Source organism: Bhargavaea massiliensis (assembly GCF_050480245.1).
In the GTDB taxonomy this organism is placed as follows: Bacteria; Bacillota; Bacilli; order Bacillales; family Anoxybacillaceae; genus Anoxybacillus.
Window position 1 is genome coordinate 1 of the sequence record NZ_JBCNEQ010000001.1, and the last position, 57,671, is coordinate 57,671.

The following is a 57,671-nucleotide window of genomic DNA, read 5'->3' on the forward strand; positions in this document are numbered from 1 at the left end:
TTACTTACATTCTACAGGAAAAGTGCTCTTTTTTCTATGTTTCTATGGATATTATTGGTTAATCAACACACGTGATAGGGTATCTCTGAAATAGATTTAGAATAGAGGGAGACTAGTTTCCTCCACACAAGAGACTGAATATTCAGTCTCTTGTGTGGAAAGGGAGAATCCCCTTATCTCATTTATTTACAGTATTTGGTTAATTGTAACGTTCTTCAAACATTCGTTGAAGGGCTTCATGCGCTTCGGCAAATCCTCGTAACTTTCTCCCTGCCCATTTCTCATTAAAATCTTGGATGGTCAAATACACGACTTTTTCAGCGGCTTCTAAACTACTCAAACTGTTCATCGGCTTTAGGCGTTTCCGAATCTCCTTGATCGTTCGTTCGATGGCATTCGTCGTGTAAATCACACTTCGAATACTGCTTGGATAATCCATAAATGTAAGGAGGACATCCAACTCATTGGCCCAAGATTGGACTTCTCTCGGGTACTTGCTGGACCATTTCGACTCAAACTGTTGAAACATCTGTAACGCTATCTTCTTATTCGGTGCGCGATAAATCAGTTTGAGATCCTCTGCCACTTCAAATTGATCTTTTTTCCGAACACGATGTAAGGTATTACGTACTTTGTGAACGACACAACGCTGCACATCGGCTTTCGGATAAACCGAGCGAAAAGCTTCCCCCAGCCCCGGAAGACCATCAAATATGCCCAGAAGCACTTCCTTGACGCCGTATTGAAGAATTTCCTGCCATACATAGGCGCTTTCTTGTCCTCCCACAAAGAAATCAAGAATTTCGCGATATCCTTCTTCGTTCACCCCTAACACCACATAAATGACTTCTTTCTCCACGGTTTCGCGACGAAGTTTTACGTATAAACCATCCAAATATAAGACGGAATAACGCTTGTGCAGTGGACGAGTGTGCCATTTCTCGATGTCTTCCTTCACTACATCGGTGATACGGCTGATCGTTGCAGGAGAATAGGCATTGCCTAAAATTCGTTCAATAAACTTGCCAATTTCACGCGTGCTCATGCCACTTTAATACATCCTGATGATGGCTTCCTCAGCCGGTGTGGCGTTGGTAAGGAGCGAACAATTGGGTTTGAAATTCTCCGTTTCGGTCTCTTGGGACCAAAAGACCTTCAATCCGGCCATATTGTGTATCTAGATTTCGTTGATAGTAGCCGTTTCTCATATTGGATGTGTCCGCCTGTTCGATTTCGAGGAAATGTTTGATTTCTTCCCGCATGATCAGTTCTAATTTTTCCTTTACAAACTGACGAATGACACTTTCCAGTTGATTTGCCCAGTCGACATTCGGTATACTTTTAGACATAGGTAGGGTTCTCCTTTCTCTGGAATGTGTTGTGGTCCAAATCAGAGAATACCCTACCTTTTTTCTTTTGGTCTAGCAAAATGCTTTACACAAAATTTTATACATCATCTGCTGGTTAGCCAGCAGTTTTTTTGTAAACATACCGTGCTCGTTTCCAATCCGCCGCTTATGTTTAGTTTTTTTTCATTGGTTTATACTAACAAAAGCAGTTTAATCACACTGAAGGGAAGTTGAGGTTCGTGAAAAAGATATGGAATCTTTATGTTCACGATATGAAGCAAATAGCAACAAACTGGGTAGCGGCGGTATTGGTAGGCGGATTGCTTCTTCTGCCATCGCTTTATGCGTGGGTGAATATCGAAGCTTCTATTGATCCGTATGCCAACACGAGAAACATTAAAGTAGGAATTGTCAATGAAGACAAAGGGGCAAAAATTCAAGGACATGCGTTTAACGCCGGAAAAGAAATTGTTAGGGCGCTACGAAACAATCATGACTTAGGCTGGAAATTTGTTAGCAAACAAGAAGGAATGAAAAACGTCCGCTATGGCGATTATTTTGCGACGATCGTCATTCCAAGCGATTTTTCAAAAAAATTGGCTACCATTGTGCAAGATAGGCCGGAGCAGGCCGTCATTCATTACCATGAAAATGACAAAAAGAACGCGATTGCGCCGAGAATCACATCCAAAGGAGCAAGCACCATCACCGAGCAAGTAAGCGATCAATTTGTCGCTGTTGTCAACAGCGTTTTGTTTTCTATCTTTCATGAAGCGGGGGTGGCATTAGAACAACAGCTGCCAGATATTCGCCATTTTGAGACCCTGATTTTTCAGCTGCAGACGAAGCTGCCGGAAATCAAGCGGCTGTTAAACCAATCGATGTCCGACGCGAAAGAGGCGGAACGGCTCGTCAATAAAGTGGAAAAAACGTTTCCCGAAGCGAAACGGATCGTCAACAGCGGCATTGCGTTTCTTGATGAAATGAATCAGTTTTTCACGAAAGCGGAAGCAAAAACAAAGACATTGACGCCGCAAATCACGGAAAATTTGCGTACGCTGCAGCAAATCGCCATGTCCATCTATGCCGTAACTAACAAGCTGCAAGAAAACCTTTCCCTTGCCCAGCAGCGGCAATGGCTTTCCGACGTCCAGAGCATGGCCGCAGCTGGGGAACAAATGGCAGATGAAGCGCAAACACAGCTTCGCATATTCAATAACATGATCGAAAAGCGAGCTTTCTCTCGCACGGCTTCCGCCAATATGGAACAATTGTCCGGCCGTCTGACAGGCATAAAATCTAATTTAAGAGAAGCACAACGCCTTGCCAAGTTAGCGTACGAGCAAAGTGAAAACGGGGCGCAGCTAGGCAACCATCTTCTCACCGACCTAAATGAGCGGGCGGCAGCTGCGGTAAAGCAAGTCGATCGGGTAATGAATGAATACGAGCAACATATCGCACCACTCATGAAAGAAAAAATGAACGAAACGAAGCAGACGCTTCAAGACGCCCACCGCATACTCGCGGACATCGCCAACACCATTCTGGAATTAGAGCGGTTTCTTCAGCACGCCGGCAGCGGTCTCAAGCAGGGGGAAGAAATGTTGCAGACGGCAAACGATCAGTATCCGTTTCTTGCGCGGAAAGTCAACGATATCGCTTCCTTTCTTGTAAAATTGAAAAAAGAGACAAACATCTACGACATCATTCGTTTATTAAAAAATGATCCAAGAGCAAAAGGTGAATTTTTGGCCCATCCCGTCGACTTAAAGACGCATAGATTGTTTCCGCTTCCGAACTATGGATCGGGGATGAACCCGTTTTATACCGTCTTGTCCATATGGGTGGGCTGTCTGCTGTTAGTGTCGTTGCTTTCTACCGAACCTTATGAGGCAGAAGGGTATACCAGCAGAGAAATTTATTTTGGCCGGCTGCTGACGTTTTGGACATGCAGCAGTATTCAGGCGCTTATTGTCACGTTAGGAGATGTATCTCTTTTAAAGAATATTTATATTCATGACCCCGGCTGGTTCATCCTCTTTGGGCTGTTATGCAACTTTGTGTTTATTGTCATTGTCTTTACGCTCGTATCAGTATTCAGCGACGTCGGCAAGGCGCTGGCCATCGTCCTGCTCGTTTTCCAAATCGCTGGAGCAGGGGGGACGTATCCGGTTCAGCTTATTCCGGAATTTTTCCAAAACATCAACCCGTTTTTGCCGTTTACGTATGCGATTGATTTGATGCGCGAAGCAGTCGGCGGCATTGTGTGGGGAAAAGTGAAAAACGATGCGGTTCGTCTCATGATGTTTGCCGTCCTGGCTCTCTTATTAGGTACGCTTCTGAAAGAACCGTTGAACAAATACATGCATTCGCTGCATGCGAAAGCGAAAAAAAGCGGATTGTTTCATTAAACTATGCGACATAGGCAAAATGACCGCCTGGCTTTTTTGTTTATATCCGATGACGCCATCGATGGGAAACAGAAACAGCCAGCGCGGATATGGACGCTGTTTTAAAAAAATAGATTCGTTACGGCGGAAGGCACGGATTTGATTCGTGCCTCAGACTGTTGACAAAATGGTTGTAAGACAGTTGTTTTGAAACCATTTTGTTCCATTTTGATATTTGTTTTGCTTGATGAACTGACGAAAATAACGACATACATAAGTGAAAAAGAGGAGAGGCGCCCATTCCCCATAGGCAGTTTGCTAATTTCTTTAAATTCATCGCAGCACAAACAAGCATCGCCTGCATCTGGTTTCTTTCCAATCCACGGTAATTTGTCCAGCGCAGACCATGCTTCTCTTTCAAATCTGCAAAATTTCGTTCGATTGTCTCTTTTCTTCGTTCATACAACTCCCGATGCTCCGGCACATATCGTAAATGCTCGGCTTCTTCATAGTAAGTATGGCTTTTGCTTTCTGTGCATCTTTCTAGATAAGGACACGTCTTGCACACAGATGGATCGGATTTATATTCCCGATAACCTTCCCGATTCGTTGTTGAATAAGATAACACTTGGTTATTTGGACAAAGGTAACAATCAAAATGTTCGTCATATGCAAATTCAGATTTCCGAAAGAACCCATCTTTCGTTTTTGGACGAGTGTATGGCCAAATCGGATCAATCCCTTGTTCTAATAGGTATTTCGCAATGGCTGGCGTCTTGTATCCTGCATCGATGCACACGTCTTTTGGGCGCTGCTTCACTTCCTGTTTGACACGTTCAAACAGTTCGAAAAAGGCTTGACTATCATGCACGTTTGCCGCTGTGACATAGGATTGAAGGATCCAGCCATGGCGATCACAGGCCGTATGATAGGAGTAAGCAAATACTCGTTCGCGTTCATTTTTCACAAACATCCCACTCTCGGGATCTGTCTTACTGATTTTCACTTCTCGTTTTTTTCTGTTTCTGGCGGTAGTGGAGATTTTCCGTGTGCGATGCGGTCTCGTTCAATCTCTTTTTCCAATTCCTCTTGATACGCTTTCGCTTCGACTTCTGCCACTTCGGTGTTGAATTTTCTTTTGTTTGCACTCGCCTTCACATGGGTAGAATCAACAAATACGACACTTGGATCCACCAGCCCGTGTTGAAAGGCTTCTTCTAAGATTCTTGAAAAGATCTTTTGAAAGACGTCTGTCCCTGCAAAACGTCGTGCGTAGTTTTTGCTTGGAGTCGAATGATGTGGGACAGGATCATGAAGACTCAATCCTAAAAACCATCGATAGACTACGTTTGTTCGAATTTGTTCCACCGTTTCACGCATCGAACGAATGCCGAAGATATAACGGATCAAGTACATTTTGAACAACACAACCGGATCAATACTTGGTCGTCCATGGTCGGGTGAGTATAGATCTTTGACGATGTCGTAAATAAAAGAGAAGTCAATCGCTTTTTCTAGCTTACGCACAAGGTGATCCCCGAGAACAAGGTCATCAATCTTTACCGTTGTTTCCACATGTCTACGATCTTCTTGATGACGTTGAAGCATCCGATTCCCCCCTCTCCTATACCCTTGTACCTATATATTAAAACAGCTTGTCGACTTTGTCGACAAGCTGAAAGGGTTGGCTATTCGCCGACCTTTTCTTTTTGACGCCACGCTTTCGGAATGTAAATACAATATGGCTCACTCGCTAAGTAGTCGCCTGTAACCGCGTACGCTCTAGAACGCGATCCGCCACAAACGTAGCGAAATTCACACACGCCACATTTTCCTTTATATCCGTCTGGATTTCTTAACTGTTTGAAAATCAGAGAATGGCGATAAATGTATGATAGCGGTTGTTCGCGTACATTTCCTGCTTTTACAGGCAACAATCCGCTCGGATATACATCGCCAATATGGGAAATAAATACAAAGCCATTTCCGTCGTTTACTCCTTTTGGGGCACGTCCTAGCCCATCTACTTGCCCGGTCAGCCCTTTCATTAACACGTCTTCATAACGAATAGCTTGATCAATTTGTTGCTCTCGCATTTTTTGTTGCAATACAACGCGTCGATAATGTTGTCCTGCAGTCGTTTTAATATCAAACGGTACACGTTTACTCGTTTCATAAAGCCAACGAAACACTTTTTCATGCTCAACGGGTGAAATCATATCCGTCTCTTTCCCCCTGCCTGTCGGTACGAGAAAAAATACGCTCCAAAGCACACATCCAAGCTTTTCAACAAGTTGCACCATTTCATCAAGAACATGAACGTTATAACGAGAGATGACTGTATTTATTTGAATGGGAATGTCGAGTTCGTGTAAATATTGAATCGCTTTCATCGTTAAGTCGAACGAGCCAGGTGTTCCGCGAAAGTGATCGTGAATTTGGGCGTTTGGTCCATCTAAACTAAACGCCCATCGCGCTAAGCCGACTTCTTTTGCTTTTCGGATCGCTTCCTTCGTTACGTTTGGTGTGGCACTTGGCGTCATCGATACACGAAGTCCTTTATCAATCGCATATTTAGCAATATCGTACACATCTGGACGCATAAGCGGATCGCCACCTGTGAACACGAGAAGAGGTTGATCCATTTCACAAATGTCATCAATAAGTTGTTTTCCCTCTTCAAACGTTAATTCACGTGGGTCACGATGATATTGCGCTTCGGCCCGACAATGAAGACAGTTGAGCTGACATGCCCGTGTTAACTCCCATATAACGATAAATGGATTTTGATGAAAATCACGCATTTTGATCCCTCCGATTCAATCACTACTTTCCATTGTACAAGAAGGAATATTTATATCATGTGACATTGATCACAAAAAATCACATCCATTTATCTTGTCACTGTTCTGACAAATATGCACGTCCTTGCATTTCTAATATAAAATAGATAGTATATACGATATAAGGTATACAAGGAGGTGGAATATATGGCAAAAGTACAAATTAAAGTGATGGATAATGGTTCATTTCGTGTAACCGGCGATGTTGAATTAATTGACATGGAAGGAAACAAGTTTGAAACAAAAGAAACGTTTTCTCTCTGTCGTTGCGGGCTCTCACAAAACATGCCGTTTTGTGATGCAGCCCATAAAGGAAAATTTCAATCAGTCGTTCGCGCCCCGAAAAACGAATAAGCCCGGCTTTTATTCCGGGCTTTTTTATTTTTTAGCGCTCAACCAGTGACATGCGCGGATTCAATATTTGATTTGGACTTTTTAATTGAAAACACCCTGCCCCATCGACAACGTCAAGCGTCATTTGATCATCGAAAAAAATGAGCTGATGTTTTTCCATCCAAATGGGTACATCGTTTGTTTCGATCGCTACATCATGCTCATCTAGTTCATCGATGAGCAACAAAACAGGCACTCCATTTACGGCACATCCGCAACCATCTGTATCGTATATGAGTTTCACATGTTTATTTCCTTGAACACGACGAAGATGTTCAATCGCTCGTTCCGTGATCGTGATTTTCACCATTTACACCTCGCTTACTTTTTTAAAAATGCTTGTTTGCCGATTTTTTCAATGAGCGATGGAAATAGTTGATATATACGACTTCCCATATGCATCCAAAACGGCAAGTTCACTTCACGCGTTGGAGTAAGCATCGCATCAACGACGCGCTTTGCGACAAATTCCGGGCGAAGCATCCATCGCTTTACGTTCTTTACATATTCCCCAGACGTATCAGCGACAGTAAAAAAGTTCGTTTCGATTGGTCCAGGGTTTACAGCTGTCACATAAATGCCATACATGGACGCTTCCATTCGTAAACTATTTGTAAATCCGAGCACAGCATGTTTTGTCGCCGCATATACGCTCGATTTCGGCGTGGCAATTTTTCCTGCTTGCGATGCGATATTAATAATATGACCCGATCGTTTTTCCATCATATGCGCATACACTTTTTTCGTACAAGCGATCAATCCGAGCACATTGACATCAAACATTTGCTTCGCTTCCGAGAGATCGATATGTTCGACATAACGAAACACACCAAAACCAGCATTATTGACAAGAATATGTACATCAATAGAAGCAAGCAAACGATCAAATACAGCGTCTACTTCTTTTTCGTTACTAACATCTAACTGCTCATATAAGCAAGAAATACTGTACGTTTGTTCAATCTGTTGCGCAATTTGCGCTAGCTTTTCTTTTGAACGTGCGAGCAATATCGGTGTTCCACCGCACTTAGCTACTTCGTATGCAATTTGTTCACCAATGCCACTCGATGCTCCTGTAATAACAACGTATTTCCCTTTCAGTTTCATGATCTCACCGCTTCGTACATATATATTTGATCAACTTTTTCTTTTTTCACTGCACCTATTGCCTCTAAATAGTCCAGTTGGCCAATCGTTTCAGACATCGTCAATAAAAATTCCCGTTCATATACGGTTGGAAAAAGCGCTCGGCATACGTCAAATGCCGTCATCGGCTTTTCGCTCAGCAATTGCCACACGTACTGTGCACGTTCTTTTTGTTTTTCAAGCCGATTGTCAATAAGCGGTGCGACATCCGTCACATCTTCCCCATGTCCCGTAACAATTGTTGTAATGTCGTACTGGAGTAGTTTTTTTAATGAATCATTATATTGCAAAAGTGGCTTCGGTCGTTCCTTTTCACCAATTTCAGGCGGCTCTAACAGCGGATTCGATGAAATGGTTGCTAATAGATGATCTCCTCCGATCATCAGACCGTCCGCTTCACGATACAACACGATGTGACTTTGCGCATGACCTGGCGTTTCGATAACTATCCAGCCTTCGATCACATCCCCTTCTTTTACTTCTTGTGTGAGCGAGCGCTCGCACGAAAAGCGAAGAGAACGCCGAAAGTTTCCTAGTTTCGTCACACCCTCTTCACCAACGCCACACTCGATTAAAAATTGTTCGAAATATTGTTGGTGCCACGAAAAAAAAGCAGCATCTTTCGCAATCCAAGGGGCGGCTTTCCGATGACCAATGACGGGAATGGTCGAAGGTAAATAATCAAGTAATCCAACATGATCCGGATGGTGATGTGTAATGATCACTTGTTCAATATCTGTCGGTTGGTAGCCGATGTTCTGCAATTCACGAACGAACACATGCCATGCTTCTTCCGTTTTTACACCCGCATCGATGAGCGTTAAACGATCCCCTTCGATAATATACATGTTCACATCCCCAACGGCAAATGGCGTTGGGACGACAATACGATGCAACTGTTCCATTTTTCTGACTCCTTCATTATATCATCATAACTTTTCGTTTCGTCTGTTTATCAGTTTACACTTATTTTCTTTGTTTGTCATTTATTTTTATTTATTTATTAAAAAATTCAGAAAATAAAATCGTGAAACCTATTGACAACACGCTTGTTTTTCATGCATAATTGCAAACAAATCATATATGTACGAAGCGATGACTAGGGCCAGTACATGATAAACGGTAAAAGAGAGTGAAACCCGTTGGCTGAAAGGTTTCATTACCCTCTTTATCATGGAACCTACCCTATGAGCTGTTAGGCAAACCTAACCGTCTTGCCGACGATACCGGCATAAGAGGTGGGCACATTGTGCCAACAAAGGTGGTACCGCGGAAATAAAGACCTTTCCGTCCTTTATCGGACGAAAGGTCTTTTTTATTTTGGAGAGGAGGAGGAGAAAGTATGACAATCACGTTTCTCGGTGCAGGATCGATGGCAGAAGCACTTATTTCTGGGGTGACACAAACGTTATATAAGCCAGAGCAAATGATCGTAACGAATCGCTCTCGAATGGAACGACTGACATATATGCAACAAACATACGGGGTACGAATCGACACAGATAAAGCAAAAGCAGTAAAAGAAGCTCATATCGTGATTTTAGCGATGAAGCCAAAAGACGTTGCGGATAGCTTGACGTCGATCAAACATGCATTTAACGAACAGCAACTTATTATTTCATTGCTTGCAGGAGTAACAACCGATACAATTGCATCGCTCATTGGAAAACAAATGCCTGTCATTCGCGCCATGCCAAACACATCAGCGGCGATCGGGCAATCCGCCACAGCGTTAGCAAAAGGTACCTATGCAACAGCTGAACATCTACACATGGCAAAAGAGCTATTTGAAACAGTCGGAATCGTTACGATTGTTGATGAGCAGCATTTACACGCAGTGACAGGGTTATCCGGCAGCGGACCAGCGTACGTTTACTATTTAGTTGAAGCGATGGAAAAAGCAGCGGATGAAATCGGGCTTGAACGCGATATTGCCAAAGAGCTTATTTTACAAACAATTATCGGCGCGGCCCATATGTTAAAAGCAACGAACAAACATCCGTCTGTTTTGCGCAAAGAAGTGACAAGTCCAGGCGGAACGACAGAAGCAGGCATCGGCGTGCTTGAGCGTTATCGCTATCAAGAAGCGATGATTGCCTGTATTAAACGAGCGACCGAACGTTCAAAAGAACTCGGTGAGGCACTGTTTTCCTCCGTTCAATAAGGCAAATTGTTTTTCTTTTCCAAACGGACGTGGTATCATTCGTAATGAAAGATACGACGGGAGGGATTCATATGCTCTTTTCACCATATACGATTCGAGACGTCACATTAAAAAACCGCATCGTGATGTCGCCGATGTGTATGTATGCGTGCGATCGCGAAGACGGAACAGTTCACAACTGGCATCTCATTCATTATGCATCTCGTGCTGTCGGGCAAGTCGGACTTATTATTGTTGAAGCGACAGCCGTGACGCCACAAGGACGAATTTCGTCACGCGATTTAGGCATTTGGGATGATGACCATATCGATGGATTGCGTACACTTACCTCACTTGTTCACGAACAAGGCGCCAAAATCGGCATCCAACTTGCCCATGCCGGACGAAAAGCGAACGTTGCTGGGGAAATCTTCGCTCCATCGCCACTTCCGTTCGATGAAACGATGCGTACGCCAAAAGAGATGACGAAAGCCGATATTGAAGAAACGATTCATGCGTTTCAAAACGGCGCACGTCGCGCCAAGGAAGCTGGATTTGATGTCATCGAAATTCACGCTGCTCATGGCTATCTCATTAACGAGTTTTTATCGCCGCTTACAAACAAACGAACAGATGAATACGGGGAAAATCGCTACCGCTTTTTAAGTGAAGTGATTGAAGCGGTAAAAGAAGTATGGAGCGGACCGTTGTTTGTTCGTATTTCTGCTTCTGACTATCACCCAGACGGTTTAACGGTAAACGACTACGTCGAATATGCCAAACGTATGAAAGCGCAAGGTGTTGATCTTATTGATGTGAGCTCTGGCGCTGTCGTTCCAGCAAAAATTGATGCGTATCCAGGTTATCAAGTGCCGTTTGCGGAAACAATTCGCCGTGAAGCAAATGTCGCAACTGGTGCTGTTGGACTTATTACTTCCGGACGGCAAGCGGAAGAAATTTTGCGCAACAACCGCGCCGATTTGATTTTCATCGGGCGCGAACTTCTTCGCAACCCATATTGGCCAAAAACAGCCGCAAACGAACTTGGCATTCAGCTTGAAGCACCGAAACCATATGTCAGAGGGTGGTAAAACACGAAAAAGGATGTCACATCGTGGACATCCTTTTTATACTTCAAAATAATAATGTGCGTGGAGTTGACATCCCGGATTAAACGCCGCGTTGCAATGTGGGCAATGGTAATCGCCCGTCATATATTGTTCAATCGTCAGCTCCGTTTGACAAACACCACATAAAACCGCTCTTTCATAAAAACGCTCTTTCGGCCATACCGCATGCTTGCCACAACCATGTTCTTCATGACAGTACACGCACGGGAAATACGTTTGACAACAATAAAACTTAATCGCAATGACATCACGTTCACTATGGTAATGTACGCATCTCGTCTGTTTGTCGGTGACGTTTCCTTTTACTTCGATCATCACTCATCATTCCCTTTTCTTAGAATCGGAAACGAGGCAAAATCAGACGCCATCGCTACATTCGGAAAAATTGCCTTTGTCTCTTCCAGAAGTTGGTTGCACATTTCCCCTTGATAACGCGAGCTAATATGTGTCAAAATAAGCTGCTTCGCCCCAGCCCGCTTCGCCACCTCAGCCGCTTGCACCGTTGTGGAATGATAGTAATCTCGCGCTAAATGGGCTTCGTTTGCACTAAACGTTGCTTCATGTACGAGCACGTCCACTCCTTCGGCAAGTTCCACACTTGCCTCACAATAACGCGTATCTCCCATAATCGCAATCATACGTCCTTTTTTTGGAGGGGCAACAAATTTTCGTCCATCAATCACCGTTCCATCGTCTAACGTAACGAGCTCTCCACGCTTAATTTGTTGATAAATCGGACCTGGCTTCACCCCAAGTGCGTGCAGCTCGTCAACAAGCAACGTACCCGGCAAATCTTTTTCGACAATTCGAAAACCGTACGAAGGCAACCCGTGATCAAGCAATTTTGCTGTAACAACAAACTGTTCGTCTTCAAATATGACTCCTTCTGTAAACTCTTCAATATACAACTCATATTTCAGTCGCGTACCACTTACCGTTAGTGCTGTTTCGATAAACGAACGAATACCAGCCGGACCATAAACAAAAAGAGGAGTCTCTCCTCCTTGAAATGAGCGACTTCCAAGCAACCCCGGCAAACCAAAAATATGATCGCCATGTAAGTGCGTAATAAAAATGCGCTCAATGCGTCTTGGACGGATAGACGTATGTAAAATTTGATGCTGTGTTGCTTCTCCGCAATCAAATAACCACGTCGCTCCTCTTTCTTCTAACAACTGAAGAGCAATGGCTGATACGTTTCTACCTTTTGATGGGACACCAGAGCCTGTCCCTAAAAACAATAATTCCACGCTACGATCTCCTCTCTTATCTTTCATCAGATAAAACATTTGCGTTTACCACAATAAACCTCTAAAATTACATTATCATGAACCTTTCAAAAAATGAATAAAAGCGAGGTATATGATCCGTGACTGACGTACAACCAAAAGCGACAATTGTAATTTTTGGTGCGACTGGCGACTTAGCAAAACGTAAACTATTCCCATCTATTTATAAACTTTATCAAAAAGGAAAGCTTGCTGAACAGTTTGCGGTTGTTGGTGTTGCCCGTCGTCCACATACTGACGAGTCATTTCGTTCCTATGTAAGAGAAACGATTGAGGAAGCAACGAAACAAGAACTGATTGATGACAAATTTATTTCTCATTTTTACTATCATTCATTAGATGCAACAAATACGCAATCATATGAACAATTAAATGAATTATTAACTCGTGTGGAAGAACAATTTCATATTCCAGGCAACCGCATTTTTTACTTGGCGATGGCACCGGAATTTTTCGGAACGATTACATCGCACTTGAAATCCGAGGGGCTGACGGCCACAAACGGATGGACGCGATTAGTCATTGAAAAACCGTTCGGTCATGATTTACAAAGCGCAAAAAAACTAAATGAAGAAATACGCCAATCGTTTTCAGAGGAGCAAATTTTCCGTATTGACCATTATCTCGGCAAAGAAATGGTGCAAAACATCGAGGTCATTCGTTTTGCGAACGCCATTTTCGAACCGCTCTGGAATAACCGCTTTATTGCCAATATTCAAATTACATCAAGCGAAACGCTCGGTGTAGAAGATCGCGGCCGCTATTATGACCATTCCGGCGCGCTTCGCGATATGGTACAAAACCATATGTTGCAAATGGTTGCCCTTTTGGCAATGGAACCGCCAATTAAGTTAACGACAGACGATATTCGTAGCGAAAAAGTAAAAGTGCTTCGTGCGCTTCGTCCGATGACACACGATGACGTAGAAACATATTTCGTGCGTGGGCAATACGGACGCGGCATCGTGCGCGGGCAACAAGTCGTCGGGTATCGTGAAGAACATAGTGTCGATCCAAACTCCAATACGGAAACATTTGTTGCAGGGAAATTAATGATCGACAACTTCCGCTGGGCAGGTGTGCCGTTTTACATACGAACAGGAAAACGAATGACGGAAAAATCGACGAAAATCGTTGTGCAATTTAAAGATGTGCCGATGAACTTATATTATCGCACAAGCGAACACGTTCATCCGAACTTGCTCGTCATCCATATTCAGCCCGATGAAGGCATTACCCTTCATTTAAACGCGAAAAAAAGCGGCGAAAGCATGAAAACGACGCCAATTAAGCTCGATTACTGCAACAACTGCATCGATGGCATCAATACGCCGGAAGCGTATGAGAAATTGTTATATGACTGCATGCGCGGCGATGCGACAAACTTTACGCATTGGGATGAAGTCGCTGCTTCATGGAGCTTTGTCGACCCAATTTCGGAAGTGTGGGCAAACACAAAAGCGGTGGACTTTCCGAACTACGAAGCAGGCTCGATGGGACCGAAAAAAGCGGATGAACTATTGCAAAAAGACGGCTTCCATTGGTGGCCACTAAACGGAACAATGTAAGGAGGAAACACCTATGAAAATGTACGATGTCACCGCTCCCATTTTCGAAGGGATGCCTGTGTATAAAAACAAACCGGAAAAACAACCGAAACTAACAACCGTCACGAACGATTACGTCACCGAATCGCGCATCGATATGGATGTGCATACAGGCACGCACATTGATGCGCCGCTCCATATGGTAAAAGACGGAGAAACGTTTGAAACGATTCCGCTTGAAAAACTTGTCGGCTACTGCAAAGTATTGGACGTCACACACGTCAACGATCGCATTACAAAAGACGATCTCATCCATTTTGATATTCAAGAGAACGATTTTATCTTATTCAAAACGAAAAATTCGTTCGACGACGCCTTTAACTTTGAATTTATTTACGTTGCTGAAGATGCGGCAACATATTTAGCCGAAAAACGCATTCGCGGCGTCGGCATTGATGCGCTCGGCGTCGAACGCAACCAAACAGGACACCCAACACATAAAACGTTGTTCGGTCACGGCATTATCGTCATCGAAGGACTTCGGCTAAAAGACGTACCAGCAGGCGAATATTGGATGGTTGCCGCTCCGCTTAAACTCGTCGGCACTGACGCTGCTCCAGCGCGCGTATTATTGTTTGAACAATAAACGAACCCCCTAGAGCCATTTGCCCTAGGGGGTTCGTTTTATTTCAGCCATTCCGTATGGAACACGCCTTCTTTGTCGATGCGCTCGTATGTGTGGGCACCGAAGTAGTCGCGCTGGGCTTGGATCAGGTTCGCTGGCAATGTTTCCATCCGGTAGCTGTCGTAGTATGCTAAAGCGCTGGCAAATGCCGGAACCGGGATACCGCGCATCGCTGCTGTTGCGACGATTTCACGGAGCGATTGTTGATAGTTTTCGACGATGTCTTTAAAGTATGGGTCAAGCAATAAGTTTGGCAACGCTGGATCACGGTCGTACGCTTCTTTAATTTTTTGTAAAAATTGTGCACGAATGATGCAGCCGCCGCGGAAAATCATCGCGATATTACCGTATTGTAAATTCCAGTTGTACTCTTCAGATGCGGCCTTCATTTGCGCAAAGCCTTGGGCGTACGAGCAAATTTTGCTCATGTAAAGCGCGCGGCGTACCGCTTCAATAAAGTGCGCACGATCTCCTTCATACGGTTTCACGGCAGGACCAGCTAATAGCTTGCTTGCTTTCACGCGCTCTTCTTTCATCGCCGAAATGAAGCGAGCAAATACCGATTCCGTAATAATCGGAAGCGGGACGCCTAAATCGAGCGCGTTTTGGCTCGTCCATTTCCCTGTTCCTTTTTGTCCTGCTTTGTCTAAAATGACATCGACAAGCGGCTTTCCTGTTTCTTCATCAATTTTCGTGAAAATATCTGCCGTAATTTCGATTAAATAGCTGTCTAATTCCCCTTTATTCCACTCGTCAAACACTTCATGAAGCTCTTGTGCGTTTAAGCCGAGCACATGTTTTAATAAAAAGTACGCTTCGGCAATTAATTGCATATCGCCGTATTCGATGCCGTTATGCACCATTTTTACGTAATGGCCCGCACCGTCTGGACCGATGTACGTTGTGCACGGCTCCCCATCGACTTTTGCCGCGATCGCTTCAAAAATCGGACGAACGAGTTCGTGCGCTTCTTTTTGTCCGCCCGGCATGATGGAAGGACCTTTCAACGCCCCTTCTTCTCCGCCGGAAACGCCTGTACCGATAAAATGAATGCCGAGTTCCGCAAGTTCTTTATTGCGACGTTGTGTATCTTTAAAATACGTATTGCCGCCATCGATGACGATATCGCCTTTTTCTAAATACGGCTTTAATTGTTCAATCGTTGCATCTGTTGCCGCTCCTGCTTTTACCATTAATAAAATTTTGCGTGGCTTCTCAAGTGCGTTAACAAACTCTTCGATGCTATATGTACCGACGATGTTTTTTCCTTCCGCTTCTTGTAAAAACTCGTCCGTTTTTTCACGCGAACGGTTATATACTGCTACCGAATACCCGCGGCTCTCAATATTGAGCGCCAAGTTTTTTCCCATGACCGCTAAACCGATCACACCAATTTGTTGTTTCGCCATAGTAAACGTTCCTTTCTATTTTTGTTTGTTCAACAAAGAACATACCATAATCTTCTTTTCTCGTTCAAGTGTTCTGTTTCTCATTCCTCATATGTTCTTTAATGGTGCTTGCTCCTTCTAAATTGTCAAACAAGATCATCGGGTCAATCACGGTAATGAGTCGATCAGGCAAATTCGCAATACCGATGAAATATGGCGTCTGTTGATAAGCAAGCATATTCACTTGCTTCATCATATGTGGTGGAATATCAATAATTTCTTTTGCATCATCCACGATAAATGCTACATGCATATCCCCCATATGGACGACGATGAGCCGTGTTTTTTCTGTTTCCGTATATGGATGACGATATAAAATTTGCGACGTATCAAGCACGGGAACGATCTCACCGCGAATGCGAACAACCCCAAGCATGTACGAAGGCATGCTTGGAATGAGCGTCGGATGGCTCATCTTTTCAATGGAAACGACATGTTCAACCGGAATGGCGTATTGTTCATTAGACAATTGGAAAACGACGACTTTATTCATCGTTTCACCCCCTCGCAGCCACTTCCTCAATAATAGCGATGACCATTTCAGTTGCTTTGACAAGTTCTTCAATTGGCATACGTTCATTTGTTGTATGGATCTCTTCATAACCGATCGCTAAATTGATCGTTGGAATGCCAAATCCGGCAATGACGTTCGCATCGCTACCGCCACCGCTGCGTAACAACTCATACGGACGACCAATTTTTTCTGCTGCTCGTTTTGCGATTTCAACAACATAATCGCCGTCGCCAAATTTAAATCCTGGATACATCACTTCCACATGAACGTCTGCACGACCACCCATTTGTTCTGCCACACTCTCAAACGCTTCTTTCATTTTTGCGACTTGTGCTTCCATTTTTTCTGGCACAAGGGAACGTGCCTCAGCTAAAATGTCCACGCGATCACATACGATGTTCGTTTGTGTTCCACCTTCAAACCGGCCGATGTTTGCGGTTGTTTCTTCGTCAATGCGCCCAAGCGGCATTTGCGCAATCGCTTTGGCAGCGATTGTAATAGCTGATACGCCGCGCTCTGGGGCAACACCAGCATGCGCTGTTTTTCCGTGAACAGTCACCTTCAACTTCGCTTGCGTTGGAGCAGCTACAATAATTTGTCCGACTTTGCCATCGCTATCTAACGCATAGCCAAATTTCGCTTGAATGAGCGATGGATCGAGCGCTTTCGCCCCAACAAGCCCCGACTCTTCACCAACAGTAATAATAAATTGAATGAGTCCATGAGGGATTTGTTTTTCTTTTAACATGCGGATCGCTTCAAACATCGCAGCAAGTCCCGCTTTATCGTCCGCTCCTAAAATCGTCGTACCATCTGTGACAATGTAACCGTCTTGAATGGACGGTTTTACCCCTTTTCCCGGCACAACGGTATCCATATGAGATGTAAAGTAAATTGGATCGACTCCTTCTTTTGTCGCTGGCAATGTGCAAATTAAATTTCCTGCCCCATGTCCTGTTTGCGCTGTCGTATCATCTTCAATGACGTGCAAACCGAGCGCTTCAAACTTTCCTTTCAACACATCCGCAATCTCGCGCTCATATTTCGTTTCCGAATCAATTTGCACAAGCTCTAAAAATTCTTCGACTAAACGCTGTTCGTTTACCATCATCCATCCTCCTGTGTATGTACTCATCTTTAAGTATAACGGATTTTTACATCGTTTGCGAAACGTATGATTATTTTTCAAAAAAACATATACCGCCAAATAAATGGCGGTATATCAGACTGTTGAAAAATAGGTCCGTAGCCATCGAGGGACAATACTCCTTCTTTTTTGCATTTTGTATGAGTAAAATGTTTGTGGGAGAAAAGGAGAAAAAAAGACAGGTTCTTTCTTTTTATACTTGTTTGTCGATCAGCATGTTTGTACAATAGGTAACAAGAGGTGAAAAAAATGCATTCAAAAAAAGTGCAAAAAATTGTCGTCTATTTAATGCTCGGTTCAATGCTTTTAACATCGTTGCTTGCTGGGTTAAGCATGTGGATATAGAACAAGCTGACCGTATTCGGCCAGCTTGTTCTATTTGAGCGCTCCGTACTTTTTCCCGAGCTGATGAAATGACTCGTTCGTTTTTACGATCGCTACTTTCGTTCCAAGGGGCACGTTTGGGTATAACGCCTCAACATCTCGATTATGCATGCGTACGCATCCTTCAGTAGTATACCGTCCAATTGATGACGGGCGATTCGTTCCGTGAATGCCGTACGTTCGACCGTCTGTCCCGCGCGCATCAAATCCAATCCAGCGCGTGCCAAGTGGGTTATTCGGTGCGCCCCCCGGAATATTTTTTTTCCGATAGTACGGGTTAACCGCCTTCACCGTAACCGTAAATAATCCTTCTGGTGTAAGCGCATTCGTTTTTCCTGTTGCCACACGATATATGCGTTCAATTTTCCCGTTACGAATAAAAGCAAGTTCGTTCTTTTGTTTGTTGACAATGATCATCGGATCGGCAACGCGCGGATTGTCTCCAAGCGGCCAAAGCGGCGAAATAAAAAGAAAAAAAGCAAACAAAAGCGGCATGATCTCACCCTTTTTCAATTATTGTGCATCAAAAAAGAGCGATCATACCGTTATAACTGACTTTTAATGATTAAATATTGCTCCATCTCTTTCAAAAAATGCAAAAGAGCAGCTCGCTCTTCAAATTCTTCGCGCGTTTTCGGCAAAGGCATTTGTTGAAACTGCTTTTTCATTGCCTCAAGCTGTCGAATAAAACGATCTGCTGTATTTCCCGGGTGAATGGCATCGCTTAATTCGTCGATAAAATCGGCAATCATATTGCGTTGCTCGACCGTATATGTCATCGAACTAATGAGCGGCAACATACGCTCAATAATTTCAAATTGCCGTTCGCGAATACGAAAATATCGGTAATAATAATCTTCATTGCGTAAAAAATGGTTTTCAATGTTTTGTAACGCAAGCGCCTTTGCTTGCTTTAACGTATCGCTCGCTAACGCAATTTCTTTTCCGTCCCATAAACTTTCGTTCGTACGTAAATAATGAACAATTTCTTTAAAAATCACGCGAAATAAATCTTCTACAATACGTTGATACTCTTTTAAATCTTTTTCAACGCTCGGCATGTACATATTGACAAGTAAAGCGATACCGATTCCAATAATCATTAACATCACTTCATTATATACGAGATGCCACGTCATTGTTTTAGCCATATATACGTGCAAAATAATAACCGCACTTGTCGCAATCCCTTCAGTTACTTTTAACGAAACGATCGTTGGAATAAAAAACAACAACAACAAACCGATCGAGAGCGGGTGATAACCAAGCCCTTCAAAAAAGAGAAATGAAAACAGCAAGCCGATCAAACCGGCAACAAATCGGGCGCGTGCCGTCTGCAAAGACTTTTTTTTCGTCACTTGAATACAAAGTATTGTAATAATGCCGGCAGAAGCAAAATTTTCAAGATGCAACCATTGGGCAAGCGCAATGGCACTCGCTGTTCCAATCGCTGTTTTCACTGTTCGATAACCAATTTTTAACACAACTATCACACTCCGCCCTCATTATAACATATCCAACCAATATAAAGGGTGCCCATAATGGACACCTTTTACGTTTGCTCATATAAACGAATTAATTGCTGGGCGGCCATTGTGATCGGCTGTTTCCCTTCCATCACAGCGACCGGGATAATCGTACCTGGTCCGAAAATGGCAGCTGCTCCATGTTCATATAAAAATTCGTAATCTTGTGGTGGAATGACCCTACCAACAACGATCATACTATCTTCCCGACCTAATTTTCGCAGCTCTTCAACAAGCTGCGGTAATAACGTTTTATGCCCTGCAGCAAGCGAGCTCATTCCAACGACGTGCACATCGTTTTCAACCGCTTGTCGCGCCGTTTCTTCCGGCGTTTGAAAGAGCGGACCGATATCGACGTCAAACCCTAAATCTGCAAATGCGGTCGCGATCACTTTTGCCCCACGGTCATGCCCATCTTGCCCCATTTTGGCGATTAAAATGCGCGGCCGTCTTCCTTCTAACTCATAAAATTCGTCCGTCATTTTTTTGGCAACGAACAAGTGTAAAATGGATAATATGATGAAAGAGGGGTCCTAAGTGGACACCCTCTTTTCGTTTAATAAATTGGCGTATTGTCTTTCGATATGTTTTCTAAAATTTGTTTCACGCGCGCTAAGAAGCGACCGCAAATTAAGCCGTCTAGGACGCGATGGTCAAGCGATAAGCACAAGTTGACCATGTCGCGAATCGCGATCATGCCGTCTTTCACGACAGGACGTTTGACGATCGATTCGACTTGCAAAATCGCCGCTTGCGGATAGTTAATAATGCCCATCGATTGCACCGATCCGAAAGAGCCGGTGTTATTGACGGTGAATGTACCGTCCTGCATATCTTCTGGACGAAGTTTGCCCGCGCGCACTTTTGCTGCTAATTCCGCGATTTCACGCGCAATGCCTTTAATCGATTTTTCGTCGGCATGTTTAATGACCGGGACGAATAATGCGTCGTCTGTCGCTACCGCAATCGAAATGTTAATGTCTTTTTTCTGCACAATTTTGTCGCCCGCCCACATCGAATTGATTTGTGGGAATTCTTTTAGTGCTTGGGCAACCGCTTTGACAAAGAACGCAAAGTATGTTAAGTTAAAGCCTTCGCGCTTTTTAAATTCATCTTTAATGGAATCGCGGTAAGCGACTAAGTTCGTGACATCGACTTCGACCATCGTCCACGCATGCGGCGCTTCATGTTTACTACGAAGCATATTTATCGCGATTGCTTTTCGGACTGGTGTGACAGGGATTTCGATGTCGCCCGCTTGCACAGGAACGTTCGGTGCTTGTTGTTGTGGTGCCTCTGCTTTTGGTGCGATTTCCTGCTTCGGTACTTCTGCTTGTTGGACCGGCTCGGCGACTTGCTTTGGCGCATCTGCTTTTGGTACGTTACCAGACTCAATGAATTTGAGTAAATCTTTGCGCGTAATGCGACCGTCCATACCTGTTCCTGTCACTTGTGTTAAATCGATGTTATGTTCTTGCGCTAGACGAAGAACAGCTGGCGAATAGCGTCCGCGCTCACCGCCTTGCTTTTTCATCGGTTGTTTATTCGCTTGTTCATTCGTCGGCGGCAATTCGTTTTCCACGCTCGTTTGCTTTTCTTCTACTTGTCCTTCTCCTTCGACTTCAATCGTACAAATGACGGCACCAACAGGCAATGTTTCCCCTTCTTTTGCGATAATTTCTTTAATAACACCAGCAAATGAAGATGGAATTTCTGCATTGACTTTATCGGTCATTACTTCAGCAAGTGGATCGTATTTATTGACGCGATCGCCGACAGATACAAGCCATTGGCTGATCGTTCCTTCCGCTACACTTTCGCCAAGCTGTGGCATCGTGATTTTCTCTATCGCCATCGTCACTCCTCCTTAAAACTGCGCCAATTCACGCATGGCCTTTTCAACTTTATCTGGGTTAACCATAAAGAATTTTTCCATCGTTGGCGCATACGGCATCGCTGGAACGTCTGGACCAGCGAGGCGCATAATTGGCGCGTCTAAGTCAAATAAGCAATGCTCAGCAATAATTGCCGCCACTTCGCTCATGACGCTTCCTTCTTTATTGTCTTCTGTCACAAGCAACACTTTTCCTGTTTTGCTTGCCGCTTCAATAATCGCTTCTTTATCGAGCGGATATACCGTACGCAAATCTAAAATGTGGGCAGAAATGCCTTCTTGCGCCAATTTTTCAGCGGCTTGTAACGCGAAATGAACACATAAACCGTACGTAATGACTGTAATGTCTTCCCCCTCACGTTTAACGTCCGCTTTACCAATTGGTAGCACATAATCATCTGTCGGCACTTTCCCTTTAATGAGGCGATATGCTCGTTTATGCTCAAAAAACAGCACCGGATCCTCATCGCGAATAGCCGCTTTTAATAACCCTTTTACATCGTATGGTGTAGATGGCATGACAATTTTTAATCCTGGTTGATTCGCAAAAATCGCTTCAACGGATTGAGAATGATATAGCGCTCCGTGAACGCCGCCACCATATGGAGCACGAATGACAATCGGGCAGTTCCAATCATTATTTGAACGATAACGAATGCGCGCTGCTTCGGAAATAATTTGGTTTACAGCAGGCATAATGAAGTCGGCAAATTGAATTTCGGCAATTGGGCGCAAACCATACATCGCAGCGCCAATACCGACACCAACGATCGCAGATTCCGCAAGCGGCGTATCAATGACGCGTTCTTCTCCAAATTGATCATATAGCCCTTGCGTTGCTTTAAATACGCCCCCCTTTTTCCCGACATCTTCCCCAAGTACGAATACGCGCGGGTCACGTTCCATTTCTTCGCGAATAGCCATCGTAACGGCATCGATATATGAAATGACAGGCATGTTTATTCCTCCTCTGCGTATACGTATTTCAACGCATGTTCTGGTTCTGCATATGGTGCTTTTTCTGCGTAGTCCGTCGCTTCGTTTACTTGTTTCATGACGCGATCATGAATTTCTTTTTCCAGTTCATCCGTTAATACGCCTACTTCTTTTAAGTAGTTTGCAAATAAGGAAATTGGATCTTTTGATTTTGCTTCGGCAATTTCTTCAGGTGTACGATATGCACGATCGTCATCATCCGACGAATGCGCTGTTAAGCGATAAGCAACCGTTTCAATTAATGTTGGTCCTTCACCGCGGCGTGCACGATCGGCTGCTTCTTTTACGACGCGATATACTTCCAATGGATCTGTACCATCAACAGTATAGCCCGGCATGCCGTAGCCGATAGCACGGTCGGATACTTTTTCACAAGCTAATTGCTTTCCAATCGGAACTGAAATCGCATATTTGTTGTTTTCGCACATAAAAATGACCGGCAATTTATGAACGCCTGCAAAGTTTGCTCCTTCGTGGAAATCGCCTTGGTTAGAAGACCCTTCCCCAAATGTAACAAACGATACGAAGTCTTTTTTCTCCATTTTTGCTGCTAAAGCGATACCGACGGCATGTGGCACTTGCGTTGTAACAGGCGAAGAACCTGTGACGATCCGGTTTTTCTTTTTCCCGAAATGACCTGGCATTTGGCGACCGCCGGAGTTTGGATCTTCCGCTTTCGCAAATGCCGAAAGCATTAATTCTGTCGGTGTCATGCCGAACGTTAATACAACACCCATGTCGCGATAATATGGCAATACGTAATCTTTCGTGCGATCTAAAGCGAATGCTGCTCCTACTTGCGCCGCTTCTTGCCCTTGGCAAGAGATCACGAACGGAATTTTACCTGCGCGGTTTAATAGCCACATCCGCTCGTCAATTTTACGCGCTAACACCATCGTTTCATACATTTGTAAAACGGTTTCATCGCTTAAACCGAGCTGTTTATGACGATTTTCCGCCATCATTCATTCCTCCTTTAAAAATGAATCGCTTTTCCGTCAACAGCAAGCGCCGCTTCCATCATCGCCTCTGACAGCGTTGGATGCGGATGAATCGTATGGGCAATTTCCCACGGTGTCGCATCAAGTACGCGCGCTAAACCAGCTTCAGAAATCATATCCGTTACGTGTGGACCAACCATATGTACACCAAGCAAATCATCTGTTTTTGCATCAGCGACAATTTTTACAAATCCTTCAGCTTCTCCGTATACAAGTGCCTTTCCAATCGCTTTAAATGGGAATTTGCCGACTTTCACGTCATATCCTTTTGCTTTCGCTTCTTCTTCTGTTAAACCAACGCTCGCGGCTTCTGGACGACTGTAAATGCATTTTGGCACCATCGCATAATCAAGTGGGTGAACCTCTTTTCCAGCAAGATGTTCAATGGCGATGATTCCTTCGTGTGAAGCGACGTGAGCAAGCTGTAAACCGCCGATGACATCACCGATCGCGTAAATGTGTTTTTCTTTCGTTTGATAATATTCGTTCGTTTGAATAAACCCTTTTTCGACGGCAATATCAGTATTTTCTAATCCGATGCCTCCAACGTTTGCTTGACGTCCAACAGAGACGAGCATTTTGTCAGCTGTAAACGTTTCGTTTTGTCCGTTCATTTCCGCTTGAATGCTTACGCCATGATCGACAACGAGCGTTTCAGGTAACACTTTCGCTTTTGTGACAATGCGTACACCACGCTGTCTTAATATTTTTTCAATTTCTTTTGACACATCGCGGTCTTCTGTCGGCAAAATGCGATCTGCATATTCAATGACTGTGACCTTTACACCAAAGTCGTTTAACATCGATGCCCACTCGATTCCGATGACACCGCCACCGACAATGATGATAGAAGATGGCAATGTCTCCATTCGTAGCGCTTCATCTGATGTCATGACGAATTGACCGTCGATTGTTAAACCTGGTAATGTGCGCGGACGAGATCCTGTTGCAATGACAACGTATTTCGGTATAAGCATTTCATTTTCTGATCCATCGTTCATCTCCACCGAAATCGTACCTGGCATCGGTGAAAAAATCGAAGGTCCTAAAATGCGCCCTGTCCCTTCATATACATCGATTTTTCCTTTTTTCATCAACATGTGGATACCTTTATGTAGTTGGTCAATAATCGCTTGCTTACGCGCTTGCACTTTCGCGAAATCTAAACGCACATCGCTTGCAAGCACGCCAAACGTTTCGCTTTCTTTTGTTTGGGCGTACACTTCTGCGCTGCGCAATAACGCTTTGCTCGGAATGCATCCTGCATGTAAGCACGTTCCCCCAAGGTTTCCTTTTTCAACGACTGCTGTTTTTAAACCGAGCTGGGTAGCGCGAATCGCAGCGACATATCCGCCTGTTCCGCCGCCAAGTATGACTACATCGTACTCTTTTGCCATCGTTTCATCCCCTTAAACCGTTGTTTTGACCGCTTGTGGATATTGTTTTGCTTCTTCTTCTCCACGCAACACGCGAAGCGCTCCTTCAGCAAGCGCCTGCAATTCATTTTCTCCTGGTTGCACGATGACATCGGCAATCCATTGTACCCGATCAGCAATTTCTTTCACAAATTGCTTTCCATACGCTAAACCGCCCGTTAAAATGATAGCATCTACTTTTCCAGCTAGCACGGCGCTTGCCGCTCCAATTTCTTTTGCTACTTGGTACGCCATCGCACTATAAACGAGTTTCGCTTTTTCGTTGCCGTTTTCGATCATTTTTTCGACTTTCACCGCATCGTTCGTCCCTAAATAGCCAACGAGACCTCCGCCTCCAACGAGCATGCGCATCACTTCTTCGCGATAATACTCGCCTGAAAAGCAAAGGGAGACAAGATCACCGGCTGGAACGGTACCAGCACGTTCTGGACTAAATGGACCTTCTCCGTCTAATCCGTTATTGACGTCAATGACGCATCCATGTTTATGCGCACCGACTGTAATTCCTCCGCCCATGTGTGCGACGATGAAATTGACTTCTTCGTACGTTTTTCCCATTTGCTTGGCGACGCGACGAGCGACTGCTTTTTGATTCAATGCATGGAAAATGCTGCGACGTTCAATTAATGAAAAACCAGAAATGCGAGCAATCGGATCAAGTTCGTCGACAACAACAGGATCAACAATAAATGCTGGTATATTTAATGCGGAAGCAATTTCATAAGCTAAAATGCCCCCGAGATTCGAAGCGTGCTGACCTGAGTATCCGCGTCTTAAATCTTGCAACATTGCTTCGTTCACGGCATACGTACCGCCTTCAATCGGGCGAAGTAAGCCTCCGCGTCCGCACACCGCATCGAGCTTAGAAATGTTAATTCCTTCATGATCGAGCGTTTCTAAAATCGTTTGTTTACGAAATTCGTACTGATCGATAATTTTTTTATACGCTCGCAACGCTTCTGTATCATGGCGAATCGTTTTTTCTAAAATAGGACGTTCGTTATCAAAAACGCCTATTTTCGTTGACGTTGATCCCGGATTAATGACTAAGATGCGAAAGGAATGTTCCTGCAATGTTTAACCCTCCATTTTTATTATCGACGAAGTGAGAACAAACGTCCTCGCTTCGTTACATGTTTTTAGCGCGTGCGACGACGACTTAAGATGTGTTGGCCGTTTTGTAGAAATTGGCTGCGTGATTGACGCATTTTTGCAATGCGCTCTTCAGCTAAACGGTCTGCCGCCTGATATGTTGGAATGCCATCACGCTTGGCAATTTCGATGACTTTTTCAATATTGTTATAAATTTGTTCAACTTTTTTCATCGCACGTTCACGGTTGTAGCCATATAACTCATCTGCTACGTTAATAACGCCGCCTGCATTAATAACATAGTCTGGCGCATAAACGATTCCCATTTCATGAATGATGTCACCATGTCTTGGTTCACGCAATTGGTTGTTCGCAGCACCTGCGATGACTTTTGCTTTTAATTGTGGAATCGTTTGGTCATTAATAATGCCTCCAAGCGCACACGGAGCGAAAATATCGCATTGTACACCATAAATGTCGTTCGGATCTACTGCTTGCGCTCCAAACTCTTCGACAACACGTTGTACCGCTTCTTTGTTAATATCTGTAACGATAAGCTTTGCTCCTTCTTCATGAAGATGACGGCATAAATTGTAAGCAACATTACCAACACCTTGCACCGCAATCACTTTTCCTTCAAGCGAATCGCTACCAAATGCTTCTTTTGCCGCTGCTTTCATACCGCGATAAACACCGTACGCAGTAACTGGAGAAGGATTTCCAGATGAACCGAACGCTGGCGAAATACCTGTGACATAATCTGTTTCTTCGTAAATAATATCCATATCAGCAACCGTTGTACCAACGTCTTCTGCTGTAATGTAGCGACCGTTTAATCCTTGAATAAAGCGACCGAACGCTCTAAACATCGCTTCGTTTTTATCTTTGCGTGGATCGCCGATAATGACCTCTTTTCCACCACCAAGATTTAATCCGGCTGCTGCGTTTTTATATGTCATACCACGCGCTAAGCGAAGTGCATCTTCAATCGCCGCATCTTCTGACTCATACATCCACATGCGCGTACCGCCTAATGCTGGTCCAAGCGTTGTATCATGAATCGCAATGATCGCTTTTAATCCTGATTCTTTATCTTGGCAAAATACTAACTGCTCATAATCGTATTGCTCCATATATTTAAAAATCTCCATCTTTCGTTCCCCCTTGTTATTTGTTCGTTGCACAAATAGATAATGCTAATGAATACAATTTGCTTTCTGCAGAATCCGCGCGAGATGTTAATACGATTGGCGCTTTCGCCCCAGCAATGATCCCTCCAACTTGTGCGCGGGCAAAGTATACGAGCGATTTATATAGCACATTTCCTGTTTCAATGTTCGGCACAACTAAAATATCAGCATGTCCTGCCACCGAACTTTGAATGCCTTTATGTTCGGCAGATTCAACAGAAATGGCGTTATCTAAAGCGAGTGGACCGTCGACGATGCAATCTTTCAACTGTCCACGCTGATTCATTAACGATAATACAGCTGCATCAATCGTTGCTGGCATCGCTGGATTGACGACTTCGACAGCGGCAAGTGGTGCAACTTTTGGCTTTTCTATTCCGATGGCTTTAGCCACTTGTACCGCATTCATAATAATTTCTGTTTTTTGTTGCAAGTCAGGTGCTATGTTCATCGCTGCATCCGTGACGAGAATTGGTCGTTCATAATGCGGCACATCAAATACAGCAACATGCGATAAAACATTGCCTGTGCGAAGTCCGTATTCTTTGTTTAACACCGCTTTTAAGATTGTTGCCGTTGGTATGTTCCCTTTCATTAAAACGCTCGCTTCTTTTGCATGCACCGCTTTTACAGCCATTTCGGCTGCTTCTTCTTTTGTCGAAGCATGAACGATGCGAATTGCGTCGTGATTTGCGTTTTGAACGTACTCACGAACGAGGCGTGATAAAACGGATTCATCGCCATATAAAATAAATTGCCCGAATCCTGCTTGTAACGCTTGTGCGACTGCTTTTAACACTTCTGCATCTTCAGCCGCCGCAACGGCAATAGTTGCACCAGGAAATTGGGTTGTTTTGGTGATCAACGATTGTAGCTTCATCTCATCTGCTCAACCCCTTTGTTTTTTCGTCGCTTTATATTCTCGCAAAAAGCGTGCCAACTTTTTAACGGCGGAAACGCTTTATTTTAATGGTGAGAACGCTTTATTTTATTTATTTTTATATTGCAACTTTTTGCACATTATGAGCATTATTGCATGCTTTTTAATACACCGTCAAAGATAATCGGAGCAACATTGACGACGACATCTCGTCTTTTCGGACCGACCTTCATGCGTACCCCTCTGACAGGACGACGCGTTTTTAACACTTTCATCTCCCATCACCTGTTCGTTTGCAATTTTTTGCAGACGCTTTCATCATACATCGTTTTTCTCTCCTTGACAAACAAACAAAAACATTTATGATGAAAACAGAACGAATGGAAAGGGTTTTGTTTTATGCAGCGAATGATCGCCCTACTCATTTTGCTTATTCCTGGATTCATTGCAGCGTTAGGGATTAAATGGATGCGTGATACGGTATTTGGTATTTTGCATACACCGATCCCTTCACTTATTATCCAATTTCTGCTCGGTTTATTTTGTTTTATCGCTGGTCTTGGTTTTATCGGAGGATTTATTTTCCATCGTGATCGAAAGCGAAATAAAGTACAGCCGCGTTTTCAAAAAAAGAAACGCTCCGATTCAGAGTGATCGAAGCATTTTTTCACGTATATGTTTTGCTTTTTCAGGAAAATCGGTAAAAATCCCGTCCACTTCATATTGAAACATCTTTTTCATCTGTTCTTCTTTATTGATTGTAAAAGGGCGAACGAGCAAATCGTTAGCGTGAGCGAGTTCAACAAAAGCCCGATCTACAGTTGGATGATACGGATGAAGCGCTAAAGCGCGCAAAGCATGAGCGTAACGCCACGGTTCATGTAGCTTTTCCATATACAGAAGCGCTGTTTCTATACGTGGAGCTAGATCACGACATTTCGCCATACTTTCGTGATTAAACGAAGAAAAAATGACGCGCGACGCTAGGCTATATCGTTCAACAAGTTCAATCGTTTTTTCCTCTAATCGTTCATAAGGCACGAGATTGTTTTTCAACTCAATATTAATGAGCAACGACGTGTTTTGCGCCCATTCAAGCACCTCTTGTAGCGATGGAATGGGACAAAAGCCGTATTGCTTAAATTTATAATTGGCGTTTAACTTCCGCAATTGCCGATACGTCATTTGCGCAACCCACCCTGTTCCGTCTGTCGTCCGATTGACCGTTTCATCATGTATGACGACGACGACACCGTCTTTTGAAAGTTGCACATCAAGTTCAATTCCATCAGCTTGCACTCGTGCGGCTTCCATAAACGATGCCATTGTATTTTCCGGATGCGTGCCAGCTGAACCGCGATGAGCAAAAATATGTGCCATCCTTTTCCCACCTTTAAAAACGTTTTATACTTAACATATGAAGGGAGTTGAATATATGCGACCGTTGCAAATTTCGTTAGAAACAGCTCAAAAGCTAGCTAAAGCACTAAATATGCCGTTAGAACAAATTATGCACATGCCGCAACACATATTAATCCAAAAACTGCTTGAGATCGAGAAAAATGAGCAACAAAAAAGGTAGTCCATGCGACTACCTTTTTTAGCTTGCTTTATGCTCAAGTCTTAATCGGTCAGCAACCATCGCAATAAACTCTGAGTTTGTCGGTTTGGCTTTGGACATGCTGACCGTATGACCAAATAAAGACGAAATGGACTCTAAATTGCCACGGCTCCATGCGACTTCAATCGCATGACGAATCGCTCGCTCTACGCGACTAGCCGTCGTATTGTATTTTTTTGCAATATCTGGATAAAGCACTTTTGTAATCGATCCAAGCAGTTCAACATCGTTATATACCATCGCGATCGCTTCACGCAAATATAAATATCCTTTAATGTGTGCAGGAACACCGATTTCGTGAATAATGTTCGTAATGCTTGCATCTAAGTTTTTTGGCTTTCCGTCACGAATTGGCGAAAGGAGCGGTCGCTTTAATACAGCTGGCTTTTTGCCGCATACATGACGAATTTGATTCACTAAATGTTCAATATCAAACGGCTTTAAAATAAAGTAAGAAGCTCCAAGTTCAACTGCTTTTTTCGTTACATCTTCTTGACCAAACGCTGTTAACATAATGACGTTTGGCAACGGCTGTTTGAACATGCGCAACTTTTCTAATACAGCCAAGCCGTCTAAATGCGGCATAATAATATCGAGAACAAGAACATCAGGATCGCGCTCACGCAACAGTTGCAAACAATCTTGCCCATTATATGCAACGCCAATGACTTCCATATCTCCTTGGCTTGTAATGTATTCTTCAAGCAAATGTACTAATTCCCGATTATCATCTACAATACACACTTTTATTGTACTCACGAAATCCTTCCTCCCTAAAGCAATGATCTTTTGTCACATACGTGGTTAATTCGACGCCATGGACAAAAATCCTTTTTCTTTTGCAAAATCAGTCAAATAATTTATATTTTTCATACAACGTATATGTTTCATTTTTATTTCATTCTACACTACACGTTTACGTCGTGTCATGATAAAATATGACAAATTGCGTGGAAAAACAAAAAGCAAGCTAACATTAGCTCGCTTTTTGTCCGCTTTTATTATAAATGTCAATTCCAGCTTCGTGCAACATCCATTCGATATGCACACCGTATCCAGATGTTGGGTCATTTACAAATACATGGGTTACCGCTCCGACAACTTTTCCGTCTTGAATGATCGGACTTCCGCTCATCCCTTGAACAATCCCGCCTGTTTTTTCTAATAGACGTGGATCCGTTACTTTAATGACCATCCCTTTTGTTGCCGGGAACTTTTGTGGCGTTACGCTAACGATTTCAACATCAAACGCCTCAACACGATCTTGTTCAACGACCGTCAATATTTTTGCAGGTCCTTTTTTTACATCTGTCGATAACGCGATTGGCATTGGCTTGTCAAAAATGCCATTTTGAATCGGCTTCGAAAGCTTACCAAAAATACCGAACGGACTGTTCGTTTTAATATCGCCAATAACTTGTTTGTCGCTTGAAAATCTAGCTAATTTTTCACCCGGGCTTCCATTTCTTCCTTTATCAATTGCGGTTACTGTCGATCTCACAATCGTTCCATCGCGAACGACAATGGGCTTTCTCGTATCCATATCCGAAATGACATGACCGAGGGCACCGTATATATTTGATTTCGGTTCAAAAAACGTCATTGTCCCAATTCCTGCTGCTGAATCGCGAATGTATAGCCCAATGCGATACGCTTGATCATGTTTATCCTTAAGCGGGGCAAGCGTCGTTTCAAATGTGTGGCGATCACGCGCAACAGTTAGTCGCAACGGCTTACCCGTTCTTCCCGCTTCTTCAATAAACGGGGACAAATCTGTCATCTTCTCGATTTTTTTTCCGTTAATATGCGTAATCGCATCCCCGACTTGAATGCCAGCCGCTTCACCTGGAGATTGTTTTCCTCGTTCCGTTTCCACTAAATGATGACCAACAACAAGAACACCAACCGTATTTAATTTCACACCAATGGATTGGCCACCTGGAACGATTTTGAAATCAGGTAATACTTTCACGTTTACTTGCTTAATTGGGAATCCGGCCATTTGTAAAATAACATCGCTTTCCCCGACATGTTGTCCGCTAATCGCCAACTTTTCTTTTTGTTGAACATGAACAGCGTTTGTTGTTACAGCTTGGACAGAGCCAGATGCAGGCACATGAGCCGTTTGTCCTTGAAATAAAACAAGTTGTTTCGGAATGCTTACATATTTTTGAAATGGCGTTGCCATTGTTAGAACGATAAAAGAAACAAGGAGAAATGCACCTATTCCTTTTCTTAATTTGTCAAAATTCAAATGTCTTCACTCTCCTCGTTCCTACGTACACACCGAATCCTACACTATTTAATGTTGCCTGAAACAATCGAAATATAACCGGACGAAACGAAAAAACAATGCCAATGTTGGCATTTAAGCTGTTTCGTTTTTCGTTTTTGCCGCCAATTGCAATAACTCACGCGCATGCTGTTTCGTCAATTCTGTAATTTCCACTCCGGAGATCATACGGCTAATTTCGTTAATTTTTTCTTCTTCATTTAGCGCTTCGACGGTCGTTTTTGTTCGCCCGTCTATCGTTTCCTTTGCGATAAATAAATGCGTATCGGCCATTGCTGCCACTTGTGGCAAATGCGAAATGCATAATACTTGCGAATGGCGTGCCACGCGATAAATTTTTTCCGCAATGGATTGAGCAACGCGACCGCTTACACCGGTATCGACTTCATCAAAAATAATAGATGTGACACCTTGATGTTTAGAGAAAATGCTCTTTAAGGCAAGCATCATGCGCGATAATTCTCCACCAGATGCAACTTTGGCAAGCGGTTTTAACGGCTCGCCTGGATTTGTCGAAATGTAAAATTCAACTTCATCTATTCCGTTTGATTGCAACTTGACAGGGACTCCGTCAAGCAACGGATCATCGTACGATCCTTGCCGTTTTCGAAAGACGACATCAAACGTCGTTTTTTCCATGTATAAATCTTTTAGCTCTTGATGAATGTCGTCGATCAGTTGTTTCGCATATTGCATACGCAATTCGCTTATATGTTTCGCTTCAACTAATAAATCAGCGGTAATGGATTGAAGCTCAGTTTGTAATTTATGAATATGATCGTCGCGATGTTGAATCGTTTCGATTTCTTCTTCCACTTTCGCCGCATATTCTAAAATGTCACGCACCGTTTGACCGTATTTGCGTTTTAAATGGTTAATTTCACTTAAGCGACTTTCAATTTCGTCAAGCCGAAGGGGGTCGTATTCTAGCTGATCTAACTGTTCACGCAGCTGGTGAGCCACTTCTTCTAATAAGTAATAACAGTTAGACACCACTTCTTGCGCTTGTTTAAACGATGAATCAATATCGCTAACATGATCTAAATGATTCATTGCTAATCCGATCCAATCAAGCCCGCGTTGCTCCCCATAAAGCGCTTCATAACTGCTTTGTAGCGCCTCATATATTTTCTGGAAGTTAACAATTTTTCTGCGTTCTTCCATCAATTGCTCATCTTCATCTGGCTGCAGTTGTGCTTTTTGAATTTCATCAAGTTGAAATGTTAATAAATCTAATCGATGCGCCATTTGTTGTTCGTTTTCATTCAGCTTTTGTAGTTGACGCTTAATTTGTTCATACGTTGCATATAAAGCTCCGTACTCCTCTAGCGCTTCCCGAATACGTTCTCCTCCGTATTGATCTAACAAATGTAAGTGTTTACTTTCATCGAGCAACTCTTGATGCTCATGTTGTCCGTGAATATCAACGAGCGTGGAGCCGATTTCACGCAGCGTTGCAATCGTGACTAACTTTCCGTTCACACGGCAGACGCTTTTTCCATTGGCCATCAGCTCTCGGCGAAGCACGATCATGCCATCGCTTATATCGATGCCGAGTTCAGCGCATTTGTTGTAACACGGATGATCATGATATTCAAGCAAAAAAAGACCTTCAATTTCTGCTTTTGCTTCTCCATATCGAACAAACTCTGCTGAACCGCGTCCGCCAATTAATAAATGAATGGCATCAATAATGATCGATTTTCCCGCTCCCGTTTCTCCTGTTAAAACGGTGAGCCCTTTTTCAAACGAAAGCGAAAGGGATTCAATAATGGCAAAGTTTTTAATGGATAACTCTGCTAACATGTCGCATTCACACCTTTATTACAGCATGTCCAACAATCGTTTTGAAACGACTTCTGTATCTTCTGGCGTTCGGCAAATAATTAAACATGTATCATCTCCGCAAATCGTTCCGACAACTTCATCCCATTCTAAATGGTCAAGTAGCACCCCGATAGCATGCGCATTGCCAGGCAACGTCTTCATGACAAGCAAATGACCTGCCCCGTCAATTTTTACAAACGCATCCATGAGTGCCCGCTTCAGTTTTTGTAGCGGGTTAAATCGTTGATCTGCCGGCAAGCTATATTTATATCGCCCATCCATCATTGGTACTTTGACTAAATGTAGCTCTTTAATGTCACGAGACACCGTTGCTTGCGTGACGTTAAAACCTTCTTTTCGCAACATGTCAACAAGTTCATCTTGCGTTTCAATATCATGATTTGAAATAATTTCGCGAATTTTAATATGACGTTGTCCTTTATTCAACGAAAACACCCCTCCCGTGTGTATAACATTTGCATATTTATACTCCTATGTTACCGAACGATAGACGAGCAAACAAGAGGGAATAACCGTCTGTTATTCCCCCTCATGCTCTTTATTCTCTTTCAGTTCAGCATGCGCTCTAGCTACAACTTCTTCTGGAGAAACTGTCAAGCGGTTTTCCCCATTTTCTTTTCCTTCCCAACGCAAATGAAGCAAAAATTCAATATTTCCATCGCCACCCGTAATTGGCGAATGCGTTAGCCCAAGGATATTATACCCTTCTTCTCGAGCGAATGCGATGATCGTTTCTAGTACGTGCACGTGAACGCGTGCATCGCGAACAATTCCTTTTTTTCCAACAAAGTCCTTTCCTGCTTCAAACTGCGGTTTAACTAAAGCAACGACATCGCTATGCGGCACTAAAATCGTTTTTAAGACAGGAAGGATTAACTTTAATGAAATAAACGACACATCAATCGTTGCAAAGTTCGGTAAGCCGCGCTGAAAATCGCTCGGTGTGGCGTAGCGGAAGTTTGTCCGCTCCATGACGACAACACGCTCATCTTGGCGCAGTTTCCATGCGAGCTGATTGTATCCTACATCAAGAGCGTATGACAGCTTCACTCCGTTTTGCAACGCACAGTCTGTAAATCCGCCCGTTGATGCACCAATATCAAGCATAATCTTATCTTTCACTTCAAGCGAGAATACTTGCAACGCTTTTTCAAGTTTGAGTCCCCCGCGACTCACATACGGTAACGCATTTCCTTTGACCGTAAGCGGAATGTCAACTGGCACTTTTTCTCCCGGCTTGTCAAGCCGCATTTCGTTCGAATAAACAAGGCCAGCCATAATCGTTCGCTTTGCCTTTTCCCGCGTTTCCGCCAATCCACGTTCGACAAGCAATACATCTAAACGTTCTTTCTTCCCTTTCATCTCTCATGCCCTTTTTCTTTTTTTCGGTAGTAATAAACAAATACGTTCCATCACATGCTCTGTCGTCAATCCAATTTCTTCTAGAAGCTGTGACACACCACCATGTTCGATAAAGCGATCCGGTATGCCCATTCGGTCGATCACCGCTCCATGATAGCCATGATCATGAGCAAATTCAAGTACCGCGCTACCAAATCCGCCTTGAAGCACCGCTTCTTCAATTGTAAGTAACGGCATATTTTTTTGTAATAACACATGTAACATATGTTCATCAAGCGGCTTAATAAACCGAGCATTGACAACTTGTACAGAAATGCCGTCATTTGCAAGACGTTCGGCCGCTTGAAGCGCCATCGGAATCGTCGTGCCAAACGTTAAAATGGCGACGTCTGTCCCTTCGCGCAACACTTCCCATGTACCAATAGGAATTTTTTTCAATTGCTTATCCATCGGCACACCGAGACCGTTGCCGCGCGGAAAACGCATTGCAATCGGACCATCATCGTATTGAATAGCCGTATATACCATATGTTGTCCTTCATTTTCATCTTTCGGCATCATTAATACCATGTTCGGAATGTGACGTAAAAAAGCGATATCAAACACACCTTGATGCGTTTCCCCATCAGCGCCGACAAGTCCAGCGCGGTCGATGCCAAAAAACACGTTTAAATTTTGCCGGCAAATATCGTGAACAACTTGGTCGTACGCCCGTTGTAAAAAAGTTGAATAAATCGCTAAAAACGGCTTCATTCCTTGGGTCGCTAAACCAGCCGCCATTGTGGCAGCATGTTGTTCAGCGATACCAACATCATACATGCGGTCAGGAAATTCGTTTTCAAATCCTTCTAACTTTGATCCAACGGGCATCGCTGGGGTGATCGCAACAATGCGGCGATCTTCCCGCGCTAATTTACGCACCGTTTCACTAACAAGCGCACTCCAAGAAGGAGCAGATTGCTTTGTTTGAATGAAATCACCCGTTTCAATTTTATACGGTCCTGTTCCGTGCCACGTTCCGACTTTATCGTTTTCAGCAGGATGGTATCCTTTTCCCTTTTTCGTAATGACATGAACAAGAACAGGTCCTTTCGTTTTTTTCGCATAATGTAAGTTTTCAAACAAATCTTCAAAGTTATGGCCATCCACTGGTCCGAAATACGTAAAGCCTAACTCTTCAAAAAACACGCCTGACACAAGCAAATACTTAATGCTGTCTTTGAGACGTTCCGCCGTTGCCGCAAGCTTTCCACCGACAGCTGGAATTTTCTTTAATAACATTTCTAGTTCATCTTTTACCCAACGATATTTTCCTGCCGTCCGCAACCGCCCGAGTACATTATGCAACGCACCGACGTTTGGAGCAATAGACATTTCATTATCATTTAAAATAACGATCATATCTTTTTTCTCATGTCCGATATGATTTAACGCTTCAAGTGCCATTCCACCTGTTAGTGCACCATCTCCAATAATCGGAACGATATATTCATCTGTTCCTTTTAAATCGCGCGCAATGACCATTCCCATCGCAGCCGATAAAGATGTCGAACTATGTCCGGTCTCCCATACGTCGTGCTCACTTTCACTTCGTTTTGGAAACCCACATAGCCCTTTATATTGGCGCAATGTATCGAACTGACTAGCACGGCCGGTTAAAATTTTATGCACATACGATTGGTGGCCAACATCCCAAATAAGTTTATCTTTCGGGCTGTCAAATACTTTATGAAGGGCGATCGTTAATTCAACGACTCCGAGATTCGGACCAATATGTCCACCTGTTTTTGATAATTTTTCGATTAAAAATTGCCGTATTTGTTGGCTCAATTGGACTAACTGTTCATTTGACATTTGTTTTAAAAATTTCGGGTTTTGAATCGCTGTGAGATCCAACGCGACCACTCTCTTTCATGTAAGCTATAACAACTGTTATCGTACAGCTTTTTGTATTTTTAATTATACAGACAAACATGTTTGTACGCAAAAAAGAGCCGCTTACACGAACGTGTGAACGGCTAACATTTCTTTTCCACTATACCACATGTTGCTTATTTCCTCAACGCTATTAATGATCGCGCGTTTCGATGACATCGCAAATGTAATGAAGTAGCGAAGCATCGATTTCAGCTTTATCCAAAAGTGTACGTGCTTCCCTCATATGATCGCGGAGCTTCCTCTTTGCGCCATTAAGCGTCAAGAGCGAAGGATAAGTCGATTTCCCGTTGTCGATATCGCTTCTTACTTTTTTCCCGATCTTTTGTTCATCACCTTCAATGTCTAATATGTCATCACGAATTTGAAAGGCTAAACCGAGATGATCAGCAAATGCTGTTAACAGTGCTAATTGTTGTTCCGTTGCTTCACCTAATATTGCACCTGCTCGAACGCTGTATTGCAACAGCTTTCCTGTTTTATGACGATGAATGTATTCTAATTGTTGCAAGCTAATCGTTTTTCCTTCCCCTTCAAGATCGGCTACTTGTCCACCAACCATCCCTTCTGGACCGGCTGCTCTCGCTAGCTCAGCAATAAGACGAACTTTTATTTCAGGTGAAATGGCTCGGTCATCCGCTATGACTTGAAAGGCATATGTCAATAACGCATCGCCAGCTAAAATCGCATTGGCTTCACCGAATACTTTATGATTTGTCGGTTTGCCGCGCCGCAAATCATCGTTATCCATACTTGGCAAATCATCATGAATGAGTGAATACGTATGAATCATTTCAAGGGCACAGGCGATGGACATGCCGATGTCTACTGGCTTGCGAAATGTATGTAACGTTGCAAGCAATAAAAGCGGACGAATGCGCTTTCCACCTGCTTGCAACGAATATAACATCGCTTCTTTCATCGTTTGAGGTGCTTGCAACGGTTCAATATATGTTGGGAGCTGGTGTTCAATTTGTGTTTTATATTGTCGCAATAGCGATTGCATTTCCAACTTCTATTCCTCCTGCACCGTAAAAGGTTCAAGTTGCCCGTCTTCTCGCAAAATAAATTCCATTTGTTTTTCGACTTGTTGCAATTTATCGTGACAAAACTTTGATAATTTCATCCCCTCTTGAAAAAAGTGGATGGCTTCTTCAAGCAGAACGTCCCCTTCTTCTAGTTTTTGCACAATTTCTTCTAGCTTGCTCATCGCTTCTTCAAACGTCATACTTCTCCCTCCTCAATATTTGAAACAATACAATGTGCACGCCCGTCTTGAAAACGAATGTGAACGCGATCTCCTGTTTGCAATTGTGTTACTGTCTTAATGAGTTTGCTTTGCTCATCGTATGTAAGACTGTATCCTCGTTCCATAATTTTTAGCGGACTAAGCGCATCGAGTTTCGCAAGCGCTGTCGTAAGCAACCATTTTTTTTGTTTCATCACATCGTTCATGTTACGAACGATCGTCTGTTCTAACGTGCGCACACGATCGACCGCTTTTTCAATTCTCGACTGCGGATGATGAGCAAATAACGTGAGTTGCATTTGCTGAAGCTTGTTCGCCTTTTGTTTTAACATATCGTTCATTTGTCGTTGCAATCGATCAACAAGCATATCTAGCTGTTGCTCTTTTTGTTCGTAAAGCCGTTTCGGATAGCGAAAAGCATACGACGAGCGCAACGATTGCAATCGCTTTTGTTCGGCGTTCATTCGCTCTTTCATTGCTCGAATGAGACGAGTTTGCTGATCGGATACACGCGAAAGCAAATCGGCTACATGAGGCACAGCAAGCTCCGCTGCCCCTGTCGGCGTCGGCGCACGTAAGTCTGCAACAAAATCAGCAATCGTATAATCCGTTTCATGTCCGACAGCAGAAATAATCGGAATATGCGACGCAAAAATCGCGCGCGCCACAATTTCTTCGTTAAACGCCCAAAGTTCTTCAATCGAGCCGCCACCGCGTCCGACGATAAGCACATCAATATATCCCATGTCATTCGCTTTTTGGATTGATTGAACGATCGATAATGGAGCTTGTTCGCCTTGAACGAGCGTCGGAAACAAAATGACTTTCGCAAGCGGATAACGGCGGCGAATCGTCGTTAAAATATCGCGAATCGCCGCTCCTGTTGGCGATGTCACAACGCCAATATATCGCGGGAATTTTGGAATCGGTTTTTTATGCTCTTTTGCAAATAACCCTTCTTGTTCAAGTTTCTTTTTAAGTTGCTCATACGCTAAGTAAAGGGCACCGACCCCATCCGGTTGCATTTCCTTTACATATACTTGATATGTTCCGCTCGGCTCATATACCGAAATTTCACCGCGCACAAGCACAGTCATCCCGTTTTCCGGCTTAAATGTCAACTGACGATTGTACCCAGCAAACATGACCGCTTGAATGCGCGCTTGTTCATCTTTTAAAGTAAAATACATATGTCCGCGCGAATGATATGTAAAATTCGAAATTTCTCCTTTAATCCATAAATCTTGTAAGTGTGGATCAACTTCAAATTTTCGCTTAATGTATTTCGTTAACGCTGCAACCGTTACATACCTCATTTCTGCCACAGAAAAAACCTCGCTTATTCATGTTGTTCACGCGCTGCTTGTACCGTATTGTGCAGCAACATCGTAATCGTCATTGGTCCAACTCCTTTTGGCACAGGAGTAATGTAACTCGCTACTTCTTTCACATCATCAAAATCGACATCTCCGCACAACTTTCCGGTTTCTAATCGATTGACACCAACATCGATGACGATTGCTCCTTCTTTCACATACTGTGACGTAATGAGCTTCGGTTTGCCGACCGCAACAATTAAAATATCTGCTTGACGTGTCATAGCAGCTAAATCGCTTGTGCGCGAATGGCAATATGTCACTGTCGCATGTTCTCGTAAAAATAGTTGGCCGACGGGTTTGCCGACAATGTTGCTTCGTCCAACGACAACGACATGCTTTCCCGCAATGTCCACTTGCAAAGATTGAACCATATATAAAATGCCGTACGGTGTACACGGTAAAAACGTTTGCTGCCCCGTCATCATTCGGCCAATGTTGAGCGGATGAAAACCATCAACATCTTTTTCTGGCGCGATCGCTTCGATCACGTGTAATTCATTAATTTGCGATGGTAGCGGCAATTGCACTAAAATGCCATGTACCGAACGATCCGCATTTAAGCGAGCAATTTGCTCTAACAAAAACGATTCGGATATGTCGTTTGGAAAAGTAAGTAAAAGCGAGCGAATCCCAATTTCTTCACATGCTTTTTGCTTCGCTTTCACATACGATTGTGAAGCGGGGTGATCTCCAACAAGAATGACGGCCAATGCTGGCTCAATGCCTTCACGTTTTAACTGCTCGACTTCTTTTGCTAATTGTGCTCGTTTTTCTTTCGCTAATTCAAAACCGTTAATGATTTGCGCTGCCATAAGTCCTTCTCCCCCTTTTTCGTTTAAGACAATGTTTCTTTTATTTTTGCAAGCACGCCATTAATAAAGCGACTTGATTTTTCATCACCAAATACTTTTGCTAGCTCAACCGCTTCATCTATGCTTACACTTAGCGGAATATCATCCATATACTTCATTTCAAATACAGCCATGCGTAAAATGGAGCGATCGACGTTAGCAACACGTTCTAACGTCCATTTTTCTAAATGTTGACGCAATATGTCGTCAATCTCTTTTTGATGCTCAACGACACCAAAAACGAGCGTTTCCATAAATGGATCCGTTTCCGTTTCAACGACGTTCGCGATCGCTGCGTGCGGCTCAATGTCTCCAACGTCAATTTGAAACAATGCTTGCAACGCTTTTTCTCTTGCTGTATGCCGTTTCATGACCAAACCCCTTTCTATCATATTGTCGAAAATTATATCATGATCATACCATATTTCGCCGAAAGAAAACACTCACACATCAAAAAAGGGCGATCTCATAAACGAGATGGCCCTTTCTCTTATTACTCGACTTCCGCCTCTACTTTGGGTGTTTCAAATTGAACGCCAACAACATGAACGTTCACTTCAGCTGTTTCTAATCCTGTCATCGTCAATAATGCTTGACGTACGTTTTCTTGGATTTTTTGTGAGACGTTCGGAATCGATACGCCAAAATTCATCACACAATAAATATCAATGACAATGCCGCGGTCTGTTAAATCGACTTTTACGCCTTTGCCATGATTTTTTTTGCCTAATCGCTCAACGACACCAGCCGCAAAGTTGCCGCGCATTTGCGCTACACCTTCAATTTCAGAAGCGGCAATACCTGCGATGACTTCAATAACTTCTGGCGCAATTTCCACTCTGCCTAGACTGTTATGTCCATTTCCCATTTCTAATACATGTTCAGACATAGCGAATCCCCTCCTTTATCTTTAAGAGTTCATTATATCGTATGTTTCTAAAAACTTTGTATTAAAGTTTCCTTCGACAAATTTTTCATGCTCAAGCAGTTTTAAATGAAACGGAATCGTCGTATGGATGCCTTCGATGACAAATTCACTTAAGGCACGTTTCATACGGGCAATCGCTTCTTCACGCGTCGGTGCATGAACAATCAGTTTGGCAATCATCGAATCGTAGTATGGCGGAATCGTATAGCCAGGATAAGCAGCTGAATCGACTCGTACACCAAATCCACCCGGCGGCAAATACATTTGTATTTTTCCAGCTGAAGGCATAAAGTTTTTCGCAGGATTTTCCGCATTGATTCGGCATTCGATGGCCCAGCCGTTAAATGTGACGTCTTCCTGCTTCAGCGTCAACTTCTCACCTGATGCCACGCGAATTTGTTCTTTTATTAAATCCACGCCTGTCACCATTTCAGTTACTGGATGTTCAACTTGAATGCGCGTATTCATCTCCATAAAATAAAACTGACGATTGCGATAGTCGTAAATAAATTCGACTGTTCCTGCCCCTGTATAATGAACCGCTCGGGCTGCTTTGACAGCTGCTTCCCCCATTTTTTGACGCATGTCTTCATCAAGAACTGGGGATGGCGTTTCTTCCAACAATTTTTGCAAACGACGCTGGATCGTACAATCACGCTCTCCGAGGTGAATGACGTTTCCATATGAGTCTGCTAGCACTTGAATTTCAACATGTCGGAAATCTTCAATGTATTTTTCAATATATACCCCCGGATTTCCAAACGCGGTTGCCGCTTCTTGCTGCGTGATCGTAATGCCTTTGATAAGCTCTTGCTCATTTCGAGCGACGCGAATCCCTTTTCCGCCACCGCCTGCGGTTGCCTTAATAATAACAGGATACCCGATTTCATTCGCTAGCGCAATTGCCTTATCGATACTTTCAATAATTCCTTGTGAACCTGGAACGATTGGTACTCCAGCTTGTCTCATCGTTTCACGTGCGACATCTTTTGTACCCATTTTTGTAATTGCTTCCGGACTCGGTCCGACAAACGTAATATTACATTCCCGACAAAGTTCAGCGAAATCAGCGTTTTCAGCTAAAAATCCATATCCCGGATGAATGGCATCGCATTGTGTTAACGTCGCCACGCTCATTAGATTTGTAAAGTTTAAATAGCTGTCTTTTGATGTTTTCGGACCGATGCAATATGCTTCGTCTGCCAATTGGACATGAAGCGCTTCGCGATCCGCCTCCGAAAATACAGCGACTGTCTCAATGCCAAGTTCTTTGCACGCCCGAATAATTCGAACAGCAATTTCCCCACGGTTGGCAATTAACAATTTTTTTATCATGACCATCGCTCCTTTATTCAGGCTTCACAAGGAATAAAGGTTGTCCATATTCAACGAGCTGGCCGTTTTTCACAAGCACCTCTACAATTTCCCCATCGACTTCTGCTTCAATTTCGTTAAATAACTTCATCGCCTCAACAATACATACAATCGTATCTTTTTTCACTTTATCGCCAACTTTGACGTAAGGTGCTGCATCTGGTGATGGTGCCGCATAAAACGTACCGACCATCGGCGATGTGATTGTATGTAAATTTTCTGTTGAAACAGCTTGTTTTTCCGGTTTTACTTCTTCTTTCACTTCTACTTTTTCGACAACCGATGCTGGTTGTTGCTGAACAACAGCAGCTTGTGGCACGTCCACTTTCGATGCAGCAACGACAACTTGTTCGGCTGCTCCAGCTTTTTTCATTTTAATTTTTGAACCATCATGTTCGTATACAAACTCGACGATATTTGAATCATTGACTAATCGAATTAATTCGCGAATTTCTTGGATTTTCAACATAAACCTACACCCCTCAACCCATCATTTGTAGAAAAAGATTATACAATACCATGATACGACACACCTTTTCCATTATTCAATAAAATGATAAAAAAATGTTAGGAATTTTATATCTGGTCATAAAAACAATTATTATATAGTATTATAAAATTCACTTTCAACCGAAAAAAAATAACCGGATGTCCGGTTATTTTTGGAATCGAACAGCTACATCTTGAACGCGACCAAGTTCACTTTGAACGAGCTGAATAATTTCGTTGGCTGCTTTTTCCGAATGTTCTTTCGCTTTTACAGTAATATGCACTTGATTTTCATGGGCGCGAACAAGGGCATCGTCATATCCTTTTGATTTAATTAACGTTTCTAACACTGCTTCTTTTTCTGCAATATTGGAAAGTTGTTGCAACTGGTCAATCGCTTTGTTTTTCTCTTCAGCAGATACGTTATTGGAAGCGACAATCGCGTTCAATTCTTGGCGCAATTTGCTTCGCTCATCTTCAATTTCTAGTCGAAGTGCTGTAAATAAATCATCGCTTGTTGCATTGTTTTGTTCGACAGTCACTTCTTCTTCGTTCGCCACTTCTCCTTCGTTCGCCACTTCTCCTTCGTTCGCCACTTCTTCTTCGTTGGCCACTTCTCCCTCGTTCGCCACTTCTTCTTGCATCGCTTCATCCGTCGGTTTTAAATCTTTTTCATTGTTTGCTTCTTCTTTTTGCTCGAACGCCACTTCCTCTGTAAGCTGAGGACTTGTTACATAATACACCGATAAAACGACAACTAAACTAAACATCGTTAATAACCAAACTGTTTGCTTTTTCAACATATGTTCTCCCCCTTATTTTTTTGGTAAAACAGCAACACGATGGCTCGGAACGTTTAACGTTCGCGTCACCGCTTCGACAATCCATTTTTTCACTTGCACTTGATCGGCTCCTTTTGCCACGACGAGCACACCGCGAATGTCTGGCTTTTTCGTTTGTAAAATAAGCGGTGTTTCTTCGTCCCCTTTGCGCACGATCACGACTTTTTCGTCTGCTGACTCATCTTCAATTTGGCGCTTTCCGCCTTCTTTATCTTCTTCCACCGTTCGTTTTTTCTGAACGGTCACATTTTTTTCTAACACATTTTGTTCTGTCGCATCGACATTTACAATGACTTTTACTTCACCAACACCAACAATCGCTTCCAACGCTTCTTTAAGTTGTTGTTCATATCTCTGTTCATAATCCGCAATTTGTTTTAGTTTTTTTTCTTCATCGGTTTGGCGAAATACAGCTTGAGTCGTTTCTTGTTGAACTTTTTTCGACGATGAAAAGTTGAACACGTTGCCAAATATCATAAATGATAAACCGACAACTAAAATAAGCGCTATTAAACCATTTTTTTCAATCCATTGTTTCACCCCTCCCTACTCCCTCCTTTCTAGGCGAATCGTGATCGTTTGTGGGTCTACTCCCCACATGTTTGCTAAAAAGCGAGCGATGTCATCATGTTCATTTGTTATTTGTGGCGATGACTCAATGCGAATCGGTTTGACAACAGAACTTGTTTCTTCTGCTAATTCAACCGTAATCGCCTCAATCGGAGGGGGGTTTTGTTCCGTCTCCCCTATCGTCAATGAAATGTCCGTCACCGTTAAACCATATGTGCGCATCAACTCCTCAGCCGCGATGTTCTTCAGCTGGACAGCCATTTGTTCTAAAATATATGCACGTTGTGAGGCTTGTATTTCTTTTTTCTTAGTTTCAATGTTATTTTCAAGCGCTTCATTTTGTTGTTGCTGAAGCGAAGCAAGCCATGTATCTACATCTCCGTGAAACAAACGAAAAAGCGGAGAAAACAAGATGAAAATAAACAACAAACCGACAACCATTTTGACATACTTTTGAAACGAGCCGTTTGGCAAAATCAAGTCAATAATTACGACTAGCAAGATGAATGTAATGATATGGGAAATCCATTCGGTCAATAGTTCCACAACGCCTATCTCCTTTCAGCGAACCATCATCGTTAAATTTCCTGCTGCAATAATGACAGTCATACTTAAGAAAAACATAAGCGATACGATCATAAGAGCGACGAGCACGTACATGATACTTTTGCTCATCACGCTTAAGCAGGAAATGACGATGCCGCCTCCCATCGGCTGTAAGATCGCTGCTGCTAGTTGATAAATAATAGCAATAACTAAAATTTTGAGCGCTGGAAACGCTGCAATGAAAAGCAATAAAGCGACACCGAACAAGCCAACTGTATTTTTTAACAAGACGGAAGCGGTCACGACTGTATCTGCCGCATCCGTAAACATTCGCCCGATAATCGGAATAAAATTTCCTGCCATAAATTTAGCTGCTCGTATCGCCACTCCATCAGCAATCGCCGTTGTCGCTCCTTTGACGGACAACACACCGAAGAAAATAGTTAACATGACCGCTAGTGAACCGATGCTAATGTTGCGCAACAAATCCGCTAATTTTGTTACTTTATAATGTTCGCTCAATAAACTGACGATGCTCAAAATCGTCGCTAAAAATAATAGCGGCAACGAGAAATGCTCAATGACGGTTCCTGTGATATTCATAAAAAACAGTACAATCGGGTGAAAAAAAGCAACGGATACAACGCCTCCTGATGACGCCATAAGCGCAAGTAAAATCGGCAAAAGAGCAATCATAAAACTTGTCATCGTCTGAATCGCTTCTTTCGCGTATGTGACAGCAAGGTGAAAGCTATTTAACGCAATAATCATAAGCACCATATAAACAACCGCATGAGCGACTTTACTGACGGCATGGTGGGAAAAGGCGTTTTGTAGTGATTGTAAAAATAAGCTAAATACCGTTAATAAAATGAGCGTGCCGAGCAATTTTCCATTCGCCATAAGCTCGTACAATAAAAATTTGATCAACGCTTGCAACCATTCGCTGAGCGACAGTTCTTTCTCTCCGTTAATAAACTGCCAAAAAGATCCTTTTTGACTTTCTGGCAATAGCCCGCCATACTGTTGGACAATATCATCCCAATATTGTTTAATGGACTCAACGCCAACTTGTTCTGCTTGTTGTTTCACAAGTTCATTCGTTGGTGGCGAAGCTTGTACAACGGAAGGCAAGAAAAAGAGAAGAAAGAAAAATAAGATGGGAGCGCGCCTCATGTCATCACCCCTTCATCGGAAGAAAACTTAAAATCGTTTCGATTAGAGCAGTTAAAATCGGAATCGCCATCGCCAAAATTAAAATTTTTCCACCAAGTTCAATTTTTCCAGCGATCGCTCCTTGTCCCGCATCTTTCGAAATTTGTGCGCCAAACTCAGCAATATAAGCAATGCCGATAATTTTTAAAATCGTTTCGACGTACACCGTTTGGACGTGCGCTTCGTTTGCTAACGTTTGAACCATGCGAAAAATATCTTGAATGCGATCAATTAAAAATAAAAAAATAACAGTTCCGACAAAAATGGTTAACAAAAGTGAAATATTCGATTTATGTTCGTTTAAAATCGTCACTAAAAATGTAGCAATTAGCCCAAGCCCGACAATTTGCAAAATATCAATGGGTATTCCCTCCTAACTTTGAAACAAAAAAACAGATTTAATTTTTTGAAATAAATCTTGAACAATCGAAATGACTAAAAACAAAATATAAATAAAACCTAATAATGTGACCCATTGAGCATATTCCTTTTTCCCGAATCCTTCTAGCACAGTATGCAAAAAAGCAACGACAATGCCCACACCAGCAATGCGGAAAATTAAATCAACGTCAACGCCCATTTTGAATGTCCTCCTCTATATGAGTAAAAGCACGATGAGAATGCCCGTTAATACGCCTAAACTTTTCATCATTTTTTCATAGCGCTGTTGCTTTTCGATGGCATCTCCTTCTTCTCTCTCTAAATGCACCATCGTTAAACGAATGTAATTTTGTTGAATTTCATGATCGTATTGTCCAAGCGTCTCGCCAAACTGTTTCATAATCTCGAACTCTCCTTGTTTTAAGGCGGTCATTTTCCATATTTCATGTAAACTTTCTTCCCACGCTTGGCGAGCGTTCATCGTTCCTTTTTGTAACTTTTGCGCAAACGTTTCAAACAACCATGACAACGGTTTCGATAGTTGCTGTGATAATCGAAACGCAGCATCCATCAACGGCGTATGCCCGTACATAATTTCTGCTTCAAGCGACTGCAACGCCATTTTTAATTGCCGCAACTGTCTTGTGCGCTCACGTAAAAGTCGCGAAGCTTCAAAACCAGACCATGTCGTCGCCAATATAATGCATATCGCTCCAATCCATTTCATTCACATCACGCCCATCTTTCGGTATATATCGCGACCGTTTTGATCGCGAATGGTTTGAATCGTTCCTGGACGACCGATATTTGTCAATTCAACAAACCGTTCAAATACAGCTTGTTCTATAATCGGACGCAGCGATGGACGCTTCATCATATCGTCTAGATGGCGACCGTGAGCCGTCATAAATAAACCTACTCCGGCATGAACCGCTTCTAAAATAGCCGTGCAATCCGCTTCGCTTCCAATTTCATCGACAACAAGAACGTCCGGGCTCATCGAACGAATCATCATCATCATCCCTTCTGCTTTTGGGCATGCATCGAGCACATCAACGCGATAACCGAATGTAAATTGCGGAATACCTTTAACACAACCGGCAATTTCTGAACGTTCATCAACGATGCCTACTTTTTTTGAAGGAATGTGTCGCTCTTTTATCCCTATGCTAATCATGCGTGCGATATCACGAAGAAGCGTTGTTTTTCCTGTTTGCGGTGCCCCAATGATCATCGTATTAAGCCATCGTCCATCGTATAAATAAGGAAGGAGCGGGTCAGCGATGCCGATTTGTTGCCGAGCCATTCGAATATTAAATGATGTAATATGTCGGATCGCTTTTACTTTTCCGTCTTCTGTAATCACTTTTCCAGCTAAACCGACTCGATGCCCTCCTTGAATCGTAATGTATCCCTTTTTCAACTCTTCTTCGATCGTATAAAGAGAATATTGGCTTAATTTATTTAATAGTTCGATGCCTTCTTCCATTTGTACGACATGGGGACATATGTACGACCTCCCACTAACGATCACTTCAAGTGGTCGATGAATCCGAATGCGAATTTCTTCCATCGTGGCGAACTGGGAAGCAATAGGCAACGATTGGATTGCATGAACGAACGTTTTAGGCAACAGATCAAACACCGCTTGCATCCTCTTTCCTCCCTTCATTTCACAACATAAATACCGATCAATATACATACAACTCCAGCGCCGATCCATACGAGCTTAAACAATGACAACTCATTCGCCACTGCAACAAGCCCAACCATCATGACAATTAAAAAAATGGTCGGTCCAACAACTGCGAGCAATGTATTGACCGCAATCGCCTTTTTTACATCATTCAGCGACAACATGACAATTGCTGCGCTTAATTCAATCGCTGCAGATAAAAACCGTAAACCTGCCATCGTCCAAACAGTCGCATCAATTTTCATCGCATCCTCCTTGTACAACGGTGCTAGTACAACGTATGCGGAAATGGGACAATTCAGAAGTATAGAGAGGAAAAATTCGCGAGGAATGTGTTTGCAAATAAAAAATCGCCCCGCTTTTTCGCAGGACGATTCTTTATTACGCACGTGATACGTATGTGCCGTCTGTTGTGTTAATAATTAATACATCGCCTTCGTTGACGAAGAAAGGTACTTGAACGACAAGACCTGTTTCTAACGTTGCTGGTTTGGAGCCACCTGATGCCGTATCACCTTTAATGCCTGGCTCTGTTTCGACAACTTTTAACTCAACTGTATTTGGCAATTCGACACCAATCGTTTCGCCTTGATACATCATAATAAATACTTCCATGTTTTCTTTTAAAAACTTTAATTCATGTTCAATTTGTTTTGCAGGCAGTTCAATTTGCTCATATGATTCCATATCCATGAACACATGTTGATCGCCGTTTGCATATAAATATTGCATTTTGCGGTTGTCGATTTGTGCTTTGTTTACTTTTTCACCGGCGCGGAATGTTTTTTCTTGAATCGCGCCTGTGCGCAAGTTACGAAGTTTTGAGCGAACGAACGCTGCACCTTTTCCTGGTTTAACATGTTGGAATTCGATGACGCGCCAAATGTCACCGTCGACTTCAATCGTTAAGCCTGTACGAAAATCGTTTACTGAAATCATGTTCATTTCCTCCTACGTCTATAAAATGATGAGTTCTTTTGGTGAAAGAGTGAGCCGCTCATTGCCGTTTTCTGTAATGACGATGTCGTCTTCAATGCGGACACCGCCTAATCCCGCTATGTAAATGCCTGGTTCAACCGTCACAACCATCCCCGGCTGTAGCACTGTATCCGAACGCATCGAAAGCGCTGGCATTTCATGCACTTCCATGCCGAGCCCATGTCCTGTGGAATGCCCAAAATATTCGCCAAATCCGCAAGCAGAAATGTAATCGCGTGTGAGCGCATCTGCCTCTCGCCCTGTCATCCCCGGGCGAATGTGTTCAACACCGCGAAGCTGGGCTTGCAGTACGACATCATATATGCGCTTTAATTCATCGCTTACATCTCCAACTGCAACCGTTCTCGTAATATCGGAGCAATATCCTTTATAGTATGCGCCAAAATCAAGCGTGACGAACTCGCCTTTCTCAATCACTTTCTCTGTCGCCACCCCATGTGGCAATGCTGAGCGCACACCAGAGGCAACGATGATGTCAAACGATGAACTTGTCGCTCCTTGTTTGCGCATAAAAAATTCCAACTCATTCGCCACGTCTATTTCACGCACACCCGGGCGAATAAAATCGAGAATATGGCGAAAAGCGGCATCGGCAATCTCGGCTGCTTCCTTTAATATCTTAATCTCTGATTCCGACTTAATCAAGCGTAACTTTTCAACTGCGCTTGAAACCGGAACGAGCGTTGCTTTGATCGCTTTTTCATACGCTGAAAACGTTGCATATGAAAGATCGTCTTGCTCAAATCCAAGCTTTTTGATGCCTAAGCGCTCGACTTGTTTCGCCACTTCTTCAATAAGCGTTTGTGTATGTTGGACAATTTCATATCCTTCAATTTGTCTTGTTGCTTGCTCAACGTAACGAAAATCGGTAATAAATACTGCCTCTGTTTCGCTAATTAGAGCAACCCCTGCTGTTCCTGTAAAATTCGTCATATAGCGACGGTTATAGTCGTTTGTAATAAGAAATCCGTCAATGTCATGCTCAGCAAATTGCGCACGAAGTTTTTGTACTTTATCCAATGTTATTTCCCCTTCCCTTCAACCATATCAAGCAACGCCAAAATCGCCAATCGATACCCGTTCACACCGAGCCCGACAATTTGCCCAGCTGTTACGGGAGCGATGACAGAATGATGACGAAACGGCTCTCTAGCGTGAATGTTTGAAATATGTACTTCAATGACTGGCGTTTGTACGCTTGCAATCGCATCGCGCAGCGCATAACTATAATGCGTAAACGCTCCTGGATTAAAGACAATGCCGTCATATAACGATTCCGCCCGATGAATTTGGTCAATTAACGCCCCTTCATAATTGCTTTGATAGCAAGTTAACTCCGCCCCATATTCACCAGCAAATTCCGTTAACTGTTTTTCTAGTTGAGCAAGTGTCGTATGCCCGTAAATGTGCGGCTCCCTCATACCGAGACGATTTAAGTTCGGACCGTTTAAAAGGAGGAATCGAACCATTCCCCCTCTCCCCCCTTTGCTGATCAAAATACATATGGTTATTTTACCACATTGACCTGTTTTTGTCGCCCCATCTCTGCAACTTCAAATGAAATGGAATAACCGATAAACATTCCATATAGAATGTAAAAACATATCATCGTGATGACGGTATTTCGCTCAAGCTGGGGAACAGCTTTTAACTGTGGAAAAATCGGATTTAATACATAAAAAACAAGCACCCATAATGCGAGACCGAAAGCAACGCCCGGCCAAACGCCTTGGCGATTTTTTAAAAAAGCGTAGTACGCAAACGCAACAATGATAGAAGCAAGTCCAATGACTAAAATGGCAATCGTCTGACCGAGTGCCCCATTTTTCCAATCACCGATTGCCCACGGCTGCAAAATAAAATTTGGCGCTACTTCTGTAAAATGAAAAAAATAAGCACAATATGCGAGGAAGCTCCAAAATACTCCTCCAATAAAACCGATCAACGCAACTTTTGCTAAAACAGGCATTTGCTTTTCTCTTTTGTTTTGTTCAAGTTGTGCGTCTTGTTTCGTTTTTGTTTGCACAGCTACCACCTCCGTTTTTATCTTGTCCAAAATGTTGGATCTCATGTGTATCCTTTCTCATTTTTGGCAACAATACAAATACAATCAACACATCGACCTAGAGGTTTTTGTCGTTTTCTTGTAGAATATAAGAAAAAAGAAAAAATAGGTTGGTGTCTTCTTATGAACAAAAACGTATATGGTGGGCAAGCGGTCATTGAAGGTGTCATGTTTGCAGGGCGCAATCATTACGTGACAGCCATTCGTCGCAAAGACGGTTCGATTGAATATTTTCATGTTCCACGTCAAGCAAACAAAGCGCTTTCCTCGTTAAAAAAAATTCCGTTTCTTCGCGGCATCCTTGCCATTATTGAAGCAAGTGCAAACGGATCAAAACATTTGCAGTTTTCTAGCGAACGATACGATCTCGATCCGAACGAAGATGAAACGTTGCAAACCGAAGCACCGTCCAAATGGACGATGATTTTAGGTGTTGCACTCGTCGGCGTGTTATCGTTTCTATTTGGAAAATTTATTTTTACACTTATTCCTGTATTTTTAGCGGAACTAACGCGACCGATTTTTTCATCAAATACAGCCCAAATACTCATTGAAGGGTTTTTTAAACTTCTTTTGCTTTTAGGGTATATTTACTTTATCTCGCTCACTCCACTTGTAAAACGACTGTTTCAATATCACGGGGCAGAACATAAAGTAATTAATACCTATGAAAACGGTTTGCCTTTGACGGTTGAACATGTACAAAGGCAATCTCGTCTCCATTATCGTTGTGGTAGTAGCTTCATTTTATTTACTGTCATCATCGGTGTATTTGTTTATATGTTCGTACCAACTGAACCGCTTTGGGTACGCGTGTTAAACCGACTTGCGCTTATTCCAGTCGTGTTAGGTTTGTCTTTTGAAGTGTTGCAAATGACAAATGCGTTACGAGACGTCCCGGTGTTACGTTGGCTCGGTTACCCAGGCTTATGGTTGCAGCTATTAACAACAAAAGAGCCGACTGACGATCAAGTCGAGGTAGCTATCGCATCATTTCAACGTTTGCTTGAATTAGAGGGAGAAGCGACGAAACAGCAAGAAGAAGTGGTGTAACAATAAAGGAGGTGGATCGATTGCGTCGGCGCCCATTCCCACTTATCACTTTGCTTATTATACTCGCTATTTTTGGGATTTCTTATCGTCTATGGAACGATCCCATTCAGTTGCTCAAACAAGGGCTGATCATCATTTTCGTAGTAGCTGTCTTTTACGGCATATACAAACGAATACAAAAACAACGCATGAATCATTCGTATCAAAAAGCGGTAAAACAATCAAAAAAACTCCTCCATCAAAAAACGAAGCCGACGTCGAAAAAACAGCCACGTCCAACCGCTTTAAAGAAAAAACATGCCACTCATTTAACAGTCATTGAGGGCAAAAAAGGAAAGAAAAAAAATCGGGCTTCTTTTTAACCCGATTTTTTCTTTTTAATATGTCCATGTTTTTAAAAATTGCTCTGCCCGTTCTTTTCCAAACGAAATAAGTTTCTTTTTTTCTTCATCGGTCATTGAAAAATCTGTGGCAACGACGTGTTTGATAGGGAGAAAAATAATGTCTTTCTCATGACGACGGGAAATGTATCGTTCATCGTGCGCCTCGCGCATCGTTTGAAACAACGCTTCATACAAGTCAATCGCATTATTAATTTTCTTTTTTGCTTTTTGCGCCTGACTTGCGCCTAATTTTATACCAAGAACAGGCCGTTTTTTTCGATCTTCATCGAATAAAAAAATCGGAAAATTGCTCAATAAGCCACCATCAACGACAATATGCTTCCCTTCATCTGTCTTTAACCGTACAGGCTCAAAAAAATAAGGGATGCCGGCGCTCATTCTGACCGCTTTTGCGACCGAGAAACGAAGAGGATCGATGCCATATTTCGGTAAATCATCTGGCAAAATAAGCATCGTCCCATTTGTTAAATCGGAAGCGACGACGCATAATCGTTCATGAGGCAAATCTGCAAATGTGCGCACTCCTTTTTTGCTTAGTTGTTCAGCTATCCATTGTTCAAGCTTTTTTCCTTTATATAATCCCATTTTCCGATAAAGTAAAAGCCATTTTAACCACGCATACGGAACGATTGTACGCCGCTCATCAAGAAAATCCATTAAATTGAGATCTTCCGTCATTTCCAATATTTCCTTACTTGTAAACCCTGCGGCGATAAACGAAGCAATGAGCGCACCTGCACTCGTACCGGCAAGCCGTTTAAAACGAAAGCCTTTCTTCTCAATCGCTTCATATGCTCCAATTAATGCAAATCCTTTAACGCCTCCGCCGGAAAATACACCGTCAATTTCCATGATCCTCCCCCCTCGTCATATATGTATGAGAAAAGGGATAGGTTGAGCTTAAAAAACAAAAAAAAGAACAAGCGTTTATGCCTGTTCTTGCTCGTTTTGTTTTTGAATGTTGCGAAGCGCTTCAAGACGTGATTGATCTTCTTCAAAATATTGCACTAAGTCGCCGATGCGGTCGATCGCATTCCAGCTTAAATGATGTTCGATTCCCTCAACATCACGGTAAATGTTCTCTTCATCTACGCCAATGATGCGCATAAATTGTTCAAGCAGCTCATGACGATACACGAGTCGCTTACCAATTTTTTTTCCTTTTGGGGTAAGTACGAGCCCTCGGTATTTTTCATATACTAAATATTCGTCTTTATCAAGCTTTTGCACCATTTTCGTCACAGAGGAGGGATGAACAGATAACGCTTCGGCAATATCGGATACACGGGCATATCCTTTTTCTTCGATCAATATATAAATTTGTTCAATATAATCTTCCATGCTTGGTGTTGGCATACGGTTCCCTCCTAAACAAACATCCGCAATCATTATGATTATAACATGTTTACCAAGCATGACAACTACTTACGTAAATTTGCATTCAATCGTTCAAATAGCTCAAAATATCTTTCTTCCCAGCCGTCATGCATGTAAATTGGTGCGACGATAAAGCCGAGCGGATAATGGAGCGCTTCTGGTTCAAAATAAACAAGCTGAGGAATAAATGATTTCATTCGATCACCTCCATGTTAGTATGTTTGATTGTCATGAGGTGATGAAATACAATTTTTGTTATCACTCATAATAAAAAAGGAACGGAGGGTTCCCGTCCCTTTTTCCATCACAAACCGCATTTTAATTGCGCACCGCAGCTTGTGCACGTGTTGCAGCCACCGATTTCTTCGACCGTTCCCTCGCGGCATACCGGGCAAATGTTGCCGACTTCCGAACCGATCGTGACGTCCGTTGCCCGTAAATCTGGAATCGTTTCAACGAGGGCAACTGCTCGCTTTTTCGGTTCCTCTGGAAGGAGCTCAAGCTGCTCTTCGACCACATTTTCTTCCGCTTTCAATGTCAATACTTGCGCATCGCGGCTACCGTCGACATATACTGTACCGCCTTTTGCGCCACCTCGCCATAACCGCTCGTACACTTTTTGCACTTGTTCGACCGTATAGCCGCGCGGCGCGTTCACTGTTTTCGATAGGCTGGAGTCGACCCAACGTTGAATGATGCATTGCACATCCGCATGTGCTTCTGGCGATAAATCCATGGCGGTCACAAACCAATGTGGTAAGTTGTTCGGATCCGCTTCTGGATGTTTGTCCAAATATTCTTGAACGATATCCGCCTTCACTTCAATAAACTTACCAAGACGCCCACTTCGATAATAAGAAAAGGAAAAATATGGTTCAAGTCCTGTGGACACACCGATCATGGTCCCTGTGGATCCAGTCGGAGCAACCGTTAATAAATGCGAGTTGCGAATACCGTATTTTAAAATATCTTGGCGAATATCGTCCGGCATGTTTTTCATATAACCGGTGTGAATGAACGCTTCGCGCAATTTCATCGTTTCTTCTTCTGTTTCACCGACTAAAAACGGAAAGCTTCCTTTTTCTTTTGCGAGCTCAATGGACGCACGGTACGCTGTTGTCGCGATCGTTTTAAACAGTTCGTCAACTAACTGATTGCCCTCTTCGGAGCCGTACTCTTTTTCGCAATAAATGAGCAAATCAGCTAATCCCATGACGCCAAGACCGATGCGGCGCTCCCCAAGCGCTTGCTTTTTATTTTCTTCAAGGAAATACGGGGTTGCGTCAATAACGTTATCTTGCATACGGACGCCAACTTCAACCGTACGCTTTAATTTTTCATAATCAACGACTTTCTTTTCTTTATCGACCATATTTGCCAAATTAATCGCGGCTAAATTGCACACAGAATAAGGTGCGAGTGGTTGTTCCAGTTATGTTACCCTAGGGGCTTTTTATCCCCTAGTTCTAACGGTTCATTTCCCGTTAGCTCAGCATACATCTTCATTGCACACGCTTTTCATAAATTTAATTAACTCTTTCCTTCCCCGATCTTCTCCAAATACTGATTTTGAGATGACTCTGAGATCTTTAACTTGAAATTCCCTTTCAATATCCCTAATTAAGGATTGAATAGTAGTTTTGATTTTGTTTAAAGGTGTTTTAACAACTATATCTGAGTTTTCTCTTGACCATTTAATAATATATTCCCGTATATTATGGTGTACCTCACTTCTTATTTCAACATATGTGTTTGTGGCATGCCTAATTGCCCGATGACCTGCACAAGTTCGACTGCAAAACTTTTGTTTTGAAGTAATGATAACTTTAAATATCTTTCCACACTCTTCACAAGTTCTGGTTTCTCTTGGCTTTTTTATTTTTCCTTTCTGAGCTAAACCTGACTTTTTTAATCCTTCCAACATTCTTTGTTTTGCTATACCATTAGATAGCCATAAGCTTCTAGTATGCTCTCCTATTTTCTTTTTAGTTTCCTCGTCATGTTTTAAATTATAATGACCATTAAGTTCACCATAAGCGACTTTACTAATAGTGGTATTTTCTGATTTTATCCATTCCTCAATAGTTGATGTTAAAGAAAAAGGCAATGTTTTATACAAGTCAAGCAGCTCTTCATAAGAGATTAGTTCACACTTTATATGATGCTGTTCCTCAATAATATTCAATGCTTCTCTCGCATTCTTTTTTGCGTCTTTACTTCTCGATTTAATTTCCACTATTTTAACAAGTTTTCCTTTTTGATCATATAAGAAGAAGTCGGGTTTATACAATTTATATCCAATATCAAATACACAATCTTCGTAGCTCCAAGGAATTGAGTGATGATCAAGATATTTGGCATACGCATATTCATATGAGCTCCGTAAATAATGTCCTTTATAAAAACCTGCATATCCCCTGTTCATAACGCCACCTTAATTCTCTTTAAATACGAATAATAATTAAAGCGTGTGCAATGCTGCGGCCTCGTGGGTGGATTATATTCTGCTTTCGCAGGTTCACCACCTATGCGTTGCCCCTGACTGAGTTTTTAGGCTCAGCCTTCGGTTCGGGTTAGCATCTCAGCCTCCCCGCTTAATTCCGCAGTTTTTTACGTGAGGCGATTATTCACCACACGGATTTGTTGCGACTACTTTTTGTCCGTACGCTCTTGCATTCGTCATGTCGTTGGCGTTGTCGATAAAGAAAATACCCGGTTCGGCAGAATACGTTGCGCAAATGTTGATGAGCTTCCATAGCTCGCGCGCGCGA

General features: G+C 42.9%; 61 protein-coding genes and 6 pseudogenes (1 of these 67 running past the window's edge). 11 read left to right on the forward strand and 56 right to left on the reverse strand.

Annotated elements, in window-relative coordinates:
- Positions 1-199: 199 nt before the first annotated feature.
- Positions 200-1,349: pseudogene (locus tag ABEV15_RS00005) on the reverse strand (IS256 family transposase).
- Positions 1,350-1,588: 239 nt separating this feature from the next.
- On the opposite strand from ABEV15_RS00005, the gene ABEV15_RS00010 reads away from it, so the two are divergent.
- Positions 1,589-3,760, forward strand: a complete 2,172-nt coding sequence (locus tag ABEV15_RS00010; protein WP_498852039.1) for a YhgE/Pip domain-containing protein — start codon at positions 1,589-1,591, stop codon at positions 3,758-3,760.
- A gap of 118 nt (positions 3,761-3,878) precedes the next feature.
- On the opposite strand, the pseudogene ABEV15_RS00015 reads toward ABEV15_RS00010, so the two are convergent.
- Both ABEV15_RS00015 and ABEV15_RS00020 read right to left on the reverse strand, forming a co-directional pair.
- Positions 3,879-5,347 (reverse strand): annotated as a pseudogene (locus ABEV15_RS00015) (IS1182 family transposase).
- A gap of 80 nt (positions 5,348-5,427) precedes the next feature.
- Positions 5,428-6,543, reverse strand: coding sequence for a TIGR04053 family radical SAM/SPASM domain-containing protein (locus ABEV15_RS00020; protein WP_498852040.1), 1,116 nt, complete (start codon positions 6,541-6,543; stop codon positions 5,428-5,430).
- 186 nt (positions 6,544-6,729) lie between these two features.
- On the opposite strand from ABEV15_RS00020, the gene ABEV15_RS00025 reads away from it, so the two are divergent.
- On the forward strand, positions 6,730-6,936 hold the full coding sequence (locus ABEV15_RS00025) for a CDGSH iron-sulfur domain-containing protein (protein ID WP_009373835.1): 207 nt from the start codon (positions 6,730-6,732) through the stop codon (positions 6,934-6,936).
- 31 nt (positions 6,937-6,967) lie between these two features.
- On the opposite strand, the gene ABEV15_RS00030 is transcribed toward ABEV15_RS00025, so the two are convergent.
- The 3 genes from ABEV15_RS00030 to ABEV15_RS00040 are packed head-to-tail and all read right to left on the reverse strand — an operon-like array spanning position 6,968 to position 9,026.
- On the reverse strand, positions 6,968-7,285 hold the full coding sequence (locus ABEV15_RS00030; RefSeq protein WP_498852041.1) for an iron-sulfur cluster biosynthesis family protein: 318 nt from the start codon (positions 7,283-7,285) through the stop codon (positions 6,968-6,970).
- A gap of 11 nt (positions 7,286-7,296) precedes the next feature.
- The gene (locus ABEV15_RS00035; protein ID WP_498852042.1) at positions 7,297-8,082 is read right to left on the reverse strand and encodes an SDR family NAD(P)-dependent oxidoreductase; all 786 of its coding nucleotides are present in this window, start codon (positions 8,080-8,082) and stop codon (positions 7,297-7,299) included.
- A complete protein-coding gene (locus ABEV15_RS00040) occupies positions 8,079-9,026 on the reverse strand; it encodes an MBL fold metallo-hydrolase (protein WP_498852043.1) in 948 nt (315 codons plus the stop codon). Before ABEV15_RS00040 ends, ABEV15_RS00035 begins: the two co-directional genes overlap by 4 nt.
- A gap of 437 nt (positions 9,027-9,463) precedes the next feature.
- Between ABEV15_RS00040 and proI the strand changes: the two genes are divergently transcribed.
- Both proI and namA read left to right on the forward strand, forming a co-directional pair.
- Positions 9,464-10,285, forward strand: a complete 822-nt coding sequence (gene proI, locus ABEV15_RS00045) for a pyrroline-5-carboxylate reductase ProI (RefSeq protein WP_004889647.1) — start codon at positions 9,464-9,466, stop codon at positions 10,283-10,285.
- A gap of 71 nt (positions 10,286-10,356) precedes the next feature.
- Positions 10,357-11,355, forward strand: a complete 999-nt coding sequence (namA, locus tag ABEV15_RS00050) for an NADPH dehydrogenase NamA (protein ID WP_498852044.1) — start codon at positions 10,357-10,359, stop codon at positions 11,353-11,355.
- Between the two features lie 36 nt (positions 11,356-11,391).
- Here namA and ABEV15_RS00055 read toward each other — a convergent pair whose 3' ends face one another.
- Positions 11,392-11,709, reverse strand: coding sequence for a CHY zinc finger protein (locus tag ABEV15_RS00055; RefSeq protein WP_498852045.1), 318 nt, complete (start codon positions 11,707-11,709; stop codon positions 11,392-11,394).
- Positions 11,709-12,644 carry a ribonuclease Z gene (gene rnz / locus ABEV15_RS00060; protein WP_429635000.1) on the reverse strand — a complete coding sequence of 312 codons (936 nt, stop codon included), beginning with the start codon at positions 12,642-12,644 and terminating at the stop codon, positions 11,709-11,711. The genes ABEV15_RS00055 and rnz overlap by 1 nt, the downstream gene beginning before the upstream one ends.
- Before the next feature lie 119 nt (positions 12,645-12,763).
- On the opposite strand from rnz, the gene zwf reads away from it, so the two are divergent.
- Together zwf and ABEV15_RS00070 are read left to right on the forward strand one after the other, a co-directional pair.
- Entirely contained in the window at positions 12,764-14,251 is a 1,488-nt protein-coding gene (gene zwf, locus ABEV15_RS00065; RefSeq protein ID WP_429634999.1) for a glucose-6-phosphate dehydrogenase, read from the forward strand.
- Positions 14,252-14,264: 13 nt separating this feature from the next.
- On the forward strand, positions 14,265-14,876 hold the full coding sequence (locus tag ABEV15_RS00070) for a cyclase family protein (RefSeq protein WP_429632625.1): 612 nt from the start codon (positions 14,265-14,267) through the stop codon (positions 14,874-14,876).
- Between the two features lie 38 nt (positions 14,877-14,914).
- On the opposite strand, the gene gnd is transcribed toward ABEV15_RS00070, so the two are convergent.
- The 3 genes from gnd to ABEV15_RS00085 form a co-directional block, all read right to left on the reverse strand.
- Positions 14,915-16,324 carry an NADP-dependent phosphogluconate dehydrogenase gene (gnd, locus tag ABEV15_RS00075; RefSeq protein ID WP_498852046.1) on the reverse strand — a complete coding sequence of 470 codons (1,410 nt, stop codon included), beginning with the start codon at positions 16,322-16,324 and terminating at the stop codon, positions 14,915-14,917.
- Between the two features lie 64 nt (positions 16,325-16,388).
- Positions 16,389-16,856 carry a chemotaxis protein CheW gene (locus ABEV15_RS00080; RefSeq protein ID WP_498852047.1) on the reverse strand — a complete coding sequence of 156 codons (468 nt, stop codon included), beginning with the start codon at positions 16,854-16,856 and terminating at the stop codon, positions 16,389-16,391.
- Between the two features lie 4 nt (positions 16,857-16,860).
- A complete protein-coding gene (locus ABEV15_RS00085) occupies positions 16,861-17,985 on the reverse strand; it encodes a M20/M25/M40 family metallo-hydrolase (protein ID WP_498852048.1) in 1,125 nt (374 codons plus the stop codon).
- Positions 17,986-18,273: 288 nt separating this feature from the next.
- Here ABEV15_RS00085 and prli42 point away from each other — a divergent pair, with 288 nt between their 5' ends.
- Positions 18,274-18,369, forward strand: coding sequence for a stressosome-associated protein Prli42 (prli42, locus tag ABEV15_RS00090; protein WP_009373849.1), 96 nt, complete (start codon positions 18,274-18,276; stop codon positions 18,367-18,369).
- A 30-nt stretch (positions 18,370-18,399) separates the two neighbouring features.
- Here the strand turns inward: prli42 and ABEV15_RS00095 are convergent, their stop codons facing one another.
- The 11 genes and pseudogenes from ABEV15_RS00095 to ABEV15_RS00145 all read right to left on the reverse strand — a co-directional run bounded on the left by ABEV15_RS00095 (position 18,400) and on the right by ABEV15_RS00145 (position 28,698).
- Positions 18,400-18,903 (reverse strand): L,D-transpeptidase, encoded by a 504-nt coding sequence (locus ABEV15_RS00095; protein WP_498852049.1) that lies wholly within the window; start codon positions 18,901-18,903, stop codon positions 18,400-18,402.
- A 50-nt stretch (positions 18,904-18,953) separates the two neighbouring features.
- Complete coding sequence (locus ABEV15_RS00100; RefSeq protein ID WP_429632659.1) at positions 18,954-19,892, reverse strand: aromatic acid exporter family protein; 939 nt, start codon at positions 19,890-19,892, stop codon at positions 18,954-18,956.
- 68 nt (positions 19,893-19,960) lie between these two features.
- A pseudogene (locus ABEV15_RS00105) lies at positions 19,961-20,422 on the reverse strand (cobalamin-dependent protein); the annotation flags it as partial.
- A 68-nt stretch (positions 20,423-20,490) separates the two neighbouring features.
- Positions 20,491-21,789 carry a dihydrolipoamide acetyltransferase family protein gene (locus ABEV15_RS00110; RefSeq protein WP_498852050.1) on the reverse strand — a complete coding sequence of 433 codons (1,299 nt, stop codon included), beginning with the start codon at positions 21,787-21,789 and terminating at the stop codon, positions 20,491-20,493.
- Positions 21,790-21,801: 12 nt separating this feature from the next.
- The gene (locus ABEV15_RS00115; protein WP_064220647.1) at positions 21,802-22,785 is read right to left on the reverse strand and encodes an alpha-ketoacid dehydrogenase subunit beta; all 984 of its coding nucleotides are present in this window, start codon (positions 22,783-22,785) and stop codon (positions 21,802-21,804) included.
- Positions 22,786-22,787: 2 nt separating this feature from the next.
- The gene (locus ABEV15_RS00120) at positions 22,788-23,786 is read right to left on the reverse strand and encodes a thiamine pyrophosphate-dependent dehydrogenase E1 component subunit alpha (protein ID WP_429632639.1); all 999 of its coding nucleotides are present in this window, start codon (positions 23,784-23,786) and stop codon (positions 22,788-22,790) included.
- A 14-nt stretch (positions 23,787-23,800) separates the two neighbouring features.
- Complete coding sequence (gene lpdA / locus ABEV15_RS00125) at positions 23,801-25,222, reverse strand: dihydrolipoyl dehydrogenase (protein WP_498852051.1); 1,422 nt, start codon at positions 25,220-25,222, stop codon at positions 23,801-23,803.
- 12 nt (positions 25,223-25,234) lie between these two features.
- Positions 25,235-26,335, reverse strand: coding sequence for a butyrate kinase (buk, locus tag ABEV15_RS00130; RefSeq protein WP_498852052.1), 1,101 nt, complete (start codon positions 26,333-26,335; stop codon positions 25,235-25,237).
- Between the two features lie 65 nt (positions 26,336-26,400).
- On the reverse strand, positions 26,401-27,504 hold the full coding sequence (gene bcd, locus ABEV15_RS00135) for a branched-chain amino acid dehydrogenase (RefSeq protein ID WP_498852053.1): 1,104 nt from the start codon (positions 27,502-27,504) through the stop codon (positions 26,401-26,403).
- A 16-nt stretch (positions 27,505-27,520) separates the two neighbouring features.
- Positions 27,521-28,423, reverse strand: a complete 903-nt coding sequence (gene yqiS / locus ABEV15_RS00140) for a phosphate butyryltransferase (RefSeq protein WP_498852054.1) — start codon at positions 28,421-28,423, stop codon at positions 27,521-27,523.
- 149 nt (positions 28,424-28,572) lie between these two features.
- A complete protein-coding gene (locus ABEV15_RS00145; RefSeq protein WP_498852072.1) occupies positions 28,573-28,698 on the reverse strand; it encodes a hypothetical protein in 126 nt (41 codons plus the stop codon).
- Positions 28,699-28,822: 124 nt separating this feature from the next.
- Here ABEV15_RS00145 and ABEV15_RS00150 point away from each other — a divergent pair, with 124 nt between their 5' ends.
- Complete coding sequence (locus tag ABEV15_RS00150; RefSeq protein WP_429632651.1) at positions 28,823-29,077, forward strand: DUF2627 domain-containing protein; 255 nt, start codon at positions 28,823-28,825, stop codon at positions 29,075-29,077.
- Here ABEV15_RS00150 and ABEV15_RS00155 read toward each other — a convergent pair.
- Positions 29,069-29,803 (reverse strand): glycerophosphodiester phosphodiesterase, encoded by a 735-nt coding sequence (locus ABEV15_RS00155; RefSeq protein WP_498852055.1) that lies wholly within the window; start codon positions 29,801-29,803, stop codon positions 29,069-29,071. The two genes, ABEV15_RS00150 and ABEV15_RS00155, sit on opposite strands and share 9 nt — an antisense overlap.
- A gap of 55 nt (positions 29,804-29,858) precedes the next feature.
- On the opposite strand from ABEV15_RS00155, the gene ABEV15_RS00160 reads away from it, so the two are divergent.
- Positions 29,859-30,005: a YycC family protein gene (locus ABEV15_RS00160; RefSeq protein ID WP_498852056.1), complete on the forward strand. Its 147-nt coding sequence runs from the start codon at positions 29,859-29,861 to the stop codon at positions 30,003-30,005.
- Positions 30,006-30,023: 18 nt separating this feature from the next.
- On the opposite strand, the gene spo0A is transcribed toward ABEV15_RS00160, so the two are convergent.
- The 27 genes from spo0A to ABEV15_RS00295 form a co-directional block, all read right to left on the reverse strand.
- The gene (spo0A, locus tag ABEV15_RS00165; RefSeq protein ID WP_064214093.1) at positions 30,024-30,803 is read right to left on the reverse strand and encodes a sporulation transcription factor Spo0A; all 780 of its coding nucleotides are present in this window, start codon (positions 30,801-30,803) and stop codon (positions 30,024-30,026) included.
- 217 nt (positions 30,804-31,020) lie between these two features.
- On the reverse strand, positions 31,021-32,298 hold the full coding sequence (gene spoIVB / locus ABEV15_RS00170) for a SpoIVB peptidase (RefSeq protein ID WP_498852057.1): 1,278 nt from the start codon (positions 32,296-32,298) through the stop codon (positions 31,021-31,023).
- Positions 32,299-32,412: 114 nt separating this feature from the next.
- Positions 32,413-34,143: a DNA repair protein RecN gene (gene recN, locus ABEV15_RS00175; RefSeq protein ID WP_498852058.1), complete on the reverse strand. Its 1,731-nt coding sequence runs from the start codon at positions 34,141-34,143 to the stop codon at positions 32,413-32,415.
- Between the two features lie 18 nt (positions 34,144-34,161).
- Positions 34,162-34,611: a transcriptional regulator AhrC/ArgR gene (gene ahrC / locus ABEV15_RS00180; RefSeq protein ID WP_429634154.1), complete on the reverse strand. Its 450-nt coding sequence runs from the start codon at positions 34,609-34,611 to the stop codon at positions 34,162-34,164.
- Positions 34,612-34,704: 93 nt separating this feature from the next.
- Complete coding sequence (locus ABEV15_RS00185) at positions 34,705-35,547, reverse strand: TlyA family RNA methyltransferase (RefSeq protein WP_429634152.1); 843 nt, start codon at positions 35,545-35,547, stop codon at positions 34,705-34,707.
- Positions 35,548-35,550: 3 nt separating this feature from the next.
- Positions 35,551-37,443, reverse strand: a complete 1,893-nt coding sequence (gene dxs / locus ABEV15_RS00190) for a 1-deoxy-D-xylulose-5-phosphate synthase (RefSeq protein WP_498852059.1) — start codon at positions 37,441-37,443, stop codon at positions 35,551-35,553.
- A gap of 172 nt (positions 37,444-37,615) precedes the next feature.
- Positions 37,616-38,488, reverse strand: coding sequence for a polyprenyl synthetase family protein (locus ABEV15_RS00195; protein WP_429634166.1), 873 nt, complete (start codon positions 38,486-38,488; stop codon positions 37,616-37,618).
- A gap of 9 nt (positions 38,489-38,497) precedes the next feature.
- Positions 38,498-38,710, reverse strand: a complete 213-nt coding sequence (locus ABEV15_RS00200; protein ID WP_429634148.1) for an exodeoxyribonuclease VII small subunit — start codon at positions 38,708-38,710, stop codon at positions 38,498-38,500.
- Positions 38,707-40,056: an exodeoxyribonuclease VII large subunit gene (xseA, locus tag ABEV15_RS00205; RefSeq protein WP_429634146.1), complete on the reverse strand. Its 1,350-nt coding sequence runs from the start codon at positions 40,054-40,056 to the stop codon at positions 38,707-38,709. Before xseA ends, ABEV15_RS00200 begins: the two co-directional genes overlap by 4 nt.
- A gap of 14 nt (positions 40,057-40,070) precedes the next feature.
- Positions 40,071-40,922 carry a bifunctional methylenetetrahydrofolate dehydrogenase/methenyltetrahydrofolate cyclohydrolase FolD gene (gene folD / locus ABEV15_RS00210; protein ID WP_498852060.1) on the reverse strand — a complete coding sequence of 284 codons (852 nt, stop codon included), beginning with the start codon at positions 40,920-40,922 and terminating at the stop codon, positions 40,071-40,073.
- Positions 40,923-40,945: 23 nt separating this feature from the next.
- Complete coding sequence (nusB, locus tag ABEV15_RS00215; protein ID WP_429634142.1) at positions 40,946-41,332, reverse strand: transcription antitermination factor NusB; 387 nt, start codon at positions 41,330-41,332, stop codon at positions 40,946-40,948.
- Between the two features lie 122 nt (positions 41,333-41,454).
- Positions 41,455-41,850, reverse strand: coding sequence for an Asp23/Gls24 family envelope stress response protein (locus tag ABEV15_RS00220; RefSeq protein ID WP_429634140.1), 396 nt, complete (start codon positions 41,848-41,850; stop codon positions 41,455-41,457).
- 21 nt (positions 41,851-41,871) lie between these two features.
- Positions 41,872-43,224: an acetyl-CoA carboxylase biotin carboxylase subunit gene (gene accC / locus ABEV15_RS00225; protein WP_498852061.1), complete on the reverse strand. Its 1,353-nt coding sequence runs from the start codon at positions 43,222-43,224 to the stop codon at positions 41,872-41,874.
- A gap of 13 nt (positions 43,225-43,237) precedes the next feature.
- A complete protein-coding gene (gene accB / locus ABEV15_RS00230; RefSeq protein ID WP_429634136.1) occupies positions 43,238-43,732 on the reverse strand; it encodes an acetyl-CoA carboxylase biotin carboxyl carrier protein in 495 nt (164 codons plus the stop codon).
- 187 nt (positions 43,733-43,919) lie between these two features.
- Positions 43,920-44,555, reverse strand: coding sequence for a SpoIIIAH-like family protein (locus ABEV15_RS00235; protein ID WP_498852062.1), 636 nt, complete (start codon positions 44,553-44,555; stop codon positions 43,920-43,922).
- Between the two features lie 12 nt (positions 44,556-44,567).
- Positions 44,568-45,134, reverse strand: coding sequence for a stage III sporulation protein AG (gene spoIIIAG / locus ABEV15_RS00240; RefSeq protein ID WP_429634132.1), 567 nt, complete (start codon positions 45,132-45,134; stop codon positions 44,568-44,570).
- 6 nt (positions 45,135-45,140) lie between these two features.
- On the reverse strand, positions 45,141-45,710 hold the full coding sequence (gene spoIIIAF / locus ABEV15_RS00245) for a stage III sporulation protein AF (protein WP_429634130.1): 570 nt from the start codon (positions 45,708-45,710) through the stop codon (positions 45,141-45,143).
- A 15-nt stretch (positions 45,711-45,725) separates the two neighbouring features.
- Entirely contained in the window at positions 45,726-46,886 is a 1,161-nt protein-coding gene (spoIIIAE, locus tag ABEV15_RS00250; RefSeq protein WP_429634128.1) for a stage III sporulation protein AE, read from the reverse strand.
- Between the two features lie 4 nt (positions 46,887-46,890).
- Complete coding sequence (gene spoIIIAD / locus ABEV15_RS00255) at positions 46,891-47,292, reverse strand: stage III sporulation protein AD (protein ID WP_429634164.1); 402 nt, start codon at positions 47,290-47,292, stop codon at positions 46,891-46,893.
- Positions 47,293-47,298: 6 nt separating this feature from the next.
- On the reverse strand, positions 47,299-47,505 hold the full coding sequence (spoIIIAC, locus tag ABEV15_RS00260) for a stage III sporulation protein AC (protein WP_004889589.1): 207 nt from the start codon (positions 47,503-47,505) through the stop codon (positions 47,299-47,301).
- A gap of 15 nt (positions 47,506-47,520) precedes the next feature.
- Positions 47,521-48,033 (reverse strand): stage III sporulation protein SpoIIIAB, encoded by a 513-nt coding sequence (gene spoIIIAB / locus ABEV15_RS00265; RefSeq protein WP_429634126.1) that lies wholly within the window; start codon positions 48,031-48,033, stop codon positions 47,521-47,523.
- On the reverse strand, positions 48,034-48,960 hold the full coding sequence (gene spoIIIAA / locus ABEV15_RS00270; RefSeq protein WP_498852063.1) for a stage III sporulation protein AA: 927 nt from the start codon (positions 48,958-48,960) through the stop codon (positions 48,034-48,036).
- A gap of 14 nt (positions 48,961-48,974) precedes the next feature.
- Positions 48,975-49,247: a YqhV family protein gene (locus tag ABEV15_RS00275; protein WP_429634122.1), complete on the reverse strand. Its 273-nt coding sequence runs from the start codon at positions 49,245-49,247 to the stop codon at positions 48,975-48,977.
- Between the two features lie 136 nt (positions 49,248-49,383).
- Positions 49,384-49,941 (reverse strand): elongation factor P, encoded by a 558-nt coding sequence (gene efp / locus ABEV15_RS00280; RefSeq protein WP_004889583.1) that lies wholly within the window; start codon positions 49,939-49,941, stop codon positions 49,384-49,386.
- 18 nt (positions 49,942-49,959) lie between these two features.
- Positions 49,960-51,021, reverse strand: a complete 1,062-nt coding sequence (locus tag ABEV15_RS00285; protein ID WP_429634120.1) for a M24 family metallopeptidase — start codon at positions 51,019-51,021, stop codon at positions 49,960-49,962.
- A gap of 2 nt (positions 51,022-51,023) precedes the next feature.
- On the reverse strand, positions 51,024-51,470 hold the full coding sequence (aroQ, locus tag ABEV15_RS00290) for a type II 3-dehydroquinate dehydratase (RefSeq protein WP_498852064.1): 447 nt from the start codon (positions 51,468-51,470) through the stop codon (positions 51,024-51,026).
- A 38-nt stretch (positions 51,471-51,508) separates the two neighbouring features.
- The gene (locus tag ABEV15_RS00295; protein WP_429634116.1) at positions 51,509-52,072 is read right to left on the reverse strand and encodes a YqhR family membrane protein; all 564 of its coding nucleotides are present in this window, start codon (positions 52,070-52,072) and stop codon (positions 51,509-51,511) included.
- Positions 52,073-52,189: 117 nt separating this feature from the next.
- Here ABEV15_RS00295 and ABEV15_RS00300 point away from each other — a divergent pair, with 117 nt between their 5' ends.
- Together ABEV15_RS00300 and ABEV15_RS00305 are read left to right on the forward strand one after the other, a co-directional pair.
- Entirely contained in the window at positions 52,190-53,119 is a 930-nt protein-coding gene (locus ABEV15_RS00300; RefSeq protein WP_498852065.1) for a DUF1385 domain-containing protein, read from the forward strand.
- Positions 53,120-53,139: 20 nt separating this feature from the next.
- On the forward strand, positions 53,140-53,481 hold the full coding sequence (locus ABEV15_RS00305; protein ID WP_498852066.1) for an SA1362 family protein: 342 nt from the start codon (positions 53,140-53,142) through the stop codon (positions 53,479-53,481).
- 15 nt (positions 53,482-53,496) lie between these two features.
- Here the strand turns inward: ABEV15_RS00305 and ABEV15_RS00310 are convergent, their stop codons facing one another.
- The 6 genes and pseudogenes from ABEV15_RS00310 to ABEV15_RS00335 all read right to left on the reverse strand — a co-directional run.
- Entirely contained in the window at positions 53,497-54,375 is an 879-nt protein-coding gene (locus ABEV15_RS00310; RefSeq protein WP_498852067.1) for a patatin-like phospholipase family protein, read from the reverse strand.
- Between the two features lie 75 nt (positions 54,376-54,450).
- The gene (gene mntR / locus ABEV15_RS00315) at positions 54,451-54,879 is read right to left on the reverse strand and encodes a transcriptional regulator MntR (RefSeq protein WP_429634108.1); all 429 of its coding nucleotides are present in this window, start codon (positions 54,877-54,879) and stop codon (positions 54,451-54,453) included.
- A gap of 71 nt (positions 54,880-54,950) precedes the next feature.
- Positions 54,951-55,046: pseudogene (locus ABEV15_RS00320) on the reverse strand (spore photoproduct lyase family protein); the annotation flags it as partial.
- A 158-nt stretch (positions 55,047-55,204) separates the two neighbouring features.
- A pseudogene (locus ABEV15_RS00325) lies at positions 55,205-56,329 on the reverse strand (ribonucleotide reductase barrel domain-containing protein); the annotation flags it as partial.
- A 60-nt stretch (positions 56,330-56,389) separates the two neighbouring features.
- Positions 56,390-57,325 (reverse strand): PDDEXK family nuclease, encoded by a 936-nt coding sequence (locus ABEV15_RS00330; RefSeq protein ID WP_004889570.1) that lies wholly within the window; start codon positions 57,323-57,325, stop codon positions 56,390-56,392.
- Positions 57,326-57,526: 201 nt separating this feature from the next.
- Positions 57,527-57,671 (reverse strand): annotated as a pseudogene (locus ABEV15_RS00335) (ribonucleotide reductase barrel domain-containing protein); its annotated part runs 509 nt beyond the window's last position; the annotation flags it as partial.

Coding starts and splice junctions, on each gene's coding strand:
- ABEV15_RS00020 (WP_498852040.1), bottom strand. CDS start 6,543: ATGCGTGATTTTCATCAAAATCCATTTATCGTTATATGGGAGTTAACA.
- ABEV15_RS00025 (WP_009373835.1), top strand. CDS start 6,730: ATGGCAAAAGTACAAATTAAAGTGATGGATAATGGTTCATTTCGTGTA.
- ABEV15_RS00030 (WP_498852041.1), bottom strand. CDS start 7,285: ATGGTGAAAATCACGATCACGGAACGAGCGATTGAACATCTTCGTCGT.
- ABEV15_RS00035 (WP_498852042.1), bottom strand. CDS start 8,082: ATGAAACTGAAAGGGAAATACGTTGTTATTACAGGAGCATCGAGTGGC.
- ABEV15_RS00040 (WP_498852043.1), bottom strand. CDS start 9,026: ATGGAACAGTTGCATCGTATTGTCGTCCCAACGCCATTTGCCGTTGGG.
- proI (WP_004889647.1), top strand. CDS start 9,464: ATGACAATCACGTTTCTCGGTGCAGGATCGATGGCAGAAGCACTTATT.
- namA (WP_498852044.1), top strand. CDS start 10,357: ATGCTCTTTTCACCATATACGATTCGAGACGTCACATTAAAAAACCGC.
- ABEV15_RS00055 (WP_498852045.1), bottom strand. CDS start 11,709: ATGATCGAAGTAAAAGGAAACGTCACCGACAAACAGACGAGATGCGTA.
- ABEV15_RS00070 (WP_429632625.1), top strand. CDS start 14,265: ATGAAAATGTACGATGTCACCGCTCCCATTTTCGAAGGGATGCCTGTG.
- gnd (WP_498852046.1), bottom strand. CDS start 16,324: ATGGCGAAACAACAAATTGGTGTGATCGGTTTAGCGGTCATGGGAAAA.
- ABEV15_RS00080 (WP_498852047.1), bottom strand. CDS start 16,856: ATGAATAAAGTCGTCGTTTTCCAATTGTCTAATGAACAATACGCCATT.
- ABEV15_RS00085 (WP_498852048.1), bottom strand. CDS start 17,985: ATGGTAAACGAACAGCGTTTAGTCGAAGAATTTTTAGAGCTTGTGCAA.
- prli42 (WP_009373849.1), top strand. CDS start 18,274: ATGCATTCAAAAAAAGTGCAAAAAATTGTCGTCTATTTAATGCTCGGT.
- ABEV15_RS00095 (WP_498852049.1), bottom strand. CDS start 18,903: ATGCCGCTTTTGTTTGCTTTTTTTCTTTTTATTTCGCCGCTTTGGCCG.
- ABEV15_RS00110 (WP_498852050.1), bottom strand. CDS start 21,789: ATGGCGATAGAGAAAATCACGATGCCACAGCTTGGCGAAAGTGTAGCG.
- ABEV15_RS00115 (WP_064220647.1), bottom strand. CDS start 22,785: ATGCCTGTCATTTCATATATCGATGCCGTTACGATGGCTATTCGCGAA.
- ABEV15_RS00120 (WP_429632639.1), bottom strand. CDS start 23,786: ATGGCGGAAAATCGTCATAAACAGCTCGGTTTAAGCGATGAAACCGTT.
- lpdA (WP_498852051.1), bottom strand. CDS start 25,222: ATGGCAAAAGAGTACGATGTAGTCATACTTGGCGGCGGAACAGGCGGA.
- bcd (WP_498852053.1), bottom strand. CDS start 27,504: ATGGAGATTTTTAAATATATGGAGCAATACGATTATGAGCAGTTAGTA.
- yqiS (WP_498852054.1), bottom strand. CDS start 28,423: ATGAAGCTACAATCGTTGATCACCAAAACAACCCAATTTCCTGGTGCA.
- ABEV15_RS00145 (WP_498852072.1), bottom strand. CDS start 28,698: ATGAAAGTGTTAAAAACGCGTCGTCCTGTCAGAGGGGTACGCATGAAG.
- ABEV15_RS00150 (WP_429632651.1), top strand. CDS start 28,823: ATGCAGCGAATGATCGCCCTACTCATTTTGCTTATTCCTGGATTCATT.
- ABEV15_RS00155 (WP_498852055.1), bottom strand. CDS start 29,803: ATGGCACATATTTTTGCTCATCGCGGTTCAGCTGGCACGCATCCGGAA.
- ABEV15_RS00160 (WP_498852056.1), top strand. CDS start 29,859: ATGCGACCGTTGCAAATTTCGTTAGAAACAGCTCAAAAGCTAGCTAAA.
- recN (WP_498852058.1), bottom strand. CDS start 34,143: ATGTTAGCAGAGTTATCCATTAAAAACTTTGCCATTATTGAATCCCTT.
- ABEV15_RS00185 (WP_429634152.1), bottom strand. CDS start 35,547: ATGAAAGGGAAGAAAGAACGTTTAGATGTATTGCTTGTCGAACGTGGA.
- ABEV15_RS00195 (WP_429634166.1), bottom strand. CDS start 38,488: ATGCAATCGCTATTGCGACAATATAAAACACAAATTGAACACCAGCTC.
- ABEV15_RS00200 (WP_429634148.1), bottom strand. CDS start 38,710: ATGACGTTTGAAGAAGCGATGAGCAAGCTAGAAGAAATTGTGCAAAAA.
- folD (WP_498852060.1), bottom strand. CDS start 40,922: ATGGCAGCGCAAATCATTAACGGTTTTGAATTAGCGAAAGAAAAACGA.
- nusB (WP_429634142.1), bottom strand. CDS start 41,332: ATGAAACGGCATACAGCAAGAGAAAAAGCGTTGCAAGCATTGTTTCAA.
- ABEV15_RS00220 (WP_429634140.1), bottom strand. CDS start 41,850: ATGTCTGAACATGTATTAGAAATGGGAAATGGACATAACAGTCTAGGC.
- accC (WP_498852061.1), bottom strand. CDS start 43,224: ATGATAAAAAAATTGTTAATTGCCAACCGTGGGGAAATTGCTGTTCGA.
- accB (WP_429634136.1), bottom strand. CDS start 43,732: ATGTTGAAAATCCAAGAAATTCGCGAATTAATTCGATTAGTCAATGAT.
- ABEV15_RS00235 (WP_498852062.1), bottom strand. CDS start 44,555: ATGTTGAAAAAGCAAACAGTTTGGTTATTAACGATGTTTAGTTTAGTT.
- spoIIIAE (WP_429634128.1), bottom strand. CDS start 46,886: ATGAGGCGCGCTCCCATCTTATTTTTCTTTCTTCTCTTTTTCTTGCCT.
- spoIIIAC (WP_004889589.1), bottom strand. CDS start 47,505: ATGGGCGTTGACGTTGATTTAATTTTCCGCATTGCTGGTGTGGGCATT.
- spoIIIAB (WP_429634126.1), bottom strand. CDS start 48,033: ATGAAATGGATTGGAGCGATATGCATTATATTGGCGACGACATGGTCT.
- spoIIIAA (WP_498852063.1), bottom strand. CDS start 48,960: ATGCAAGCGGTGTTTGATCTGTTGCCTAAAACGTTCGTTCATGCAATC.
- ABEV15_RS00275 (WP_429634122.1), bottom strand. CDS start 49,247: ATGAAAATTGATGCGACTGTTTGGACGATGGCAGGTTTACGGTTTTTA.
- efp (WP_004889583.1), bottom strand. CDS start 49,941: ATGATTTCAGTAAACGATTTTCGTACAGGCTTAACGATTGAAGTCGAC.
- aroQ (WP_498852064.1), bottom strand. CDS start 51,470: ATGGTTCGATTCCTCCTTTTAAACGGTCCGAACTTAAATCGTCTCGGT.
- ABEV15_RS00295 (WP_429634116.1), bottom strand. CDS start 52,072: ATGAGATCCAACATTTTGGACAAGATAAAAACGGAGGTGGTAGCTGTG.
- ABEV15_RS00300 (WP_498852065.1), top strand. CDS start 52,190: ATGAACAAAAACGTATATGGTGGGCAAGCGGTCATTGAAGGTGTCATG.
- ABEV15_RS00310 (WP_498852067.1), bottom strand. CDS start 54,375: ATGGAAATTGACGGTGTATTTTCCGGCGGAGGCGTTAAAGGATTTGCA.
- mntR (WP_429634108.1), bottom strand. CDS start 54,879: ATGCCAACACCAAGCATGGAAGATTATATTGAACAAATTTATATATTG.
- ABEV15_RS00330 (WP_004889570.1), bottom strand. CDS start 57,325: ATGAACAGGGGATATGCAGGTTTTTATAAAGGACATTATTTACGGAGC.